Genomic DNA, 56,823 nt, shown 5'->3' with positions numbered 1-56,823 from the left:
TCGACGACAAGAACCGGCACATCGCGAAGGCTGCCGCCTCACCGGCGAAAGCATTGGCGGATGCGTAAGCTGGGCTACGCTAGGCCTTCTTGACGAACTCCGATTTCAGATTCATCGCGCCGATGCCGTCGATCTTGCAGGCGATGTTGTGTCCGTCGCTGCCCTCGGTGAGGCGGATGTTCCTGACCTTGGTGCCGCCCTTGACCACCGACGACGAGCCCTTGACCTTGAGGTCCTTGATCACGATGACGCTGTCGCCGTCCGTCAGCGGGTTGCCGTGCGCGTCGCGCACGCCCGCTTGCTGGGCGGTCTTGGCGGCCGCGGCCGCATCGCTGCTCCACTCATGGGCACATTCCGGGCAAACCCAGAGAACGCCGTCCTGATAGGCATGCTCGGAATTGCATTTCGGGCAGTTCATTGCGGCGTCCATAGTCGAGATCGTCTCCGTCGTTGCGGGCGCACCGTAGAGGCACAGGCGGCCAAAGCAAGCAAAAACCCGGCGATTTGATGCGCAAAGCGGCGCAAAGATGGCGAGCCGCCCGTCCACGGCGGATGCCGATGGAACGGTCTGCGCCTCTATCCGTTGCCGTCCGTCGCTCGGCATTGCGCCCCTGTGCTTGCGGGGAACGGTTCACTGATCGTCGCGTCCGGCCGGCAATTCATCCAGGAGCAATCGGCTGATCCCAAACATGGACGCGGAAGATGAATCAGAGAAATCCGGCCTTCGTCTGCCTTCGCACGTCGCTCGTCACCGCCGCCTTCACATCGGCGTTGCTGGTGGGCGCTAGTCTTGTGAGCGCAAGTCTTGCCCACGCACAGTCAGTGAATTCGCGCGCGGATCACGGCAATGGTGGTCCTGGCGAGTTCGCCGACCTTGCCGAGAAGGTCGGGCCGGCCGTGATTGGCGTCAACGCCAAGGTGGCGGCAGCGGCGGATGACGACGACTCGTCTCCCGGTGACTCCCCCGGCGGTTCTCTCGGGCCGGATGGCTCGCCCGATCAGGACACGCCGGGAAGGGCCGTTCCGGATCCCGGCAGGCGCGGACCGGGCAATCTGCCGAAGTTGGGTGAGATGACCTCGATCGGTTCGGGCTTCTTCATCTCGGCGGACGGCTACGCAGTGACGAACAATCACGTCCTCGGCGGCAGCGACCGCGCCGATGTCCGCACCAGCGACAACAAGGTCTACAAGGCGAAAGTCCTGGGCAAGGATCCGGTCAGCGACCTGGCCCTGCTCAAGGTCGATGGGCGGACCGACTTCAGCTATGTCAAGCTCGCGGATCAAGCGCCGCGCACCGGCGATTGGGTGCTCGCGGCCGGCAATTCATTCGGTCTCGGAAACACCGTCACCGCGGGGATCGTCTCGGCGCGTGCACGCGACCTGGAAACGGGGTCGTCGGAAGATTTCGTCCAGATCGACGCTCGGATCAACCGCGGCGATTCCGGCGGCCCGAGCTTCAACACGCATGGCGAGGTGATCGGCGTGAACAGCCTGATCTTCTCGCCCTCCGGCGGCTCGGTCGGCGTCGCGTTTGCGATACCCGCGGATACCGTGAAGACGGTGATCCCGCAGCTGAAGGACAAGGGCTCGGTCACGCGCGGCTGGATGGGCGCGCAGATTCAATCGATCACCCCCGGCATTGCCGAAAGCTTGGGTGCGAACAATCTGCACGGCGCGGTCGTGGTCGGCGTGCAGACCGGCGGTCCGGCAGCGAAGGCCGGATTGAGGCGAGGGGACGTGATCACCTCGGTCAATGACGAGCCGATCAAGAGCGCCAACGAGCTGACCAAGAAGGTCTATGCGGGCGCGCCGGGCAGCTCGGTCAAGCTTTCGATGCTGCGGGACAACGCGCCGAATTCGCTGAGCGTGACGCTCGGCCAGCTCGCGCAGTCGCAGGCGCCCGCCGGCGCGCCGAAGTGAGGCTGCGTTAGTGTGTCGGCTACTGCCCATCCTGCAGGCTACGTCTGCGGCGCGATCGCGCCGGCCTTGGCGATCAGCTCGAACGATCGCAGCCGCTTCTGGTGATCATAGACGTCGGACACGATCATCAGCTCGTCGGCGCCGGTCTCCGCGACCAGCGCGTCGATGCCGGCGCGCACCGTCGCGGGCGAGCCGATGATGGAACGCGCGAGCATCCGCATCGCCTGCACCTTCTCCGCCGGCGACCAGTAGCTCTCGATGTCGTCGATCGGCGGCTGGCTGAGGCCGCGCGCGCCGCGGAAGATGTTGGTGAACGACATCTGCTGCGTGGTCGCGAGCCGCCGCGCCTCCTCGTCGGTGTCGGCGGCGATGATGTTGACGCCGACCATGGTGTAGGGGCGATCGAGCTGCTCCGACGGCTTGAAGCGGGCGCGATAGATCTGCAGCGCCTGGATCAGCAGCTCGGGGGCAAAGTGCGAGGCGAAGGCGTAGGGCAGGCCGAGCTCGCCGGCCAGCATCGCGCCGAAATTGCTCGAGCCGAGAATCCACAGCGGCACGTCGGTGCCGGCGGCCGGCACCGCCTGGATGCGCTGGTTGGGACCGGCGGCGGCGAGGAAGGCCTGCACCTCGAGCACGTCCTGCGGAAAGTTCTCGGCGGATTCCGGCGTGCGGCGCAGCGCGCGCAGCGTGAGCTGGTCGGTGCCCGGGGCGCGGCCGAGGCCGAGGTCGATACGATCGGGAAACAGCCGCGCCAGCGTGCCGAACTGCTCGGCGATAACGTAGGGCGCGTGGTTCGGCAGCATGATGCCGCCGGCGCCGACCCGGATGGTCTTGGTGCCCGCCGCGATGTGCCCGATCACGACCGACGTCGCCGCGCTCGCGATGCCCGCCATGTTGTGATGCTCCGCCACCCAGATGCGGCGATAGCCGAGCGCCTCCGCATGCACGGCGACATCGCGCGCGTTATAGAGCGCGCCGCGCGCGTCGGTTTCCTCGGTGACGCGGACGAGATCGAGAATGGAGAGGGCGGCCACGGCGACTCCGGAGCGTTAGGGACGGGGAGCCGATGGTATTTGGCTGTGTCCAGGTGGATGCGAAACGGCGGGGGCAGCCGGTTCATGCAGATGCATATGGATGCGGTCGCCTTGCCGGTCAATCCGCCCGATGCGATCGAGGAAGCAGAGCTGCCCATCCAAAATATCGAAAACAACCCCATGCAAAGGTGCAGGCTGCCGCCGGCACTCGGAAAAGCGACTTGACGCGTCGGGCAAATCAGCGATACTTTTCCATTATTCCGAAATGACCCGTCGCCCGCCGCCATCGGAGATCCGTCGCGTCAGTCCCCAGACGATTGCGGCCGTGGCTGAAGTCGCGAGCAGATGCTTCAACGTGTGTCCGCTGACGAACTGAATCGTGTCTGCGATCTGGTGGTCGAGCACCTCGGCGATCTTGGCCAGCACGTACAACATCATCGCGGCGGCGAATGCGATGCGGTCGGCACGCGGCGCGCGATAGATCGACTGCCAGAGCTGGATCAGGATGAGCGGGAGGACCTGCAGCAGCAGATACGGTCGCAGGTCGCCCGCACCATGTCGGTCGGTGGTGACCCACCATGCGACGCTGGCGGCGGCGTAAAGCCCGAGAAGGATCGTTTCGATGTTCGTCTTCGATCCCGGCCGGGTGTCGCCGCGGACGCCGACCAGCAGGCCCGCGCCGGCAAGCGCGATCGGCAGCATGTCCCAGGTCAGCCGGCCATTGCCGGGGGCGAGGTGAAAGAAGGCGGACCCGAAGGCGGTGAGGAACAATCCGATCCGGAACAGGCGATAGCCCGGCCAGCCGGGGCGCAACCGATCGCTGTTGCGGTGAGGGCGCAGCGCCAGCCAGCCCCAGATCGCGACCAGGGCGAAGCCTGCGTTCGACAGGACATCGGCTGCGTGCGAGATGCCGAAGATGGCCGAGTGGTCGGCGAAATCGTTGTAGTTGGCCGGCTGCGCGATGCGTCCGTGCACCGCGAATGCCGCAATGATGCCGATCGTGATGATCGCCGGGGTGGCTTTCATCCACGGTTTGGCGGGGCGCTCGGGCGGCGTCAATCCGTCCATCCGGAAGGTCGTGTGCATCGTCGGCTCTCGACAAAATGAACAATGTTCAATATCTGGCATGAAAATGAGCGGTGTTCAAGTTTTGTTTTTGGGCTTTTGATCGGCCTCAATGGTGGAGGTGCGCTCAACCGTGCTGCGAGCAAAGGCCGCTCCTTGGCGCTGCCCTTTGCAATTCCCGTCGGAGTTGCGACGGAAGGATTGCGCCCGACGACCGACGCTCCACATCTCAGGAGATGAGTGGCCGTGGTGCAGAAGGCGGACTGTCGAAGGGCAAACCGATGAGGCTCGCGGATTTCGTCCCCAAGAGAAATCAGTCTTGGAGAGAACAGTCATGGGCCGACATTGCCCGATTGGCAGTGGCTCAATTTTGTGGTGAGGCCCTTGGGTGGGTCGGCTTTTTTCTGATCTTTCTGGCAGGTAGCATCAGCATCTACGCAGGACTGGCCGCACTTTTATCTTGTGCGCTGCTCGTTACGCTGCTTCTGCGGCGAGAGTTCAGACTGGACATCGAGGCTCTCGATGATCCCAGCGACAATCCCCGCGCGAACCGCTTGATCGGCAATACCTCCGCCGATGCCTCAATCAGAAGGCATCGGAGAGCACTTGGCCAGGCCGCCCCGCGTCCGGCTAGCCGCACGGCCCGCGCGCTCGGCGCTTTGGAGGATATGGCATTTCGGTTTGTGGTCGAACTTTCCAAATGCGTCGCAATCGTCATCGTCCTGACGCTTGGGATGGGTTTTGTCGCTGAAGCGGTTGCGATCGTTCTGTCCGACCGGGATGTCGGTGGTGCCGTCGGGTCTGGTCTGGCCGGCGTTGCCGGCGGCGTGCTCGGCCTGGTCCTTGCCGTCGTGATCGTGCTCAGACGCATTGCCGATATCGAGGATTGATCGGGCTTCCGGCATTTGCGCCGCAAGACCGCGGCAAGCAGTGACTGCGCGAGCGAAGCGAGATACGGGGCCGGCGTACGCATCCTGTGATGCTGGCCCTGGGTGTCGCTTCCTCGTCCGGGCGAGCGCGCAGGGCAATTCGGCGACGCGCGACTTGCCGAAAATGTGCTGACGATGGCGGCTTACGCGCGAGGCTGATCCACCCTACCTTCGCTGAGCGCCGACCGCGCAGCCTTCACCGATCCGATCCGGAGCGAACCAATTCCCCAACTCATCTTCGGCCTGACCAGCCTGCTGATCCTGGCCCGCTTCATCTGGCCGCTCGACTGGCCGCTGCCGGCAAAGATCGTCGCCGCGTTGCTGGTGCTGGTCGCCTTGCAGTTTCACCGCTGGAACAGGCTGTCGTCGGGATCGGAATTCTCGCCGGAGTTTCCGCGTCCGGTGGTCGTCCTGTTCAACTGGGCGTTCGGCGCGATCATGCTGCTGGCGCTGCTGCAACTGGCGCTCGATGCCGGGCTGCTTGTGGCCGCGCTGATCCACGGCGGCTTCGTCGGCGCGCCTGACGGCGTTCGCTACGCACTTGCTGCGCTCGCGGCCGCAGCCGCCGCGATCGGCGTCCATCAGGCGATGCGCATTCCGCCGCTCAGGGATGTCGAGGTCGGCATTCGCGGACTTCCGCTTCAGTTCGATGGCTATACCATCCTGCAACTGACGGATCTGCACATCAGCCGGCTGTTTCCCGCGCCCTGGGCGCGCGCCGTGGTCGAGCGATCGAACAAGCTCGGCGCCGACCTGATCGCGATCACCGGCGATCTGATCGACGGCACCATCGATGCGCGGCGCAACGACATCGCGCCGCTGCGCGACCTGATGGCGGCCGACGGCGTCTACGTGATCTCGGGCAATCACGAATATATCTTCGGCTATGACGGCTGGATGGCGCATTACGAAGCGCTCGGCCTGCGCTCGCTCGAGAACCGGCACATCGTGCTCGAACGCGGCGGCGGCAAGCTCGTGATCGCAGGGATCACCGACCGCGCGTCGCGCCACCGGGGGCATTCCATCCGCGACCTTGCCGCGGTTCTCGACGGCGCCCCCAAGGGCGCGCCGGTCATCCTGCTCGACCATCAGCCGAGCGACGCACGAAAGGCAGCCCGGCTCGGCGTCGCCCTGCAGCTCTCCGGACACACCCATGGCGGATTGATCCTGGGGATCGATCGCCTGGCCGCGCGCGCCAATGCCGGCTTCGTCTCCGGCCGCTACGACGTCGACGGGATGACGCTCTACGTCAACAACGGTACCGCGCTGTGGCCGGGCTTTGCCTTGCGGCTCGGCCGCCCGTCCGAATTGACCCGGATCACGTTGCGTGTGGCTGAAGGCGTCTGATCGATTTGTTGCGCATGCGATGCGCGGTGTCCGGTCTGTTTCTCGGCCAGGGCGGCAGCGGTAGCCCGCATGAGCGAAGCGACATGCGGGGTCGGTCGTGCGTATGGCGATGCCGGTCCCGGATATCGCTTCGCTCATCCGGGCTACGAGGCTTCCGATTCGTGCACGAGCAAACGTTCCGAAGGTCGCAGGAGGGTGAGAATCGGTCACTCACGTTCCAAGGCCGGCGGCTGCCATGCGTCGATCGCCGTCTCCGGGTAAATCTGCACCGAGCCGGGCTCGAAGTAGCTCTCGATCGCATATCCGAGCCTGGTCAAATCCGTACGATACCAACCAACGATTCGACCGCGCCATGATGCTCGCCCTTTCTTGGCGGCATAGTCACCCATTTGAAACTTTGCATCTGCGGGCCACGGATCGACCATCTCGCCTCCGACCGAATTGCCTTGAAAAGAAGACATTATGGCCGACCCATCTACGTCCGCAACGGGTCGATTTCGTCCCGCCGATCTCGGTCTGACAGCGGCAATGATCTTGCCAGCTTCACACCAATCTCTTCGCGATCGAGGTGCAGCGAAGGCGGCCTGAGCGAAACGAACAAGCACGTAACGAGTAGGGTGGGTTCGCCAACGGATCGCGCGGAACGCGTGTCCGATGATAGACTCCTCGTAACCCGCCGCTCGGCGTTACCGCGACGTAGGGCGAATTACGCTGCGCTAATCCGCCCTACGAGCCGCGAGATGCTCATCGCGTCGGTCTCGTTTGGTAGACACCTGAAAATGAGACGTTTGTCCCGCCGCACTGGAGGTTGTCGCCGACAACCAGTAACTTGCCGACGAGCTGCATCGTGACCTGACAGTCGAGTTCGTCCGTCCCGTCACCGAATTTCATCTTATCGTCTGAAGGTTTTGCTTCGTAATCAAGCTCGCCGGAATGGGTGCGGCTGCCCGAACCCCAAATGGCCTCGCCCTTGATGGCCAGCTGACCTGCCTCTTTCGATTTCGAGATGCGAATGACGTTGTCGTAGGCACGCCATTCGCCGAGCCAATCCCGTTCTGCCGGTCCTCGTATGTCCTCCTGCCACGCAAGCCTTTCGATCTCGATCCAGCCGACCGTCTCAGTGCCCTTGCGAGGTTGAAACCAACTGCATGCGAACTTGCCTGACGTCCGGGAAACAATGACTTCATCGTTGCGAACGACATAAGTTTTCAGACGACAGGCTTGGTCGTCGGGGCAACGCTCGTTGCCGTCGCCGCGGAAATAGATCCTGTCGCCGGCTGCGCCTTTGATCTTCGCCAGCCTGTAGTCGGTGCTCTCGCGCGGGAAATATCCGTTCCGACAAATGTTGTCGGCGTTGCCCTTGAGCTGGCCGGATGCGGGCGAGGTTTGGAGAATGCTCCATGCGAGGAGTCCGAGCGAAGCCTGGACAACGCGTCTCATTGGGTTTTCACCTTCGATTCATTTTCCGCATGGAATGCGGCAGGGTAGCGGGGCGGTGATTCCATACTAATTTGGTCCGACAAAGCGCCGCGGATCAATCGCATGAAAACGTGATCAATCAGTTGTTGCCATCGCGTAGGGCGGATTAGCCGAAGGCGTAACCCGCCGACCTTTAGCTCATGGAGCGAAGGCGGAAGCGTAATCCGCCGAAGTTCTCGCATTGTTCTCGGAAGGATTCACAAGACCATCTGTTGGTCAACCTCAGACAATGACGAAGAACTTTTCTTTTCCCTTCTACTGTATGCCAAAGTCTGCTTCGGCCGCGCAACGGGACAAGGGAAAATCAGAAATCATGATCATGGACCGTGGAATTGCCGACGCCGGTGCGATGGGCGAGGGCGCTCTGCCTGGGTCTCGGTCGCGGCTTCTCAACCGCCGGGCGTTTCTGGTCGGTTCTGCTGCTGGTCTCGCCGCACTGAGCCTGGCCGGTTGTGCGTCCGACTACATGAGCCTGGCCGAGGCGGAGAAGGTCTACGGGCCCGTGCCCGACGAGAAATTCCCGATCCCCGCGGTCGACGTCAGTAAGGTCGATCCGAAATATTTTCGCAAGACCGTGAAGTACCACAGCGATGAGGCGCCCGGTACGATCATCGTCGATCCGAGCAAATACTATGTCTACCGCATCGAAGGCGAAGGAAACGCGACCCGCTATGGCGCCAATGTCGGCCGCGATGGGTTCCGGTGGAGCGGGGAGGCTTATGTCGGGCGCAAAGCCGAATGGCCGACCTGGACGCCGCCCAAGGAGATGATCGCGCGCCAGCCGGAGGCGGGCAAATATGCTCGCGGCATGGCGGGGGGTCTCGACAATCCACTTGGCGCGCGCGTGCTCTACCTCTACCAAAATGGGGTGTACACGCTTTACACGATCTATAGCACCAGCGCCCCCGAAACGATCGGGAACGGTATTACGAGCGGCTGTACCGGCCTCCTCAGTCAGGACATGATCGACCTCTATTCGCGAACGCCCCTCAAAACGAAGGTGATCGTGCTGCCGGCGTAGACGGCATCGGCCGCAGGCTCCAGCGAGTAGGGCGGGTTATCAAAGCGTAACCCGCCGCGACGGTGGCGACCGAAACGGCGGATTACGCCTTCGGCTAATCCGCCCTACGCTTGCCGATCACGAGGGGCCTTTCGGCAGATCAAAAGTTCCGTCAGCAGTAGCCCGCATGAGCAAAGCGATATGCGGGATTGATCTTTGGGACCTGCGTGTCGGACCCGGATGTCGCTTCGCTCATCCGGGCTACGCTTCTTGAATGCAAGAGTTGAACGAGAAGAAGGAAGTCTTCTCGGAGGCGAAGGGCGAAGGTTTCGACGTGAAGATGCTGAAGAAGATCATCAAGCTGCGCAAGCAGGACCAGGACGAGCGCGACGAGCGTGAAAACCTGCTCGATCTCTACATGCGCGCGATGGAGACGGCGCCGGCGGACGACAAGACCGCGAAGGCTGCGTGAGGTTTGGGCAGGTAGCCCGCAAGCGCGAAGCGATATGCGGACTTAATCCTGCGAGTCGCGTGTCGGTCCCGGATGTCGCTTCGTGCATCCAGGCTACGCTTGCTAAGGAGTGAGGAGCGCCCAGAAGTCTGTACCGCATTTTGCCCAAGCCTTATCGAATTGACCGATATCCGCAACAGGATCGCAACCAAGAGAAACCAAGTGGCTCTCTATGTCAGAGACCAATTCTACAGTTGCTTCTGAGAACTGGGAGATTACGAAGTACGACAATGCCCCAACTCCGACTTTCAGATCATAGAGCGAATGGGCGAGCTCTGAATTTCGGAAGTTAACCAAGTCACTGAATGAGGTGCCTTGATTTGCCATGTTGACCTTCATCGTGTTCAATCTATCCGCAAATCGTGCTCGATCTTTGTCGGACAGGATGTCGATCGCCACGGCCTCGTCGAGCACAGACATGATGCATGCAGTATTGCCGGTCTTGCCTTTCCCCGGGATGGCATTCAGTCGAGTAAGCACCAATATGACGTGACGCGAAAGTTGCATGCGGAGGAACTGAGCTGCTGGCTTGGCGTCCGATTTCACCCAGTTGAGCGATGGAGCTGAGATCAATGGCTCCGCCAGATTTCTTGCTTTGATGATTTCCCAAATGTCGTCCAAAACATGCTTGCGGACCATGTCAAGTTTCTGACGACGGGTGCGGGGCAGGTTCATTGCTCAATCCCCCTGTATGAGACAGCAAGTAGTGCGGCTTTGCGGAGCGTGCCCGCCGACCGAATTGCGGGACAGGCGGATGAGGCCTTGGGCCAATCCGCCATCACTTGCTATAGCGCTTTCAGGCTGGTGACCTCGATTGCATGGAGACGCTGGTTGCGGGAGAGCGAGATACCCAAATCCAACCAGTAGGAGACGTTATAGTAACGTGCGCCGTCGTGGTCTTGGTAGGCTGCAAGTAGGTTCGTGAGCCTGGTCTTTGGAACTGCCTTGACGACCTTCGGCAAAATTGCCGACCGCACGTCGTCTATCTCCGAGTTGAACATCGCAAAGAGACACTTTTGGTCAAGTTCGCTCACTTCCTTGTCAGTCGCCAAACGAATGAGCTGCGCGAGAAGTCGCGATGGCATTGGGAGTATCGTGAGTTCGCTGAAACGGCCCTTGGCGATAGCGTGGATCGCAATGGCCACCCGATGAGTTTTCTCGTTGTCGTATAAGTTCCCGAGAAGGCTATAGTTTGCATCGGCACGATCAAGCAACGAAATGAGTAGGCCGATATCTTGCCACTCACCGTGCTTCTTGAAATATTCAGAGTAGAGACGTGAGAACTCGACGTATCCGCTGGACAGGCCCCTCCTGATTCGATCAAGATCGATAAGCTCATTCTTTTCACACAGTAGATCAGTAGCTTTCCGAACAAGCTCCTTTCGGAAGACGCCCTCGGTTTCTTTCAATTTCCTAAGCGTATCTCCTTCGATGAGGCGTCTCTCAAGATCGCGAAATGCGGCATTAAATTCAGAGCGGAATTCGTCATCGACCGCCGCGCGGAGTGCCGCTGCACGCGTCCGAAATTTCTTGAAGTCAAGGGCCAGCCGGGGATTGGGATCGAGGATCGCCACCACGCTTTCGCAGAGCTTTTCTAGGGAGGCGTCACTTTGTGACCTTAGCTTTAGCCGGATGAAAAGCTCGGCGAATGCTTCTCCCTCTTTGGTGGAGGGGAGTGATGCGCCAAACAATCCACCGAGACCGGCGGACACGGTCGCTGGCTTGATAAGAATTGATTTGGCTTTCTCGTCGGGGACGTCTCGGCCGTCACGCAGTAAGGCCAAAAGTGCCTCGTAGCGGACGCTTGCTTCAGAGTCGTCCAAGAGCCTTTCGGCGATTTCGTTTCGCAGGGCGCCTCTCGCTACAAGAATTGTCACGATTCTCGAACGCACTTTCGAATGTCGATGTGTAACGCCTTCCAAAAGTAGATTTGTCGGCAGCGCCTCGGGTTTCGCGAACAAGTCGTCGATCAAGCGATCGTCCAGAGTTTCGGGCTGAAGCTCGAGGAGTGCCCGGACCGCACTCTCGCGGCTCTGCCTGAGATTAATCCGGATAATCGCATCGGTGGCCGCACCAACGGTCTGATAGTTCCTTTTTTCATACTCCATTTGGATGACTTTTAGGTCTGTCTCGTTTCCGCAAACGGCCAAGTAGTCCAGCGCCGCGACCTTGACGGCTTCCTCGCGATCAGAAATGAGCCATGAACGGACGATGTCGCTTCTGCTGATGGCATCTTCCTGATCGTCTGGCAGCGCCAGAGGTCGAATTGTCTCACCAATGAGCCGCATAGCTCGCAACGCGCCCGCACGTTGGCTCTGTGGACCTACAACGCTAGCCAGCGATAGATATCCCGTTTCGCGGGCGTTTGCTGCGATGTACCAATACCAAAAAGGAACAACGGCGTTGGCAATATTGTCGAGGCCGCTGTCGATCAACGCTTCCATCTCTTTGCGGCTGAGTTCGACTCTCGTGCGCCAACGAAACAGGATGTTGGCATCATGGACTGCGAGTGTGCTGTTATCATTGCCGACCACACCGATCATGCTGCCCAAGAGGCGAAAGCGGGCGACTTCGACTGCCTCTATCGAATGTGTTTCTCGATCTCGCTGGGTCTTTGCCACGAATGCTTGGATGAACTGAATTCCTTCTCGAGAGAGTGGGGTGTCGAGAGGCTGGTCTGGTGCCTGGGTTGCGTTGGCTATTTCGGTCGGACCAACCTTTGTGTCATCCGTAGGCGCTTGCGCTTCCTGGCGTTTGAGTTGCTGGACGTAGCGTGTTATCCAAGTAACGAGCTTGTCTTCAAACTCCGCCAGCGCATCGAATTCTTCGTAGAGGATTAGATGCTCTTTATGAATGCGCTCTTTGAAGTCGAGGACCTTCTTTATGTCCGGCCCCTGGTCCTTGAGAAATTCTGGATCTATCTTTTTCAGGAATAGCGTCATCTCGGGCCGGCCGAACCGTCTTCGGCTTGCGAGCGCCCTTTCAAACTCTTCCTCAAATCCCGACGTATAGGGGCCGCTATCCTTGCTTGGCGGCGTCCCCCACTTGCGCCAGAGCATTCCTATGAATGCCTCGCATCTATCAAGATCCAGATTAATCTGTTCCTGGGGTCGTCCGAATCGTTTGAACGTGTCTTCCCAGCCTACGAGTTCGACCTGAATTCCCAGCCAGTCGGCCCACTGCTTGTTAAACGAATCGATAGCAAGTTTGGCTACTTGGCGTTCGTTGGGAAGGTCGCTTGGTGACGCCAGAAATATTTGGACGATCTTGCGAGAGCTGGACATCAGTTAGCACTCATGCCGATGCGAGGCCGTTGTTCATCCTATCGATGCTTGGGCCCCCGTCGTAGTAGAGGGCAGCCTTTCGGCCGCCCTTTGTAGGCGCCCGGGTTAGTGCCGGGCGCGCGATGATTGTATTCTTGTCTAACGCCTCACGAACAGCCCGTCGTGGAGCCGCACGTATCACACTTCATGCACGTCCCATTCCGCACCAACGTGAAGTTGCCGCACTCCGAGCACATCTCGCCTTCGTAGCCCTTGGCCTTGGCTTCGGCGCGGCGCTCCGCCTTGGACGGGGCGGCGGCTGCGGCGGTGCCGGGCTTGCTCCAGTTCAATGCCTCGAGCTTCTCGGTCGGCGAGAGGTCGTGGCTGACTTCCTGCTTCAGGGCGACCGCGCCTTCGACGGTGTCGGAGGCGCCGCGCGCGGTTGCGCCGTGGGAGGCGAGCGCGGTGACGCGGTTGCCGGCGGGCGCGTTGTCGGCGCCCTGGCTCACCGCGGCCGAGCCGCCGCGCATGACGACGAGGTTGTCGGTGCGCGACCGGGTCAGGCCCTTCGACAGGTACTTCGTCGCCTGGTGCTGGGCGGGAGCCTCATCCGGCTCCTTGCCTTCCTCGACGCCCTTGCCGAGCGCGTCGAAGCCCGACTCGTTCGGATCGACATGGGCGAGGTCGAAGCGCGCCATGTAGCTCACCGCGAGCTCGCGGAAGACATAGTCGAGGATCGAGGTCGCGTACTTGATCGAGTCGTTGCCCTGCACGGGACCTGCGGGCTCGAAGCGGGTGAAGGTGAAGGCGTCGACATACTCTTCCAGCGGCACGCCGTATTGCAGACCCAGGGATACTGCGATCGCAAAATTGTTGATGAAGGAGCGCAGCGCCGCGCCTTCCTTGTGCATGTCGATGAAGATCTCGCCGAGCCGTCCGTCGTCATATTCGCCGGTGCGCAAGTAAACCTTGTGGCCGCCGACCACCGCCTTCTGGGTGTAGCCCTTGCGGCGGTCAGGCATCTTCTCGCGCTCGCGCATCACGACGATGCGCTCGACCAGCTTCTCGACGATCTTCTCCGAGACCTGGGCGGCACGTGCCGCCATCGGCTTCTCGTAGAGCGCTTCCACCGCATCGTCCTCGTCCTCATCGTCGGCGATGAGCTGCGAGTTCAGCGGCTGCGACAGCTTCGAGCCGTCGCGGTACAGCGCGTTGGCCTTCAGCGCCAGCTTCCACGACAGCAGGTAGGCGGACTTGCAGTCCTCCACCGTGGCGTCGTTCGGCATATTGATGGTCTTGGAGATCGCGCCCGAGATGAACGGCTGCGAGGCCGCCATCATCCGGATGTGGCTCTCGACCGAGAGGTAGCGTTTGCCGATCTTGCCGCAGGGATTGGCGCAGTCGAACACCGGGTAGTGCTCGGCCTTCAAATGAGGCGCGCCTTCGACCGTCATTGCGCCGCAGATGTGCACATTGGCGGCCTCGATCTCGCGCTTGGTGAAGCCGACCGCCTGGAGCAGGTCGAAGCCGGGGGCTGCGATCGCCTCGGCGCCGATGCCGAGCTGATCGCGGATGAAGTCTTCGCCAAAAGTCCACTTGTTGAAGGCGAACTTGATGTCGAACGCGGTCGGCAGCGCCTTTTCCACCTTGGCAATGGCTTCGTCAGTGAAGCCCTTGGCCTTCAGGGTGGAGGCATTGATGCCGGGCGCATTCGACAGCGAGCCGTGGCCGACGGCGTAAGCCTCGATCTCCGCGATCTCGCTCTCGCGATAGCCGAGCGCGCGCAACGCCGACGGCACCGCCTGGTTGATGATCTTGAAGTAGCCGCCGCCGGCGAGCTTCTTGAACTTCACCAGCGCGAAGTCGGGCTCGATGCCGGTGGTGTCGCAATCCATCACGAGGCCGATGGTGCCGGTCGGCGCCACCACCGTGGTCTGGGCGTTGCGATAGCCGTTGACCTCGCCGAGCGCCAGCGCGTCGTCCCAGGCCAGCCTGGCATGGGTGACGATGTCTTCCTGCGGGCAGGAGGCGTGATCGAGCGGCACCGGGTTGACCGAGAGCGCCTCGTAACCGGCCGCGTTGCCGTGGGCGGCGCGGCGGTGGTTGCGGATCACGCGCAGCATGTGCGCGGCGTTCTTCTTGTAGCCCGGGAAGGTGCCGAGCTCGGCCGCCATCTCCGCCGAGGTCTTGTAGGCGATGCCGGTCATCACGGCGGTCAGCGCGCCGCACAGCGAACGGCCTTCCTTCGAGTCATAGGGCAGGCCCATGGTCATCAAGAGGCCGCCGATATTCGCAAAACCGAGGCCGAGCGTGCGGAATTCGTAGGACAGTTCGGCGATCGCCTTCGACGGGAACTGGGCCATCATGACGGAGATTTCGAGCACGATGGTCCAGAGCCGGCAGAGGTGCTCGTAGGACTCGATGTCGAACCGCTTGGTGGTCGTGCTGTAGAACGTCAGCAGGTTGGCCGAGGCGAGGTTGCACGCCGTGTCGTCCAGGAACATGTATTCCGAGCACGGATTGGACGCGCGGATGTCGCCGGACGCCTTGCAGGTGTGCCAGTCGTTCATCGTGGTGTTGAAGTGCAGGCCGGGATCGGCGCTCGCCCAGGCGGCGTAGCCGATCTTCTCCCAGAGGTCGCGGGCCTTCAGCGTTTTTGTGACTTTTTTGGTGGTGCGGCCGACGAGATTCCAGTCACCGTCCGTTTCCACCGCGCGCAGAAAATCGTCCTTCAGCGACACCGAGTTGTTGGAGTTCTGGCCGGAGACGGTGAGGTAGGCCTCGGAATCCCAGTCGGTGTCGTAGGTGTCGAACGAGATGTCCTTGTAGCCCTGCTTGGCGAACTGGATGACGCGCTTGATGTAGTTGTCCGGCACCAGCGCGCGGCGCGCGAGCTTGATCTCGCGGCGGAGCGCCGGGTTCTTCTCGGGATCGAAGCAGTCGTCGCCGCTGCCTTCGCAGTTGACGCAGGCCTTCATCACGGCCTTGAGGTGCTTCTGGTTGATCTTGGAGCCGGTGACGAGGGCGGCGACCTTCTGCTCCTCCTTCACCTTCCAGTCGATATAGGTCTCGATATCGGGGTGATCGGCGTCGACCACGACCATCTTGGCGGCGCGGCGCGTGGTGCCGCCCGACTTGATCGCGCCCGCGGCGCGGTCGCCGATCTTGAGGAAGCTCATCAGGCCGCTTGAGCGGCCGCCGCCGGACAGCTTCTCGCCTTCGCCGCGCAGGCTCGAGAAGTTGGAGCCGGTGCCGGAGCCATATTTGAACAGGCGCGCCTCGCGCACCCAGAGGTCCATGATGCCGCCCTCGTTGACGAGGTCGTCGCCGACGCCCTGGATGAAGCAGGCATGCGGCTGCGGATGCTCATAGGCCGACTTCGACTTGGTGAGCTTGCCGGTCTTCCAGTCGACGTAATAGTGGCCCTGGCCGGGGCCATCGACGCCGTAGGCCCAGTGCAGCCCGGTGTTGAACCACTGCGGCGAGTTCGGCGCGACCATCTGTTTTGCGAGCTGGAAGCGGAGCTCGTCGAAGAAGGCGAGGGCGTCTTCTTCGGTGGAGAAGTAGCCGCCCTTCCAGCCCCAATAGGTCCAGCAGCCGGCGAGGCGATCGAACACCTGCTTGGCCGAGGTTTCGCCGACGATGCGCTCGTTCTCTGGCAGGAGGCCAAGCGCCTCGGTGTCGGGCACCGAACGCCACAGCCACGACGGCACGGTCTCTTCCTCGACCTTCTTCAGGCGCGCGGCAACGCCGGCCTTGCGGAAATACTTCTGCGCCAGCACGTCGGAGGCGACCTGCGACCAGAACTCCGGAACCTCGACGTTCTCGGCGCGGAACACGACCGAGCCGTCCGGATTGCGGATCTCTGAGGTGGTCAGGCGGAAATTGATCCCGGCATAGGGAGATTGTCCGCTGGTGGTGTTGCGTCGTTCGATTCGCATGGTCGAGCCCCGTCTCTTCTTCTGCCCGGCCCCACGTTTCCCCGCAGGTGCCGGAATGTTGTCTGTTCGCGGACTTCGGAACACGCGTCAGCACGCCTCCCGTCATCCGCAGCTCGGCCGGTGGATCCGGCCTGTTTTCTCTCATCCGCTGGGCACCGGTATGACCGGTCCTGCGGCGGCATCGTCCCGGCGCGGCGCCCGACTGGTCGGGTGCTCCGGGTCATGCATTCAACGCCCCAAAACGCTTCACGCGACACGTCACGCGTACGCTTCTTGCGGGCCGGTTACGGCCTCTGTTTCCGGGTCCTTCGCGGCCCGTTTGTCGTCCCCGACGGCGGCCCCAAAATCAGGGCAGAAAAGCCCTTCACCCGCGGCCCGAAGGCCTGGCGGAGTGGTCATTTTGGAACCCTTGTGGGAGCGACCGGCGGGGACCCAAACACACTCGCGCCGAACAGGTTGAAAGTTAGGCCATGTCCGTCACGCCCGTCAAGGACTAGTACGAGTTTCTGAATCAAACACTAAATATGGTGGAAAGAGGGGGATAACAGGGGTCGGTGCCGCGCCTGTGATCGAGCCAACTATCGGTGAGTCCTCAGGGATTCCCAAGCCAAAAAAATTCCTATCGCCTGTGGATCGGAGCTTCGCCCCGCTGTTCACAGGCGAAGTTTTTATTCGCGGTCCCGGATTGAATTTTGGGGACTCACGTAGGCCTACGGGCAAAGTACGGATCAGGCATGTCAGAGCCGTGATGGTCGGGCGACAAAATCGCGGGCAAGGTGAGGCCGACTCACATCCTTTTCACACCCTTGCCGGGTTCCATGACAGTCCAGAAGCCTCAAGCGCGGCCGCGCCTTGCGCCCGCCGGCCTGATGTTCCTCGCCATCACCTCGGTGGGTTGGGGGTTCAACTGGCCGTCCACCAAGTTCCTGCTCGGCGAACTGCCGCCGCTGACCTTGCGCGGCACCACCGGGGTGATCGGCGCCGTGCTGCTGGCGGTGCTGGCGCTGATCCGCGCCCAGAGCCTGCATGTCGAGAAACGGCTGTGGCCGCGGCTCGTGCTCTATGCGGCGCTCAACGTCACCGGCTGGATGGTGCTGATGGGGCTGGCGCTGCTCTGGCTGCCGGCGAGCGAGGCCGCGCTGATCGCCTACACGATGCCGGTATGGGCCTCGCTGCTGGCCTGGCCGGTGCTCGGCGAACGGCCGACGCTGCTGCGGACCATCGCGCTGGTGATGGCCTTTGCAGGCCTCGCCGCGATCATGGGCGGCAGCGGCATCACCGCAAGCAAGGAGAAGCTGCCGGGAATCATCATGGCGCTCGGCGGCGCCTTCGGCTTTGCGCTCGGCACCGTGCTGGCGAAGAAATATCCGCTGGTGATGCCGCCGATCCCGGCCGCGGCCTGGCAGATCGGCCTCGGCTGCGTGCCGATCGCGATCGTCGGCATGATGATCGAGACCACGCATCTCGACCGCATCACGACGGTCGGCTGGTGGCTGCTGGTCTATTCGACGCTGATCCAGTTCTGCGTCGCCTATGTCGCGTGGTTCGCCGCGCTCGCGCGCCTGCCGGCCTCGGTGGCGGCGATCGGCACCATGGCGGTGCCTGTCATCGGCGTGGTGGCGTCCGCGGTCGCATTGCACGAGCCGCTGGGGCCAAGCCAGATCGTCGCGCTGCTGTTCACCCTCGCCGGCGTCGCGCTGGCGACGAGGTAGCTCACATCACTCGCCGAGCGCCTGCTGCAGCATGCTGGCGAGCTGCGCCTTGCGGTAGGGCTTGGCCAGCAGCAGCACGCCTTCGTCGAGGCGGCCGTGATGCACGATCGCGTTCTCGGTGTAGCCCGAGGTGTAGAGCACCTTGATGCCGGGGCGGCGTTTTTGCACCTCGTCGGCGAGCTGGCGGCCGTTCATGCCGCCGGGCATGATCACGTCGGTGAACAGGAGGTCGAACTTCTCGCCCTTGTCGACCAGCGCCAGCGCGGCGCGGGCGTCGGGCACGGCGATGGTCTTGTAGCCGAGCGCGCCTAGCTGCGTGACGACGTAGTTGCGCACCAGCTGGTCGTCTTCCACCACCAGGATGACTTCGCTGCCGCGCCGCACCGGCTCCGGCGGGGGCGCCTCGACCTCGACCTGGCCGCGGGCAGGGGGCAGATAGAGCTTGATCGTGGTGCCGTGGCCTTCCTCGCTGTAGATCTTGATATGTCCGCCGGACTGCTTGACGAAGCCGTAGACCATGCTCATGCCGAGGCCGGAGCCCTTGCCGACTTCCTTGGTGGTGAAGAACGGCTCGAACACCTTGTCCTGCACCGCGTGCGACATGCCGGTGCCGGTGTCGCTGACCGCGAGCAGCACGTAGCGGCCCGGCGTGATGTCGGGATTGACAGCCGCATAGGCGTCGTCGAGCACGATGTTGCTGGTCTCGAACAGCAGCTTGCCGCCGTTCGGCATCGCGTCGCGGGCGTTGATCGCCATGTTGAGCAGCGAGTTGGCAAGCTGCGACGGATCGATATGGACGCTGGCGACATCGGGTGCCAGCACCGAACTGATCTCGATCTGCTCGCCGAGCGTCGGCCGCAGCAGCTTGGCGATGTCGACCACGGTGCCGTTGATGTCGACGGTGCGCGGCTCCAGCGGCTGGCGGCGCGCGAAGGCGAGCAGATGCTGGATCAGCTCGCGGCAGCGCTCGGCGGCGCGGTCGATCAGCTCGGCGGTTTTCGCGAGCTGCGGCTGGGCGCGCAGGCTGTCGACCAGCGTCTCGGTGGTGCCGGTGATGACCGTCAGCATGTTGTTGAAGTCGTGCGCGACGCCGCCGGTCAGCTTGCCGATGGCGTCGAGCTTCTGTGCCTGCTGCAGCTTGTGCTCGGTTTCGCGCGAGGCGGTGATGTCGTGATAGATCAGCGCCGCGCCGGTGACGGTGTCGTCGCCATCGCGCAGCGGCCGGCCCGACACCACGAGGTGAATCTCCGGCGCGCCGCGCACCGGCTTGGCGACGAATTCCAGCCCGTCGAATTCCTCGCCGCGCAGCGTCCTGGCCGACGGCATGTCGTCGGCCTGCATCGGCGTGACGCCGTCGGACTGGAACACGTTGCTCATGGCGCGCAGCTGCCGGACCGTCATGCCCGGCTTGTAGCGCAGCATCTTCTCGGCGGCCGGGTTCGACAGCAGCACGGTGCCGGCGCTGTCGATCACCAGCACCGCCTCCGCCATGGTGCGGAAGGTGGTTTCCATCACCGAGGTGGAACGGCGAAGCTCTTCGAGCGCGGCACCGAGATCCTTGGTGCGATCGGCGACCTTGCCCTCGAGCGACAGATTGGTCGCCTTGGTCGCGCTGAGCGCGCCCTGCAGTTCGCGGCTGGCGCGCCGGGCCGTCACCGTTAGCGCGATCGCGAGCAGCAGGATCATCGCCACGCCGGCGAGATCGATCATCAGCAGCAGCCGTCCATTGGTCTTGGACTGGTCGGTGCGAATCCGGAGCAGGCGGCGCTCTTCGGTGACCAGGCGGTCGAGCGCCGCGCCGACCTTGTCGGTCAGCGCGCGGCTCTCGCCGGCGGAGACCAGCGCCGCGGCGCCGGCCGTGTCGCCCGCGCTGCGCAACCTGATCAGCTCGGCGCCGAGCGCAATGGCACGCTGGACCTCGACCCTGGTGCCCGTGATCAGCTGCGCCTCCTCGGGGGCCGACGTCACCGCCGCCATCAGATCGTCGAAGGCCGCGGTGAGGGCTGCGCTCTGCTCGCGAAACTCGTCGGCAAAGGACGCATCGCCGGTCAGCGCGAAACCGCGCGCCGCGCTCTCGACGCTGCGCGGCAGCTGACGCGCGTCCGAAATGCGCTTCAGGATGCTGAGCGTGCGATCGACCGAATCAATCTCGCTGCGCGACTTGACGTCCAACCCGATCGACGCCGCGCTGATGACGAGGAGGATCGCAAGGCCGCTGCCGAGAATGAGACGCTGGGAAGCCATCGACGATTAGTACGAGCAATTATTTCGAAAGACGAGCGGAAGGTGCATACTTCGCAAGACATTCGTTAACGGCGGCAATCAGCGCCTGCGGGGTGAACGGCTTGCGCAGGCAGGCGGACGCGCCGAGCTCGATCGTCATCCGCAGGAAGTCCGGCGCGCGGTCGGCATTGGCGAAGGCATAGCCCGACATCGCGATGACGGGAATTTCGGGGGCGCGCTCGTGGAAGACGCGGATCGCCTCGAAACCGCGCATATGCGGCATGAAGACGTCGACCAGCATGACGTCGAAGGTGGCCTGCTCGAGCGCGCGCATGCCGGCTTCGCCGCCATCGGCGACGGTGACCTCGAAGCCCTGGCGTTGCAGACACACCTCGATGGCAACGCACACCATCGGGTCGTCATCGACCACGAGAACGCTCGGCACGATGCATCCTCTTTCTAACGGCCTCGCGTGCCGGCGACTCGCTTGGCCTGTTCGTCAATTAAGGCGGAACCTAGACGGAAAGTCTGTATCATAGAATGCATATGCTGTTTGCTGACAAGCAGATTTCCAGCTAGCCGTGACACATCACCTGTATTTGTCCATCCCCTTTACGACAGGTCCATGACCGCAGTTCCCATCGCCGGCCGCGCCCCGCTGTCACCGCTTGGCGTCGCATTCCTGGTGGTCGCCTCGATCGGCTGGGGACTCAACTTCCCGATCATGAAGTTCCTGCTCACGGAGTGGCCGCCGCTGTCCGCGCGCGGGCTGTGCGGCGTGGTCGGCGCGGTTGCACTCGGCCTGGTCGCGCTGGTGCGGGGACAGACGCTGCGCGTGCCCGACGGCATGTGGTTGCGGCTTGCTTTGGTGTCGACACTGTCGATCGGCGGCTGGGTCGCGTCCATGGGCCTCGCGCTGATCTGGCTGCGGGCCAGCGAGGCGGCCGTGCTCGGGATATCGATTCCGGTGTGGGTCGCGCTGGTGGCCTGGCCGGTGCTCGGCGAGCGCGTGTCGCTGCCGCGTGCGCTTGCGCTTGCGGTGGCGCTCGCCGGGATCGCGGTGCTGATCGGCGGCGGCGGCATCGACGCAAGCCTCGGCAAGCTGCCGGGGATTCTGTTCGCGCTCGCCGGCGCGGTCTGCGTCGGGCTCGGCACGGTGCTGACCAAATCGTTCAAGCTCGCGATGCCGCCGCTGTCGCTCGCGGCCTGGCAGCTTGCGATCGGCTGCGTGCCGATCGCAATCATCGGCATCATGATCGAGCAGCCGCAGCTCGCCGCGCTGTCGCAGTTCGGCTGGGCGTCGATGATCTACATGACGCTGATCCAGTTCTGCCTTTGCTATGTCTGCTGGTTTGCGGCGCTCGAGCGATTGCCGGCGGCGACCGCGTCGATCGGCACGCTGCTGGTCCCCGTCGTCGGCGTGCTTGCGGCAGCGGCGATGCTGCGCGAGCCGCTCAGCACGAGCGACATCGCAGCGCTCGTGGTGACGTTCGCGGCCGTCGCGGTCGCCTTGCGCACATAAGACTTGCGTACATGAAAAAAGGGCGGCGCTGGCGCCGCCCTTTTGCAATCAAGAATTCAGGCCTTCATTACGGGCAGGGATGCCGCCGGCCGTCATAGCCGAGATAGGTGCCCGAGGCAGGATCGTAGGACCTGTAGCGCTGCGCGCAGTAGTTGGCGCCGCCGCCACTCGGCACCTCCACGGCAACAGACGGTTCATCGTAATAGCCGTAGCTGTCGTCATAATAGCCGGGGCCGTAGCCATAGCCGGAGCCGTAATAAGCGCCCGAGGCGAGGGCGCCGCCGACGACCGCACCGGCCACCGCGCCGGGCCAGAATCCGCCACCACGATGATACCCGCCGTGCCAGCCGCCACCGCCGCGCCAACCGCCGCCGCCACCACCGGCCCAGTGACCACCGCCACCGCCGCCGTGCCAGCCGCCGCCACCGCCGCCGCCCATGGCACCTCCGCCTCCGCGGCCGCCGCCAAAGCCGCCGCCACCACCACCACCGCCGCCGCCAACGTGGCCGCCGCCGCCGCCCATCGCGCCCATCTGTGCGGCAGACTGGGCGAACGAAACGGTCGGCGCCACAGCCAACGGCAGCGCAAGCGCCAGAGCCGCGGCGGTGCTCAGAACCTTCATATTGATCATTTTGGACTCCATCAAAACGGTGAATGTCTAACCATCTCTGTGGTCGGACGTTCCGTGCTCCACATTGATTGTGGGTCATCTTCGCGTAGCCGGCGGCTCATGTATGGCAGCTGAACAAAACTCCTCGTGAGCGCGTCATTTGGTCGCCAAACGGGTGCATAAACCGGGAGCTGTCCGAGGGGTGCGGGGCTACCTTGGCGGCGGCTGGACATTTGGGGAATGAGGTGGCATCAGAGCCGCATAGTCTCGAACCGACGACCGGCCACGCATGAAACAATTCCTGCTGAAATTCTTCACCTGGTGGAATGGCCAGACCTTTGGCACGCAATTGTGGACCTCGCGATTCGGCGAACTGGTCGGCGAGGACGAGCAGGGCAACCGTTATTACCGCACCAAGGGCGGTGAGATCGATCCGACGCTGCATTTCGAGCGCCGCTGGGTGGTCTACAACGGTTACGCCGAAGCCTCGCGCATTCCGGCCGGCTGGCACGGCTGGCTGCATCACACGGTTGATGTGCCGCCGACCGAGGAGAGCTACCAGGCGCGCGAATGGGAGAAGCCGCATCTGCCGAACCTGACCGGCACCGCGCAGGCTTACCGCCCGTCCGGCTCGACGCTGGCGAGCGGCCGCCGCCCCAAGGCGACCGGCGACTATCACGCCTGGACGCCGGGAAGCTGACTTTCACGCATTGTTGTTCTGACGTGCACGTGCGTAACGACGCGCGTGCATCGCACACGCGCCCGGCAGCGCAAGCGCGCGCCTGTGAACAACGGTAACAGCGGGGACAGGTGGGCTGCAGCCGATGCTGCCCGCTTGCGCCGGGCGCGGGTTCGCGGCTCAATAGGGCCATCTTACGGAGATGGGAAACCATCGCGTCGGATCGGGCTCCAGATCGCGACTGTCCCGATGTGCAGCGGCCTCCGAGTTGGATGCGGCCGGGAGATAGGCCCCCGGTACAGACGTCCTGAAATCGCCCGCAAATGTGAGGCTACCGTGAGACAGGAAGGGCCGCTCGGGAAACCGGGCGGCCTTTTTCTTTGCGGCAATCAGGTCAGGACAGCCGTGCCGCGGCACGGCCCATCAAGTCGGCGCGGCGCGCCTGCGACGGCGCGATCCGCTCTTTCATGAAAGCGAGGATCTCGGCCGGTGCGGTCTCCGGCGAGCCCGCGTTGAACGGCGGGGCCGGGTTGTATTCGAGCCTGAGCTGGATCGCTTCCGCGGTCTTGCGGTCGACGAGCTCCGACACCAGCGTCAGCGCGAAGTCGATGCCCGCGGTGACGCCGCCGCCGGTGAAGCGGTTGCGGTCGACGCAGACGCGCGTCCTGGTCGGAATGGCCCCGAAGCCCGACAGGAAATCAATCGAGCTCCAATGCGTGGTGGCGCGATAGCCCTTGAGCAGGCCGGCCGCGCCGAGCACCAGCGATCCCGTGCAGACCGACGTGACGTATTTCGCACCCTCGGCCTGCTTGCGCAGGAAGGCCAGCATCTCCTCGTCGCCGACCATGTCGTCGGTGCCGAAGCCGCCGGGCACGCAGATCACGTCGAGCTGCGGGCAATCGGCAAAGGTCGTGGTCGGCGTCAGGACCATGACGGAATCAGTCGGAACGGGTTCGATGCGCTTCCAGATCAGATGCACCTTGGCGCCGGGAACCGAGGAAAACACCTGCAGCGGACCGGTCAGGTCGAGCTGGGTCACCTTCGGGAAGACGAGCAATCCAATCTGCAGGGGTTCGGTCATCGGGGGCTCCAAATAGCGCTTGACGGAACCACGATGTCATGATGGCATCTCGTCCAAAATGGCGTATTTCCCTCATTTTCGGACGAAGGCTCCTGAGAGAGGGGCTGCCAGGAAAGTAACGTCACCCGCGAGGATTTGGCGATGATCGGCATCCTGATCTTTCCCGACTTCCAGCTGCTCGACGCGGCCGGGCCGATCGCGGCCTTCGAGATCGCGGCGCGCTTCGCCAACAACGCGCCGGCGATCAGGACGCTTGCGGTGAAGGCAGGACCGGTGCGCTCTTCGTCCGGTGTCGAGATGCTCGCACGCGGCTTCAAGCCATCGACGGCGATCACGACGTTGATCATTGCCGGCGGCAACGGTGTGCGCACGCCGGCGACCTGTCCAGCCACGCTGTCATTCGTGCGGCGGATGGCCGGCCGCGGCATTCGCGTCGCCAGCGTCTGCTCGGGCGCCTATGTGCTGGCCGAGGCGGGCCTGCTCGACGGCCGCCGCGCCACCACGCATTGGCAGCGCACGCCGCATTTCGTGAAGACTTATCCGAAGATCAAGCTCGAGCCGGACCAGATCTTCGTGCGTGACGGCAATATCTGGAGTTCGGCCGGCATCACCGCCGGCATCGACCTCGCGCTCGCGATGATCACCGAGGACTATGGCGACGAGGTCGCGCAGAATACCGCGCGGCAACTCGTGCTGTATCATCGGCGCAGCGGCGGGCAGTCGCAGTTTTCCTCGCTGCTGGAATTGAAGACGCCGAACGGCCGGTTCGGGCCACTGCTCGCCTGGGCGCGCGAGCATCTCAATGCGCCGCTGACGGTCGAGAACCTCGCCGACAAGGCCGGGATGAGTTCGCGGCATTTCACCCGCGCCTTCATCGCGGAGACCGGCACGACGCCGTCGAAAGCGGTCGAGCGGCTCAGGATCGAAGTCGCGCGGCAGCGCGTGCAGTCGTCGGGCGAGGCGATCGAGCGCGTCGCCGAGATCACCGGCTTCCGCGATCCCGAGCGGATGCGCCGCGCCTTCATCCGCGCCTTCGGCCAGCCGCCGCAATCACTGCGGCGTGCGGCGCGGGCCGGGTAGGCGCGTTTGGGACAAGCTCGTTGTCCGATTTCACGCGATCCATGTCGTCTTTGCAGTGATGAACCTGACGAGGGTTCCCGTGACCCACGTTAAGTGGGCATTGGGGACCCGAGGAGGTTCTAATGACAAAGCATCGAACGATTACCGGGTTCGTGGCTGTCGCCCTGCTGGCTGTCACCGCGACCGCCGCGACCATCAAGTCGCACGCGACCCGGACCGACGGCATTGCCGTCGCCGGCACGGACACGCTCCCGGCCAAGGATTTCAGCGATCGCTGGTCCGCGATATCCGATTTGCCTCCGGCAACGGACATGACCGGGCGTGCAACTGACGCACGTTAAGGGCATGGACGGAGGTCCGGCCGGTTCGAGGACGCAGCCCGTGCAGAGATCACTCGTCTCGCAACAAAAAATGCCCCGCCGAAGCGGGGCAAGATGTTGAACGACTTAGTCTTGAGCGACTTGGTCTTGAATAGAACTAACGGTTCCGCCGCGCCGGAATAGCGCAGTCATTCACCAATACAGGATCAGCCCACGATCGCAGAGATCCACGGATGCTCTGATCGCGAACCGTGCTTCAACCGAAAGATCACTGGCCCAATGTATCGGTTGCGATCTTCTTCTTGAGTGCTTCGCAGGTATCCCTGACCTCCGCGGTCATCAGCGAGACGGCTTCGATCTGCAGGAAGAAGCGCTTGCCCTGATCGCGGTAACCGGCAGCGAACTCCTTGATCTCCGCGATCATGTCATGAACGCCTGCGACCATGACCTCGCAGTTCTTGGCGGCCAGTTGCAGTTCCGATCCAAGGGCCTCGATCTCTTTCACCGCCGCTTCATATTCGCGCACGACCGCCTCGGCCGACAGCTTGCCCACCTCGTTGACGCCGTTGCGATGCTCGACATAGTCCGGCATCGGCGAGAGGGGCCGGATGTTGCTGCGTGGTCGATGCGAAGTCACCGTGTTGATTTCGTCCTCCATCTGCTCCGACGGAGCGCGGGCGAGGACTTCTGCACTAACACTCATGCGAACTCTCCATAACTTGTTACGGCGAATGGAGTTTAGCAATGTCAACGGAATTGTCTCGATTTTCCACAGTTTTGAGGTAAGCGCAATTGTGCATTGCAGCATTGTGTTGCGTCAATGTGGCGCGTCGGGATGCCAGCCAAGCAGTGCGAGCATCACAAAGAAGCCGACGACATAGGCCGCCATGATCGGCCAGCCCTGGGTGATCCAGCGGACCACCGATTTGGCTTCCGGGTACATGTTGGACACTGCAACGCCCGCCGACGAGCCGAACCAGACCATCGACCCGCCAAATCCGACCGCGTAGGCGAGGAAGCCCCAGTCATAGCCGCCTTGCTTCAGCGCCAGCGCGGTCAGGGGAATATTGTCGAACACTGCCGAGACGAAGCCGAGCCCGAGCGCGGTCTGCCACGATGCGGCGGGCAATTTCTCCACCGGCATCATCGAGGCCGCCGTCACCAGCGCGAGCAGGAAGACGGTGCCTTTCAGCGTCTCGGGCATCACCGACCAGTCCGGCCGCCGCAGCACCGAGGTGACCAGGATCGCGGCCCAGACCGCGAGCCCGAGCACGGGCAGCGTATCGAGCAGCGCGGGGAACTTCAGATTGGCCGTCACATTGGCCGTCAGCGCGGCGAGCAGGATCACGGCCACGATCGCAACCCGCGCCCAGTCGATTCTGAGGCCGGACGGTGCATCCTTCACGATCGGCGAAAAGCGGTGCTGTTGCAGCGAGGCCGGCACCGCAAACACCAGCATCGCGACGATGGCTGCGACATAGGCCTCCACGACCGTGAGCGGGCTGATGCCGTCGATCCACATCATCGTTGTCGTGGTGTCGCCGACGACGCTGCCGGCGCCGCCGGCATTCGATGCGGCGACGATGGCCGCGAGATAGCCGATATGGACGCGGCCACGGAACACGTGGCGGGCCACGGTGCCGCCGATCAGCGCGGCCGCGATATTGTCGAGGAAGCCCGACAGCACGAACACGATGACCAGCAGGATCAGTCCGCCCTTCCAGTCATCGGGCAGCAGCGCCGGCATCTCGTCGGGAATGCGGCTCTCCTCGAAATGGCGCGACAGCAGCGCAAAGCCCATCAGGAGCAGGAACAGGTTGGCGAGCGTGACCCACTCATGCTCCATGTGATGCGCGAGACCGGGCAGGCCCGCGCCGAATTTCGCAAAGCCCGCGAACAGCAGCTTGTAGGCGACGATCGCGGCAAGGCCCGTCAGCGCCACCGCGAGCGTGTGGTGATGGAAGATCGCGACGCCGAGCAGCGTCAGCGCGAACAGGATGAAATCGAGCGGGATACCGTAGACGAGGAGTGGCGTGAGCAAGACGATCTCGATGGCTGGAGTGCCCGGCGGCGTGAAGCGCTGACGGCGGCACTATCGCGCGGCGTGGGGAACTTCAAGGCGCACTAACGCCGCAAGAGGCTCGCGATGCGCTCGCGAGCCCCGATCGGGAACGACGCCAGCCACGTCGCCGCGGGTCCGATTGCTCAGCCCAGCGTCTTCAGCCAGGCGCTGATCTCGGTCACGGCGATATTGGCCTGATTGAGCAGCTTGCCCATGGTGAAGAAGCCGTGGAACTGGCCGGGAAAATGCCGGTAGGTCACCGGCACGCCGGCGTCCTTGAGGAATTTCGCATACTCGTCGCCTTCGTCGCGGAGCGGATCGGCGCCGGCGGTCAGCACATAGGCCGGCGGCAAGCCGGCAAAGTCCTTCGCGCGCGCCGGCGAGGCACGCCAGTCGTTGTTGTCGGCGTCACCGAGATAATGGTTGGCGAACCAGCCGATCACCGAATGCGTCAGGAGGATGCTGGTCTCGGGCTCGCGATGCGAGGGATGCTTCCGCGAGAAATCGGTCGCGGGATAGATCAGCAGCTGGGCCGCGAGCTTCGGCCCGCCGTCGCGGGCGGTCAGGGCAACCACCGCCGCGAGGTTGCCGCCGGCGCTGTCGCCGCCGACGATCAGGCGCGCGGCGTCGATGCTGAGATCCCTGGCATTGGCGGCGACCCATCGGGTCGCGGTGATGGCGTCATCGACCGCGGCAGGGAAACGATGCTCGGGCGCGAGCCGATAATCGATCGAGATCACGATCAGCTCGCCCTCATGGGCAAGCTTCTGGCAAACCACCTCATGGGTATCGAGGTCGCCGATCACCCAGCCGCCGCCGTGGAAGAACACCAGGCAGGGCGCGAGCCCGTCTTTCTTGCGCAGCGTGTTCGGCGTGTAGATGCGGGCAGGGATCGTGCCGTGCGGCGCCGGGATCGCGAGCGGTTTGCTCGATTCCAACGCGGGAGGCTCGGGATTGGAGACGACGCGGGCGGCTCGATAATAGTCGCGCGCTTCCGTCGCGGTCAGCGTCTCATAGGCGGGACGGCCGGCCTCCTGGAACGCCTTGTAGACGGCAGCGGCATCGGGATCGAGAACGACGGGCATTGGGAGGACCTTCTTTTGGTGATGTCAATCCGGGGCGATGCGAAGCATCGAACCCGGAATCTCGAGATTCCGGGTCTGGTGCTTGCGCACCATCCCGGAATGACGGTCGTGTCAGGCGGCGGTGCGGCCGCCGTCGACGGTGTAGGCGGAGCCGGAGACGTAGCTCGCCTCGTCGGAGGCAAGAAAAGCGACGATGGAGGCGACCTCGCTTGCGAGGCCGAGCCGGCGCGCCGGGATGCGGTCGACGATCTTCTCGATCGGCGGCGGCGCGTTGCCGCCGGAGCGGCCCTGCAGGATCGTGCTCAGCATCCGGCTCTCGATCATGCCGGGGCAGACGCAATTGACCCGCACGCTGGTGCCGGTGCATTCCCAGGCCGCGCTCTTGGTCAGCCCGATCACCGCGTGCTTGCTCGCGCTGTAGACCGCGATCATCGGTGATCCCATCAGGCCCGCGATCGAGGCGGTGTTGATGATGCTGCCCTGGTTCTGCTTCAGCATGACCGGCAGCACATGCTTCATGCCGAGGAAGACGCCGACGACATTGACGTCGAGCACCCGGCGAAAGCTCTCCAGCGAATATTCGGGGATCGGCCTGATGTCGCCCTCGACGCCGGCGTTGTTGTAGAAGGCGTCAATGGCGCCGAAGCGGTCGACGGCGGCGCGGACATAGTCCTTGACCTCGTCCTCGTCGGTGACGTCGGCTTCGATTGCGAGGGCCTCGGCCGAGGCGGGCAGGTCCTTGATGGCGGCCTTGAGATCGGCGCCCTTGCGGTCGACTGCGACAATCCGCGCACCCCGTTCGGCGAGCAGTTGAAGCGAGGCGGTTCCGATGACGCCGGCAGCCCCGGTGACGACGGCGACCCGGCCGTCGAGCCTGATGCGATCGGGCATGGTGGGTTTCCTCTGGCTGGTCCGGTTCGATCCGGATTTTCCTGGTTTTCACGCGCGGCGGCGTGGCTTCAGCGTGAGGACTATCACACGTGTTCCCAGGAGTGACCAGAGGGTGACCAGAGGCTGCCCAGTGGACCGGGGAGAGGTGGCCGGGTGCCCTTTCCCCGCCGTATTCGGCGTGTTAACCGGTGGCCTGCGAGCGGCCGATATCAAGGTAGACTGTCGCGAGCCCGATTCGCCCTTTAAAGCCGCGCGAGATGCTTCGAACCGTTGCCCTGACTGGCTTTGCGGCCCTGGTTGCCGCCTCAACCATCTCGCTTGCGCCGCCCGTGCGCGCGCAGATCGGAACGATTTTCTCCGATCCCGCGCCGCGTCCGCCCGGCTCGATCCCGCGTGGTCAGCCGGCTCCTCCCAGCGACGACGACGAGGAAGTGCCGGAATTGCCGCGCGGCCGTCTGTTGCCGACACAGCCGCGGGCGCTGCCGCCAGGCCAGGCGGTGCCGCCGCCCGGCAGCGTGCAGTCGCAGCCGCTGGCGCCGCCACCCGGCTCGCCGGTGGCGCCGCAGGGCACCCAGCCCGGCGTGGCCGTGCAGCCGCCGCAACCAGGCGGTCCGGCCGTTGCCAATACGCCGCCCGGCGCCAACCCGCTGCCGCCGGGGCAGCGTCCCAAGGGCACGCCCCAGGGCACCCCGCCGCAGACGCCTGCCACGTTGCAGCCGGGCGACGAGGTCGTGCAGGAGCCGCCGTCGACCAAGATCACCAACAAGAAGGCGAGCTTCTCCGGTCTCGACAAGATCACCGGACGCATCATCAATTTCGACGAGGATATCGGCGAGACCGTGCAGTTCGGCGCGCTGCGGGTGAAGACCGATGCCTGTTACACGAGGCCATCGACGGAAGCCGCCAACACCGATGCCTTTGTCGAGGTCGACGAGATCACGCTGCAGGGCGAGGTGAAGCGGATCTTCTCGGGCTGGATGTTCGCGGCGAGTCCCGGCCTGCACGGCGTCGAGCATCCGATCTACGACATCTGGCTGACCGACTGCAAAGGGCCGGACCAGACCATCGTGACCGCCGCACCCGATCCGCCGAAGGCGCCGACGCCTCCGCCACCGCCGGCCCAGAAGCGCGCGCCGCCGAAGCAGGCCGCACCGCGTCCGCCGCCACAGCCGCAATACCAGCAGCAGCCGCCACCTCCGCCGCCCCAGCAACAGCAGCGGCCGGGCGGGTTGTTCGGCGGATTGTTTGGGAACTAGCAAGCACGGCCCGGATGGAGCGCAGCGAAATCCGGGTTTCTCTCCGCGGAGAGACTTGTCCCGGATTGCGCGGAGCCTGTCATCGGGCGCGCGTTCGCGCGACCCGTTGGCTTCATCCGGGCTACGCGATCAACCGTTCAATTGCGCTCGGCGATGATTGCCAGCGCGTCGGCACCTTTGACCGGCTGGGTGGCGTCGAGCTTGCGGAAATCCGCCGGCGCGCCCGTGATCGCCTTGTCGAGCAGCGCGCGATAGCGGCGCCGCGAGATCTCGATCGCGCCGAACGTCCTCAGGTGCTCCGTCACATATTGCGTGTCGAGCAGTTCGAACCCGCCCGCGATCAGCCGCGCCACCAGATGCACCAGCGCGACCTTCGATGCGTCGCGCGTGGTGTGAAACATGCTTTCGCCGAAGAAGGCGCGGCCGAGGCTGACGCCGTAGAGCCCGCCGACCAGATTGTCGTCCTGCCAGACCTCGACGCTGTGGCAATGGCCCGACGCGTACAGCCCGACATAGAGATCGCGGATGCGCCTGTTGATCCAGGTGTCGTCGCGGCCGGGCTGCGGCGCCGCGCAACCGGCGATCACGGCCTTGAACGCGGTATCGACGGTGACCGTGAAGGCATCGGAGCGCACGGTGCGCGCCAGGCGGGAGGCGACACGGAAGCCGTCGAACGGAATCACGCCGCGCAATTCCGGCTCGACCCAGAACAGGGTCGGATCGTCGGCGCTCTCCGCCATCGGGAAGATGCCGCAGGCATAGGCGCGCAGCAGCACCTCGGGCGTGATCTCGGAGGAGGCGGAGTCGCGTGACGTCATACCGCCAAGGATAGCAAAGCGCGGGCGGTCTTGCGATGGGGGCTGCCACCGGGACGCTACGTGTTGACGAAACGAGCTGGTTCCTCCACAAGCCGCGCCGTTCCGCAGCAGTTTCCCGAGACGGACTGCGCGGTCGTGCTAGATTGCAACAAAAAGATGGCGGCGCTGCCGGGACACGGCGGCTTGCGCGCCCGACAATCGACACAGGTGAGGGGGACGCTGCATGAAATGGTCATGGCGGACGTTTGCGCCGTTGCTGGTTTGGCTTGTGATCTATCTGGTCCCGGTGCCTTCGGGGCTGAACGCCAATCAGTGGCACTATTTCGCGGTGTTCGCCGCCGTGATCACCGGGCTGATCCTTGAATCGATGCCGGTCGGCGCGGTCGGTCTGATCGGCCTGACGGTCGCCGGCATCGGCGGCTATGTCGAGCACGACCCGAACAAATCGCTGCGCTGGATGCTCGGCGGCTTTTCCGAGAGCACGGTGTGGCTGATCGTCGGCGCCTTCGTGTTCTCGATCGGCTATCGCAAGAGCGGGCTCGGCCGCCGGCTGGCGCTGCTCTTGGTGCGCGGCCTCGGCCGCCGCACCATCGGGCTCGGCTATGCGGTGGCGTTTTCCGATCTCGTGCTGGCGCCGGCGACGCCGTCCAACACCGCGCGCTCCGGCGGCACCATCTATCCGATCGTCAGCAACATCCCGCGCATCTACGGCTCCGAGCCCGGCCCGACCGCGGGCAAGATCGGCACCTTCGTGATGTGGACCGCGTTCGCGACCACGGCCGTCACCAGCTCGCTGTTCCTGACCGCGCTGGCGCCGAACGCCGCCGCGCTCTCGATCGCCAAGAAGCTCGTCAACATCGAGGTCGGCTGGTCGCAATGGTTCATCGGCTTCGCGCCGCTCGGGATCCTCTTGCTGCTGCTGGTGCCGCTGCTCAGCTATCTGGTCTGCCGGCCCGAGATCAAGGAGAGCCCCGAGATCGTGACCTGGAGCGAGGGCGAGCTCGCCAAGATGGGGCCGCCGTCGCGGCACGAATGGATCATGGCGGTGCTGGTGGTGCTCGCGATGTTCCTGTGGATCTGCGGCTCCAATCCCAACATCAGCGTGCCGCTGCTCGGCTCGAATTTCATCAACGCGACCACGGTCGTGTTCGTCGTGATCTCGCTGATGCTGCTGACCGGCGTGATCGCGTTCGAGGACATCGTCGCGGAGAAGAGTGCGTGGGAGGTATTTTTCTATTTCACCTCGCTGCTCACGCTGTCGTCCGGCCTCAACGAGATCGGCTTCATCAAATGGGTCGCCGAGGGCTATGCCAAGCCGCTTTCCGGCACGTCGCCGCTGGTCGGGATGATCCTGCTCGTCACCTTCTTCTTCTGGATCCACTATTTCTTCTCGAGCATCACCTCGCATACCGCCGCGGTGCTGCCGGTGGTGCTCGCCGTCGGCTCCAGCATTCCCGGCCTGTCGGTGCAGACCTTGATGCTGCTCTGCGTCTATTCGCTGGGCCTGATGGGCGTGATTTCGCCCTATGCCACGGGACCGGCGCCGATGTATTACGGCAGCGGCTATATCGGCAAAGGCGACTTCTGGAAATTCGGGCTGATCTTCGGCCTGATCTACTTTGCCGGATTGTTGCTGATCGTGTTGCCCTGGTTACAAATGATCGGGTAAAATAGCCACAATCCAGCGAGAAACAGCGGCCGACCGGGAAGAGCCGCTATCCTTACAATTCTTAACGCGCTTTGTCCGGCAGAAGCCTTCAAAATGCTTCGTCGGATGTGGCGCGCGCGGAGTTCAGGGGACACATAGAGCCGCGCGAGCTCATTCGTGTTTCTTCGTGGGCAGGTTATGGACCAGCAGATCAAAGACCCGTCGATTGTGGCGCCCGAGCGAACCAGGCGAGGATCGCGTTGGCGGGGGTTTCTGACGGGATGTCTCGTATTGGCGGTGCTTGCCGGCATCGTCTGGTGGACGCGGCAGCAGGCCGCGCCGCCGCAGGCCGGTGGCGGGCGCAACGCCGGGCCGATGTCGATCGTACCGGAGACGATCGGCAAGGGCGATATCGGCGTCAGCCTGAATGCGCTCGGCACCGTGACGTCGCTCGCGACCGTGACGATCAGGAGCCAGATCAGCGGCTATCTGATGAAGATCGATTTCAAGGAGGGCGATGAGGTCAAGAAGGGCGACCTGATCGCCGAGATCGATTCGCGCCCCTACGAGGCGACGCTGGCGCAGGCCAAGGGCCAGCTCGCCCGCGACGAGGCGCAGCTGAAGGGCGCCCAGGTCGATCTCACCCGCTACCAGAACCTCGCCGCGCAGAACGCCGTGCCGCATCAGACGCTCGATACCCAGGTCGCGCTGGTCGCGCAGTACCAGGGCACGGTGGAGGCCGATCGCGCCTCGGTGAAGTCGGCCGAGGTGAATTTGCAATATTGTCACATCGTGTCGCCGATCAACGGGCGCGTCGGACTGCGCCAGGTCGATCTCGGCAACTATGTGACGCCCGGCGATACCAACGGCCTCGTCGTGATCACGCAGCTCGAGCCGATCAGCGTGCTGTTCACGCTGCCGGAGGACAATCTGCAGGCGGTCTCGAAGCGGTTGAGGGAGGGCGCGGTGCTGCCGACGGCGGCCTATGACCGCAGCGGCGCCAACAAGCTCGCCGAGGGATCGTTGCAGACCTTCGACAGCCAGATCGATGCGACCACCGGCACCATCAAGCTGCGGGCGCAGTTCGAGAACGACAAGCGCACGCTGTTTCCGAACCAGTTCGTCAACGTCCGCCTGCTGCTCGATACCCACAAGGATGCGACGACGATGTCGACCGCCGGCATCCAGCGCGGTGTCCCCGGCACCTTCGTCTATCTCGTCAACGCCGACAGCACGGTCTCGGTTCGGCCGGTCAAGCTCGGCGTCACCGACGGCGACCGGGTCGAGGTGCTGTCCGGGCTCGTGGCCGGCGATCGCATCGTGATCGACGGCGCCGACAAGCTGCGCGAGGGTGCGAAGGTGGTGGTGCGCTCCGCCGCCGATGCCGCGAACCCTGCCGCTGCGGCCAAGGGGGCGGCGAACGGGGCCGCGAAGGGAGACGGCAAGGGAGATAGTAAGGACGGCGCTGATCCCGGAGGCGGCCACCACAAGCGGTCCGAGGACGGGCAGAAGAAATGAACCCGTCGCGGCCATTCATCCTGCGGCCGGTAGCGACGACCCTGATGATGATCGCCATCATGCTGTCGGGCATGCTGGCATTCAGATTTCTCCCGGTCGCGGCACTGCCGGAGGTCGACTACCCGACCATCCAGGTGCAGACCTTCTATCCGGGCGCGAGCCCCGACGTGATGACCTCGTCGGTGACGGCGCCGCTCGAGGTGCAGTTCGGCCAGATGCCGAATCTGACCCAGATGAGCTCGGTGAGCTCGGCGGGCTCGTCCGTGATCACGCTGCAATTCGGCCTGTCGATCTCGCTCGACGTCGCCGAGCAGGAGGTGCAGGCCGCGATCAATGCCGCGGGCAATCTGTTGCCGTCGGACCTGCCGGCGCCGCCGATTTACGCCAAGGTCAATCCGGCCGATGCGCCGATCCTGACCCTCGGCCTGACCTCGAAGACCATGCCGCTGACCCAGGTACAGGATTTCGTCGACACGCGGCTGGCGCAGAAGATCTCGCAGCTGCCGGGCGTCGGCCTCGTCAGCATCAGCGGCGGCCAGCGGCCCGCGGTGCGCATCCAGGCTGATATCCGCAAGCTCGCGGCCTATGGCCTCAACATCGACGATCTCCGCACCACGCTCGGCAACGCCAACGTCAACACGCCGAAGGGCAACTTCGACGGCGCGATGCGCGCCTACACCATCAATGCCAACGACCAGATCCGCAATGCCAGCGACTACCGCTCGCTGATCATCGCCTACAAGAACGGCTCGCCGGTCCGCCTCAGCGATGTCGGCAACGTCGTCGACGGCGCGCAGAACGACAAGCTCGGCGCCTGGATGAACGAGACGCCGGCGATCATCCTCAACATCCAGCGCCAACCCGGCGCCAACGTCATCTCGGTGGTGCAGGGCATCAAGGACCTGCTGCCGCAGCTGCAGGCCACGCTGCCGGCCGCGATCGACCTCAATATCCTGACCGACCGCACCGTCACGATCCGGGCCTCGGTGCGCGACGTCGAATACGAGCTGTCGCTCGCCGTGATTCTGGTCGTGCTTGTGATCTTCGTGTTCCTGCGCTCGACCCGCGCCACGCTGATCCCGAGCCTGTCGGTGCCGCTCTCGCTGGTCGGCACGCTGGGCGCGATGTATCTGTTCGGCTTCAGCCTGAACAATCTGTCGCTGATGGCGCTGACGATCGCGACCGGCTTCGTGGTCGACGACGCCATCGTCGTGATCGAGAACATCTCGCGCTACATCGAGGAGGGCGAGTCGCCGCTCGAGGCGTCGCTGCGAGGGTCGGAGCAGATCGGCTTCACCATCATCTCGCTGACGGTATCGCTGATCGCGGTCCTGATCCCGCTGCTGTTCATGGGCGACGTCGTCGGCCGCCTGTTCCGCGAATTCGCCATCACGCTGTCGGTCACGATCCTGATCTCGGCCGTGGTGTCGCTGACCCTGGTGCCGATGGCCTGCGCCAAGCTACTGAAGCCGGAGGCCATGGCGCGGGAAAACACCTTCCAGCGGCTCAGCCGCGAAGGCTTCGATGCCGTCATTGCGATCTACGCCCGGATGCTCAATTGGGTGCTGGATCGCCAGACCTTCGTGCTGCTGATCGCGCTCGCCACCTTTGGTCTGACGGCGCTGCTCTACGTCGTTATTCCCAAGGGCTTCTTTCCGGTGCAGGACACCGGCGTGATCCAGGCGATCTCCGAGGCGCCGCAATCGGTGTCCTATGCGGCGATGGCCGAGCGGCAGCAGCGGCTCGCCAGCGCGATCCTGAAGGATCCGGACGTGCAGAGCCTGTCGTCGTTCATCGGCGTCGACGGCACCAACACCACGCTGAACAGCGGCCGCATCCTGATCAATCTGAAGCCGCATGAGCAGCGCAAGGCCAATGTCTCGACGATCATGGACCGGATCAAGGCGAGCACGGCGGCGCTGACCGGCATCACGCTCTACATGCAGCCGGTCCAGGACCTCACCATCGAAGGCACGGTGAGCCGGACGCAGTACCAGTTCATCCTGCAGGATGCCGATCCGAACGAGCTTGCGGAATGGACGCCGAAGCTGGTCGACAAGCTCCGGGAATTGCCCCAGCTCAGCGATGTCACGAGCGATATTTCGGCGCAGGGGCTTTCGGTGTTCGTCGACATCGACCGCGACCAGGCGGCGCGATTCGGCATCACGCCGGCGACGATCGACAACGCACTGTACGATTCCTACGGCCAGCGCATCGTCTCGACCGTCTTCACCAATTCGAACCAGTACCGCGTGATCCTCGAGGCCGATCCGTCGCTGCAGACTTCGCTGGACTCTCTGTCGTCGATCTACCTGCCGTCATCGGTGGGCTCGACGCCGGTGCCGCTGTCGGTGATGGCCAAGATTCGGGTGGAGACCGCGCCGCTGCAGATCTCGCATCTCGGCCAGTTCCCGTCGGCGACCGTCTCGTTCAACCTGGCGCCCGGCGCCTCGCTCGGCGGGGCGGTGACGGCGATCAAGCAGGCGCAGGCCGACATCAACCAGCCGCTCGGCATGATCACGAGCTTCCAGGGCGCGGCGCTGGCGTTCCAGTCCTCGCTGTCCAACCAGCTGTTCCTGATCCTCGCCGCGATCATCACGGTCTATATCGTGCTCGGCGTGCTCTATGAGAGCTTCATCCATCCTTTAACCATCCTCTCGACGCTGCCCTCGGCCGGGATCGGCGCGCTGCTGGCGCTGATGATGGCCGGACAGGATCTCACGATCATCGCGATCATCGGCATCATCCTCCTGATCGGCATCGTGAAGAAGAACGCGATCATGATGATCGACTTCGCGCTCGATGCCGAGCGCAACGAGGGCAAGCCGCCGCGGGAGGCGATCTATCAGGCCTGCCTGCTGCGGTTCCGGCCGATCATCATGACGACGATGGCAGCTGTGCTCGGCGCGCTGCCGCTGATGCTCGGCAGCGGCGCGGGGTCCGAGCTGCGGAATCCGCTCGGCATTTCGATCGTCGGCGGCCTCCTGGTGAGCCAGCTGCTGACCCTGTTCACGACACCGGTGATCTACCTCTGGTTCGATCGCCTCGCGCTGCGGTTTGCCGGGCGGGCGGACGAGATCGGCGAGGCGAGCGGGTCGCGTTGAGCCATGGATCCGTCAACGCCCTTCATCCGTAGGCCGGTGGCAACGACGCTGTTGACGTTCGGGCTTGCGGCGGCCGGCATTGTCGCGTTCTTCAAGCTGCCGGTGTCGCCGCTGCCGCAGGTGGATTTCCCGACCATCTCGGTGCAGGCGACGCTGCCCGGCGCCAGCCCGCAGGATGTCGCGACCACGGTCGCAAGTCCGCTCGAGCGACATCTCGGCCAGATCGCCGACGTCACCGAGATGACGTCGTCGAGCTCGGTGGGCGCGACCCGCATCACGCTGCAGTTCGGGCTGAACCGCGACATCAACGGCGCGGCGCGCGACGTGCAGGCCGCGATCAATGCGGCGCGGGCCGACCTGCCGACCAGCCTGCGCAGCAATCCGACCTACCGCAAGGTCAACCCGGCCGACGCGCCGATCCTGATCCTGACGCTGACGTCGGATACGCTGACGCGCGGCGATCTCTACGACGCCGCCTCCACGGTGCTGGCGCAGAAGCTGTCGCAGGTCGAGGGCATCGGCGAGGTCGTGGTCGGCGGCAGCTCGCTGCCGGCCGTGCGCGTCGATCTGATCCCGCAGGCGCTCTACAAATACGGCATCGGTCTGGAAGACGTCCGCGCGGCGCTGTCGAGCGCCAACGCCCACAGCCCGAAGGGCGGCATCGACGTCGGCGACCAGCGCTACCAGGTCTACGCCAACGACCAGGCCAACAAGGCCGGCGACTACAAGTCGCTGATCGTGGCCTACCGCAATGGCGCGCCGGTTCATCTCTCCGACGTCGGCGAGGTGGCCGACGGCGTCGAGAATTTGCGCAATGCCGGTCTCGCGAACGGCAAGCCGGCGGTGCTGATCATCCTCTACCGGCAGCCGAACGCCAACATCATCAGTACCGTCGACCTCGTGAAGGGGGTGATGCCGCAGCTGCAGGCGTCAGTCTCGCCGGCGATCGATATAGGCTTTGCGGTCGACCGTTCGACCACCATCCGCACCTCGCTCCGGGACGTCGAACGAACCCTGGTTCTGGCGGTGCTGCTGGTCATCATCGTGGTGTTCGCCTTCCTGCGCAATGCGCGGGCCACCTTCATTCCGGTGGTGGCGGTCTCGGTGTCGCTGGTTGCGACCTTCGGGGCGATGTACCTGTTCGGCTACAGCCTCGACAACCTCTCCCTGATGGCGCTGACGGTCGCGACCGGCTTCGTGGTCGACGACGCCATCGTGGTGCTGGAGAACGTCACCCGCTACATCGAGCAGGGGCTGAGCCCGCTCGAGGCGGCGCTGAAGGGCGCCAACGACGTCGGCTTCACCGTGCTGTCGATGAGCATCTCGCTGATCGCGGTGTTCATCCCGATCCTGCTGATGGCCGGCATCGTCGGGCGGCTGTTCCGCGAGTTCGCGATGGTGATCTCGATCTCGATCCTGATCTCGCTCGCGGTCTCGCTGGCGACCACGCCGATGATGTGCGCCGTGCTGCTCAAGCCCGACGCCGGCAGCCATGGCCGGCTCTATTGGGCGAGCGAGCGCTTCTTCGAGGCGATGCTAAATTTCTACCGCAGAACGCTGACCGCGGCGTTGGCGCATCCGCTGTCGGTGATGCTGATCCTGGCGGCGGTGTTCGGCCTCAACTTCTATCTCTACGACGTGATCCCGAAGGGCTTCTTCCCGCAGCAGGACACTGGCCGGCTGGTCGGCTCGATCCAGGCTGACCAGAGCGTGTCGTTCCAGCTGATGCAGCAGAAGCTCGCGCGGTTCGTCGGCATCATCAAGCGCGATCCGGCGGTTGAGACGGCGGTCGGCTTCACCGGCGGCGGGCAGACCAATTCCGGCTTCGTGTTCGTCTCGCTTCGTCCGCTTGATGAGCGCAAGATCGGCGCCGACGGCGTGATCGCGCGGCTGCGCCGCGAGATGTCGGTGGTGCCGGGCGCGAGCCTGTTCCTGCAGGCGGTGCAGGACATCCGGGTCGGGGGCAGGGCCTCGAACGCGCAGTATCAGTACACGCTGCAGGGATCGACGCTGGAGGAGCTCAATGAATGGACGCCGAAGATCGCGGCGGCCCTGCAGCGCGATCCTGATCTCGCCGACGTCAACAGCGACCAGCAGAACAAGGGCCTGGAATCCGATCTCGTGATCGACCGCGACGCCGCGGCCCGGCTCGGCATCACGGTGAGCCAGATCGACAACACCCTCTACGACGCCTTCGGCCAGCGGCAGGTGTCGACGATCTATGTCGCGCGCAACCAGTATCACGTCATCATGGAGGTCGCGCCGCGCTACTGGCAGAACCCGGAGACGCTGAAGGACGTCTATATCAGCACGTCCGGCGGATCGGTCGGCGGCTCGCAATCGACCAACGCGGTGGCAGGCACGGTCGTCGCCCCAGGCAACTCCAGCGCGGCCAGTGCAGCCAACGCCCAGGCCGCGCGCAACCAGGCCACCAACTCGATCGGTTCGACCGGGAAGGGCGTTGCCTCGACCGGATCGGCCGTCTCCACCAGCAGCGAGACCATGATCCCGCTGTCGGAAGTTGCAGCATTCAAGCAGGGCGCGACGCCGCTTGCGGTCAATCACCAGGGTCTGTTGGTCGCCAACACCATCTCGTTCAACCTGCCGCCGAACGTGTCGCTGAGCACGGCGGTCGGCAGCATCGAGGCGACCATGAACCGGATTGGGGTCCCGGCCACGATCCGCGGCACCTTCCAGGGTACCGCCAAGGCGTTCCAGGACTCGCTGAGCAACCAGCCGTTCCTGATCCTGGCCGCGCTGGTGGCGATCTACATCGTGCTGGGCGTGCTCTACGAGAGCTACATCCATCCGCTGACCATCTTGTCCACATTGCCCTCGGCGGGTGTGGGCGCCTTGCTGGCGCTGATGGCATTCAAGACCGAGTTCAGTATCATGGCGCTGATCGGCGTCATCCTGCTGATCGGCATTGTGAAGAAGAACGCCATCATGATGATCGACTTTGCGCTGGAGGCGGAACGCAGGCGCGGGCTGGAGCCGCTCGAGGCGATCCGGGAGGCCTGCCTGCTGCGCTTCCGCCCCATCATGATGACGACGATGGCCGCGCTGCTCGGGGCGGTGCCGCTGGCGATCGGCATGGGCGACGGCGGCGAGCTGCGGCAGCCGCTCGGCATCGCCATCGTCGGTGGCCTGATCCTGAGCCAGGTCCTCACGCTCTACACGACGCCGGTTATCTACCTCTATCTCGACCGGTTCCGCCTGTGGGCCCAGCGCGCGCGCCGTGGCGGCGCGATGCGGACGCCGGGCTCCTCACTTCAACCGGGCGAGTAAATGCCGACAGGTACAGCGTTGCGAAATCTTCAGTTGATGCGCAAGCCGATCCGGTTTCTGCGCGTGGCGGCGTTCGGCGGCCTCAGCCTCGGTCTGTCCGGCTGTATTCCCGGGGCGGAGAAGCCGGAGCTCAGCCTCGAAGTGCCGGCGAGCTACAAGACTGCGGCCAAAGGCGATGCCGACGCGGCTGTTCCGGCGCTCGCCTGGTGGCGCGGCTTCCGCTCGCCCGAGCTGACCGGGCTGATGGAGTCCGCGCAGCTCTACAATCTCGACATCGCGGTGGCGATCGCCCAGATCGTGCAGGCCGACGCCCAGGTCGGCGTGTCCGGCGCCGCGCTGCTGCCGTCCATCTCCGGATCGGCGAATGCCGAGCGTCAGCGCGTGGCAACGGGATCCAGTTCGTCGTTCGGCACCAGCGGCACCTTCTCGCAGAACAGCCTGGGGCTGAGCGCAAGCTACATCGTCGATTTCTGGGGCAAGAACCGCGCGACGCTGTCGGCCTCCGAGGAGAGCGCGACCGTCGCGCGCTACAATCGCGAGGTGGTCGCGCTGACCACGATGGCGACGGTCGCCAACACCTATTTCCAGCTGCTGGCGGCGCAGGACCAGATCAAGGTCACCCGCCGCAACCTCGCGGCGGCCGAGCGCATCCTTGCGCTGATCAAGTCGCAATTTGCGGGCGGCACCGCTTCGCAGCTGGATCTGTCGCAGCAGGAGGCGCTGGTCGCCACGCAGCGCGCGGCGATCCCGCCGCTCGAGGTAACGGTCGGGCAGAACACCGCGGCGCTCGCCGTGCTGGTGGCGCGCGCGCCGGCCGATTTCAAGGTGCGCGGCGGGTCCACCACGCAGATCGCGGTGCCGCGCGTCACGCCGGGACTGCCGTCGGAATTGCTCTACCAGCGGCCTGACGTCCGCGAGGCCGAGGCGCAGCTGGCGTCGTCCAATTTCAGCGTCGACGCGGCGCGCGCGGCATTCTTTCCGCAGATCCAGCTGACCGGCACTACCGGCTTCCAGAGCGCGGCGCTCGCCGCGCTGTTCGCGCCCGGCGCCTGGTACTACACGCTCGCCGCCGGGCTGACCCAGCCGCTGTTCGACGGCTTTCTGCTGGAGAGCCAGCTCAAGCTCGCCAAGGGGCAGCAGCTGCAAAACCTGCAGGCCTATCGCAAGGCGGTGCTGTCGGCCTTCGCCGATGTCGAGAAGGCGCTGATCGCGTTGCAGAAGTACACATTGCAGGAGCGCCTGCAGTCCGACGTCGTCGCCGCCTCGCGCAAGGCGTTCGAGGTCGCCGAGACGCAGCTGCGCGGCGGCACGGTCAACCTGATCACGGTGCTGCAGGCGCAGCAGACGCTGTTCACCGCCGAGAACAATCTGGTCACGGTCAGGCTCAACAAGCTGCTCGCGGCGAGCAGCCTGTTCCAGGCGCTCGGCGGCGGCTGGACGCCCGCCGGTACGCTGGCGGCGGCAGTGCCATGAGGTCAGCCATGCAGCGTTTCGCGACACTCCTCGTTGCCCTCGTCATCGGGCTCGGCGCATCGACCGGCGCGTCCCGCGCGCAGCAGCGGCCACCGAACAGCGTTCCGCTCGCCTTCGGCATGAGCGCCGACCAGGCCAGCCGGTCGCTCGGCGTTCCCCTGAATTACGTGCGCGGCACGCCGGGCAATGAATTGTTCGTCGCGCTGCCCAATGTCAGGGGCAGCGTGCTGTCGAGGCGCAGCGACGGGCTCTATCTGCAATTCGGCAAAAGACGCCTGATCGCCTGGAAGGGCGACTGGGGCACCCTTCCGCAATGAGGGTTCTGGCCATGATCGCCATGAGAGGATTGATCGCCTGCGCCGCCATCGCGCTCAGCGTAGCCGCGGCATCGGCCCAGCAGCGGCCGTTGCGCTACGGCAGCGCCGGCGGCGCGTATTTCGACGGCAGGGACGACGACCGGGATTTTCGCAGCAACGGCTATTTCCCCGGCAATTTCGCGGCCGATCCCTTCAGCGCGGGGTTCGGTGCGGCCGGCCTGTTCGGCTCGACGCCGTGGCATTCCGCGCGACCCTATCCGTCGCAGGTTGTGTTTGGCGCGCCGTGCCAGGACTGCCGTCCGCACCGCGCACGCCGGCACCGCGGCAGGCACGAGTGAGGCGCTTCGCAAAGGCTTGATGCCTCTAGGCCTTGCGCAAGAGCTCGTCGATGATGCGCGGCTTCATCCAGCCGGCCTTGTCGATGATTTCGTTGCGCAGGGTGTCCTTTTCCATCTCGTATTGTTCGTGCGGGATATCCCGGCCGCCGGTCGCGGTGATCCCGAATGTCTCGAGCAGAGCGTTGTGCCGCGCCTTCCACGCGATCACATGCTCGGTGATGACTTGCGTCACGGATGGAAGGAAACCGGGATGGCCTGCCAGGCCGCATGACGCCGTGGTCTGCGGATCTCCTGCTAGCATGATCACGTTCCACTCGTCGTAGCCGATCAGCCCCATCTGCGCGTAGAGAAACGCGCCATGCGGTCCATCCCAGATCTTCTGGTCGATGACCAGGAACGGCACCGCGTGGCAGTGGCCGTGCCGCGCCGTCATGTCGCGGTTGAAGGTCTCGGTGCGGTCTTGCAATCGCCTGTTGGCCGCCGCGAACACGGCAAGGCGATTGTCTGCCGTCGGCACGATGCTGGCTTCGTCAGCAGGCGCGAAGCCTGCATCGCGCAGCATCGACCCGATCAGCGGGTGATCCCACTGCTGCTTGTGAAAAGCGGGCGTCGCGCCGTCGGCGCCCGGCGCCGGACGCACGGTCTCCTTGAGCTCGCCCGAGTTTGTCTCTTGGGTCGTCTCTTGCTTCTTTCCAAAAATTGGCCTGCGCCCGAACATCGCGTGCCGCTCCTGCCAAGCAGTCGGCACAAGCATCGCAAAGGACGCCCAGAACTTTCTTAAACGGTCAGGCCTTGCGGGCAGCGATCGATCAACAGCATGATGCAGTCGTTAAAGCGAACCGGACAAATCAATCGAATTTGCCGAAATTGGCGGCATCAGCTGGCGGCGGCGCTTGTCGATTTGTCGAGCGCCGGGCTGACGCGGGCGAACCGCACCACGAAGCGGGTGCCCTTGTGGCCGGGGTCGCGCTCGACGCTGGCATCGAGCTTGGCTGCCATCGCGCTGACGATCCGCTGGCCCATGCCGGTGCCGCGCGGATCGGCCGTGTCGGAAAAGCCGACCCCGTCGTCGCTGATCGCGAGCTGCAGATCGTCGCCTTGCGGCTTCAGCTCGACATGTATCGGGCCGGCGCCGTCGGGATAGGCGTATTTCACGGCGTTCATCACCAGCTCGTTGACGATGATGCCGATCGCGACCGCGCGGTCGGGATCGATCTCGATCGGGTCGGCCTTCAAGGTCAGCCGCGACATCTTGTTGCCTTCGGCCGATCGCCGGAGATCCTCGAGCAGCGCCTCGAGATACTGGTTGAGCATCACCGTCTTGAAGTCGTGCGAGGTGTAGAGGCGGCGGTGCACCTGTGCGACGGCCGCGACGCGCCCCATCGCGTTGGTGAGCGCGGCCTTCACATCCTGCTGGCTCGCGGAGTTGGCCTGCAGATGCAGCAACGAGGCGATGATCTGCAGCGAATTGCCGACGCGATGGTTGACCTCGCGGAGCAGAACCTCACGCTCCGCGGCGAGCGCGGCATAGCGGTCGCGCGAGGCGTGCACCTCGGCCTCGGCTTCGTCGCGCGCCTTCTGGAGCGCGGCCTGCCGGATCGCGCCGTTCACCGCGACCTGGAGCAGGGGAATGAATTCGCCCCTGACGTCCTTGACCAGATAGTCCGCCGCGCCGGCCTTCAGTGCGGTGACGGCGATCGCCGAATCCTGCGACGCGGTGACGAACACCACCGGCGGAGCGTCCGGTATCTTGAGGATCTGCTCCAGCGTCTCCAGCCCGTCGAGGCCGGGCATGTACTGATCGAGCGCGACGACGTCGATGCCGCCCTGGGCGAGCCGGTCGAGGCCTTCCTGGCCGCTTGCGGCGTGCACGACCTTGTAGCCTGCGCGCGTCAGCCCGCGTTCGACGAGGCGCGCCAGCGCCGCGTCGTCGTCGATGTAGAGCAGTGTCGGCGTTGCGCTGGTCATACGGCAGCCGGCGGCACCTGAATCACGGAAAAGAACAGGCCAAGCTGACGAATGGCGTTGGCGAAGCTTTCGTAGTTCACCGGCTTGGTGATGTAGACGTTGCAACCCAGCTCGTAGCAACGCTTGATCTCCTGGGAGTCGTCGGTCGTGGTCAGCACGACCACCGGCGTCGACTTGAGATATTTGTTCTCCTTGACCCGCCTCAGAATATCGATGCCGGTCATGTCGGGCAGATTGAGATCGAGCAGGATCAGCAGGGCCTGGCCCTTGCGCTCGACGGCGCTGCCATCCTTGCCGAACAGGTAGTTGACCGCCGCTGTACCGTTGGTGAACGGGATGATCTCATTGTTGACACCCGAGCGCCGGATATTCCGCTCAATCAGGCGGGCATGGCCCTCGTCGTCTTCGATCATGATGATGGTGACTGGATCACTCATGTCACTTTGTCCCGGTTCTTGCCTGACCAATTGATGGGCAGCGTGATCGTGAAGGTGCTGCCGTTGTGAAGTTCCGATGCTACCGACATGGTGCCGCCCAGTCTGCGCACAAGTGCGCGGACATGGGCAAGCCCGATGCCCTGACCGGGCTTGTCCTGGGTTCCGGCCCGACGGAACAAATCGAAGATGCGCTGGTGGTCCTTCGGATCGATGCCGCGGCCGTTGTCGGTGACCTCGAAGATCGCGAAGCCGAGCTTGGTGCGGCCCTCGATCGAAATCTCGCCGGGAACGCCGTTCCTGAGGTACTTGAGGGCGTTGTCGATCAGATTGGAGAAGATCTGCTCCAGCGCGAGGCGGTCGCTGACGATATTGGGCAGCGCGCCGACCTCGACGGTCGCGTTGGCCTCGACGGCCTGGTGAGCCATCGTCTTGACGATGCCGTCGATCAGCTCGCGCAGATCGATGCGTTCGGGCTTGAACTCGCGGCGGCCCTCGCGGGTGAGATTGAGGATCGCACTGATCAGGCGATCCATCTTGGCGATCGACGATTTGATGAAGCCGAGCGATTCATTGAAGTTGTCGGATAGCTGCTTGTCGGAGCCTTCGAGCTCTGGCTCGGCCGCATCGGTCGCGTCTTCCGGCATCGCCGGCCCCAGCGAGGCGGCGCGATTGAGCGTGGCGATCCGCTTGAAGATGTCGCCGCGCAGTTCCTCGAGCTCGCTGGTGAAGCCCATGATGTTGACCAGCGGCGAGCGCAGATCGTGGCTGACGATATAGGCGAAGCGCTGGATTTCCTCGTTGGCCTCGCGCAGGTCGGAGGTGCGCTCGTCAACGATGGTTTCGAGATTGACGTTGCTGTCGCGCAACCTGGCCTCGGCCTCGTCGCGCGCCCGCGACGATCGCCGCAGCAGCACCACCGAGAGAGCTGCGAGCGCCAGCACCATGCAGGAGCCGGCGATCGTGACGGAGGAGGCCAGCACCTGGGTCTTGTCCGCCGTCGCGGTGCGCAGCACCAGCAGACGATCCTCCTCGGTGCGGATGTCGCGGGCGATCCGGACGATCGCCTCGACCGCATCGGTCGATGTGGTCTTGCGCAGGACGTCGATGCTGGTCGCCGTGTCGTTGTTCTTGAAGCGCTCGATGCTGAGCGCGAACTCGGCCAGCCGTTGCTCGACGGCGGCCTTGAGCTTCGCGGCATTGGCAACCTGCGCCGGATTATCCACGGTCATCATCTGGAGATGGTTGAGCGCGGCCGGGACTCCTGCTGCCGCGGACTGGTACTCGGACAGGTATTGTGGTGCTGATGTCAGCAGATACGCCCTGGTCGCGCTTTCGGCGCGCCTGATGTCGAGCAGCAGGTTGGCAATCTGGCTGTCGGTCTCGACGGTGTGAATCACCCAGGCGTTGTCCTCGCGCGCCTTGTTGACCAGCAGGACGGACGCCACGCTGACCGCGACCAGCACGAAAAATCCCGCCGACAGCAGGAGGATCTGTAACGTCGACCGGCGTCGTGAAACGACCGTCACGACGATCTCGCTATGGAAGTGGGATTCAACGCGTCCCCGTGGAAAGCCAATAACCCTATAGTACGTTTGAGGAAGGGCTGGGTTCCACGGAGTTCCGAACTATTTTGCGGCGTCGGATGGCTGGCCGGCGAGGTACTGCTCCAGCCAGTGAATGTGGTAGTCGCCCTCGATGATGTCGGGCTCGCGCACCAGCGCGCGGAACAGCGGCAGCGTCGTCTCGATCCCGTCGACCACCATCTCGTCCAGCGCCCGGCGCAGCCGCATCAGGCATTCGCCGCGGGTCTTGCCGTGCACGATCAGCTTGCCGACCAGCGAGTCGTAATAGGGCGGGATCACATAGCCCTGATAGACGGCGGAATCGATCCGCACGCCGAGGCCGCCAGGCGGATGGAATTGCGTGATCCGTCCGGGCGAGGGACGGAAGGTCTGCGGGTTCTCCGCATTGATGCGGCACTCGATGGCGTGGCCGATGATCGCGATGTCGTCCTGTTTGGCCGGAAGGTCGCCGCCGGCGGCGATCCGGATCTGCTCCAGCACGAGATCGATATCGGTGATGCTTTCGGTGACGGGATGCTCGACCTGGATGCGCGTGTTCATTTCGATGAAATAGAACTCGCCGTCCTCGTAGAGGAATTCGATGGTGCCGACGCCGAGATATTTCATGTCCCGCATCGCCTTGGCGCAGGTCTCGCCGATCCTGGCGCGCGCCGCCGCCGCGAGCACGGGCGAGGGGCCTTCCTCCCAGACCTTCTGGTGACGGCGTTGCAGCGAGCAGTCGCGCTCGCCGAGATGGATGGCGCCGCCGCGGCCGTCGCCGAGAATCTGGATCTCGATGTGGCGCGGCTTCTGCAGGTATTTCTCCAGGTAGACCGAGGCGTCGCCGAACGCCGACTTGGCCTCGTTGGCCGCGGTCGAGAGCGCGAGCGCGAGGTCAGCCTCGGTATGGGCGACCTTCATGCCGCGGCCGCCGCCGCCGGCCGCCGCCTTGACCAGCACCGGGAATCCGATGTCTCTGCCGATCGCGAGCGCGTCGGCCTCCGAGGTCACCGCGCCGTCCGAGCCGGGCACCACGGGAATGCCGAGGCGCTTGGCGGTCTTCTTGGCTTCGATCTTGTCGCCCATCAGGCGGATGTGCTCGGCCTTCGGTCCGATGAAGCCCAGATTGTGGTCGGCGAGGATCTCGGCGAAGCGCGCGTTCTCAGACAGGAAGCCATAGCCGGGATGCACGGCGTCGGCGCCGGTGATCTCGCAGGCCGCGAGCAGCGCCGGCACGTTGAGATAGGAATCCTTCGACGGCGGCGGGCCAATGCACACGCTCTCGTCGGCGAGCCGCACATGCATGGCGTCGGCGTCGGCGGTGGAATGCACCGCGACGGTCGAGATGCCGAGCTCCTTGCAGGCGCGCAGCACGCGAAGCGCGATCTCGCCGCGATTGGCTATGAGGATCTTGTCGAACATCGCAGCGCCTGGTGTTGACGGAAGCTATTCAATGATGACGAGCGGCTCGCCGAATTCGACCGGCTGGCCGTCCTCGACGAGAATCTGCGTCACGGTGCCCGCGCGCGGCGACGGGATCTGGTTCATCGTCTTCATCGCCTCGATGATCAGAAGCGTCTGGCCGGCGGAGACCTTGGTGCCGACTTCAATGAACGGCTTGGCGCCCGGCTCGGGCGCCCAATAGGCGGTGCCGACCATCGGCGACGGCACGGCGCCCGGGTGCTTGGCGAGATCGGTCGCAGCCGCAGCCACCGGGACGGCAATGGCGGCCGGTGCGGCAACGCCCGCCACGGAGGCGGCGGGCACCGAGGCCGCGATGCTGATGTTGCGCGCGACGCGGACACGCAGGCCGGCACGCTCGATCTCGATCTCGGTCAGATTGGTTTCCGCAAGCAGCAGCGCGAGTTCGCGAATGAGGGCGCTGTCGTCGCTCTTGGAGTCGTTCTTTTTTGCGGCTGATTTGTCGTCTGGCTGGCGCGCCATGCTCTGTGATCCAAAATCTTTGTCTGGTGACGGGGAACGTCAGGATTGACGATTAAGTCTTTGGCTTGGCGTCGATCTTGACGCCGATCCTGGTGGCGAGGCCGATGATCGCAAGCCGGTAGCCGTCGATGCCGAAGCCGCAAAGTGACGCGAAGGCGGCTTTAGCAGTGAACGAGTGGTGTCGGAAGCTTTCGCGGGCGTGGATGTTGCTGACGTGAACTTCGACCGCGGGGATCTTGACCGCGATCAGCGCGTCATGCAGCGCGATCGAGGTATGAGAGTAGCCACCGGCGTTTATGATGATGCCGACCGCCTTCTTGGCGTGGGCCTCATGGATGAAGTCGATCAGTTCGCCCTCGCGGTTGGACTGCCGGCAGTCGGCGCTCAGCCCGAACTGGCGCGCGGTGTCCGCGCACAGCTTCTCGACATCGGCGAGGGTGGCATGGCCGTAGGTCTCCGGCTCGCGCGTCCCCAGCAGATTGAGGTTCGGGCCGTTCAGCACATAGATCGTTCCGGCAGCAGCCATTCCAGAGTTTCCTGCCAAGAGTTCCGGCCAAAGGTTCCGAGAGGGGGTCCGACAAGGGGTGGAGTGGGCCGGGTTATAGGTAACAACCGGCCGAAGGGGAAGTCTTTAGGTGAAATCAGAACGTCTTCAACAACTTCCTCCACCCTGTTAGATGACTGTCCTAACCTGCGGAAAATGCTGATTAACCAAATCTTGCGGAAGCTGCCCTTGGCGGGCGCTCCGGCCCGCCATCCACTGCGTGATGCGGGGTGCGGGCGAAAGCAAGACCCCGCCCCGAAGGGGCGGGGTCGAGATGAAGGCGAGGGCCCGTTTGGGCGCCCTCGCACCGAGGCCGGTTTAGCCCTCGATGATGTAGACGATCTCATGGGTCTCAGGCTGCACGATCACGTAGCGGCCCTTGACCAGGATGAACTGATAGCCGCGCCACTGCGGGTAGATCGTCACGACCCGCTCCGGCACCGGGTAGAAGTGAACGTCAGCCGGAACGCGGGTGCCGACCGACACGTTAAAGTTGACGTTGGTGGCTTCGGTCACGTGCTCCGACTTGATCGCGGTCGTGATCTGGCTGCGCTTCTCGGCCGGCGGAGCTGCGGTGGCCGACGTTGCCGCGTTACCGGTCGTGGTCTGCGTGCGGCTCGTGTCGTTGGTCTGCGCGCGGTTGGGGTCGGCCGGGCTCTTGGTCTGAGCGTTCTGGTTGGTCGTGGCACCGGCACCGCTCTTGTCGCGGCCCTCGGCGTTCATCTTGCCGCTCTTGTCACGCTCCTCGGCTTTCATGTTGCCGCTCTTGTCGCGACCTTCGGCCTTCATGTCCTTCGAGCCCTCCTTGGAGCCCTTGGTCGCTTCGTTCTCCGAGCTCATGCCCTTCGACTTTTGGGTACTGTCCTGCGCGCCCTTGGTGGCCGTGCCGGACTTGTCGGACTCCGCACCCTTGGTGCTCGACTCACCGGTCGTCGAATGCTCGGAACCCTTCATGCCGCTCTTGTCATGCTGCATGGTGCCCGATGACGCGCCACCGGACGGTGCAGACTGCTGCGTGGTCGCACCACCACCGGCCCCGGTTTCCTTGTTGGCGCCGCCGGCGCCCTGTGCGTTCGCGAAACCGGTGCCGGCGATCAAAGCCGCCGCCGCGACCGAAATCAGAAAGCGGTTAGACATCGCAATTCCTCCTCGTTTTTCAGCATTGCCCGCGCCGACAACGGGAGAGCATGTGCGATGTTCCTGTTGATTTGCGGTTCCTTGCGGTTTGTTCTTGAGGTGAATGCGCGATGAACGCGCGAGATGAATGCGCGGCTGCTTCAACCGCAGGCCCAGTCGAACTCCGCGCCCGCATGATCGAGCTGGCCGTTGCCGCCGCCGAAATTGAAGCCGCCGAAATGCTCTTCGATCTCGAGATTAGGTCGCGCTATATTTTCGGCTTCGCGCGACTTGCGTCGTTGGTGACGGCCCTTGGTTGGGACCCGCGCGGAATCGGTTCGGGTGGCGGCAACAAAAAATCCGGCTGCATCGCAGCCGGATCTTGTACGCGATGAGCGCTGTCGGAGCGGCGATCAGCAGGTCGCCTTGCCGCAGCGGGCGATGCCGATCTTTTCCTTGAGGTTGTCGACGCCGACGGCGCCGATCACGACCTGCTTGCCGATCACGTAGCTCGGCGTGCCGTTCATGCCCATGGATTCGGCGAGGCGGAAGTTCTCCTCGATGGTCGCCTTCACCTCGGGGCTCGCCATATCCTTCTCGAGTTTCGCCATGTCGAGACCGATCTCCTTGGCGACCGCCAGCGCGCGCGCCTTGTCGGCGGCGCCGCGGCCGCCGAGCAGCTTCTGGTGGAAATCTAGATACTTCTTGCCGGTCGGATCCTGCATGCGCACGGCGACCGCGACCTGCGCGGCCTCGACCGAGCCCTGGCTCAGCACCGGGAATTCCTTCAGCACGACCTTCAGCTTCGGATCCGCCTTCATCAAATCGAGCATGTCGGACATCGCGCGCTTGCAGTAGCCGCAATTGTAATCGAAGAACTCGACGAAGGTGACGTCGCCGTCCTTGTTGCCGAGCATGACGCCGCGCGGCGAATTGAAGATGGTGTCGGCGTTCTTGGCGACGCTCTGCTCATGCTTCTCGGCTTCGGCGGCGGCCTGCCGCTTGCTCAGCTCGTTCATCGCCTCCTCGAGCACCTCCGGGTGCGCGATCAGATAGTTGCGCACGATGGTCTCGATGTCGCCGCGCTGGGTGTCGGTGAAGCTCTGCGCGGACGCCGGAAGCGGCGCGGCGCAAACGCCGAGCGCGAGCAGGGCAGGGGCAAGAAAACGAAGCGCTGGCATGACAAAATCCTTGTTCGCGGTGGCTCAAAAAAACGGCGGGGCCGTGAGCCGGTTTCGGTGATCGTTGTATGGAACTACGGTTTATTTCTAGTTGTTTTTCTGACCCGGCATGGGCTTGGCGCTCACAATGTCGTCAGCTTTGACCCAGCCGGGCGTGCCGATCGCGAACCGCGTCTTGGCGCGTGACGCAAGGTCGCGGGCGGTCTTGGTGTCGCCGCGGAGATAGGCGGCCTGCGCCGAGGCGAGGTCGGCCTGGGCATAGTCGCCCTTGCGGCCGTAGGCCATCGCGAGCTGGGTATAGCCGAGCGGCGCCTCGGGCTCGCGCGCCACCGCGGCACGCAGCATGTTGATCGCCTCGTCGGTGTAGGCCTTGTTGTCCGAGGCGACCAGCGCCTGGCCGAGCAGCATCTCGATCAACGGCGAATTGCTGGAGAGCTGCACTGCGCGGCGCAGCGGCGCGATGGCTTCGGCCGGCCGGCCGCCTTCGAGCAGCGCCTGGCCGCGCAATTCATGGAAATAGGGATTGTTGGGCTGCACCTGGATCAAGCCGTCGATCTGCGCGATCGCCGAGCGCAGATCGCCGTGCAGATAGGTCGTGATCGCGCGTGCATAGCGCGCCGGCAGGCTGGTGTTGGACAGCGGATAGCGGCGGTAGACCGTGTCCTGCCGCTCCATGAAGCCTGAGATCTTGGCGCGCATCATGTCGTGGCGCAGCTGCAGCGCCGGATCGTCCTTCTTGTCCCAATAGGGGCTGGAGCGCGCCAGTTCCTGCAGCGCGGAGACGCGATCGACCGGCATCGGATGCGACTGCAGATAAGGGTCAGCCCCGCGCGAGGCGAACAGGCTCTCGTCGGTGAAGCGCTTGAACGTCTCGTACATGCCCTTGGCGGATTGTCCGGTCGCATTCAGGAACTTGACGCCGGCGCGGTCGGCGTTCTCTTCCTGCTGGCGTTGATAGGACAATAGCGTGCGCTGAATGACCGCTTGCGGCGCCGAGATCGCCGCGGCGCCGGCGCTGGAGAGACCATTGCCGCCGCCGCGGCCGCCCGCACCCGCGGCCAGCGCGCCGACCCCGAGCAGCATCGCGATGATCATCTGGGTCTGGGCTTGCGCCAGCTGCTCGCGCATCTTGGCGAGATGGCCGCCGGCGAGGTGGCCGGTCTCGTGCGCCAGCACGCCGATGATCTGGTTCGGCGTCTCCGATTGCAGCAGCGCGCCGTAATTGACGAAGATGCGCCGGCCGTCGGCGACGAAGGCGTTGAACGAGCCGTCGTTGATGATCACGATCTGGATGTTCTGCTTCTCCAGACCGGCGGCGCGCAGGATCGGCCTTGTGTATTCGCGCAACAGCTGCTCGGACTCGGTGTCGCGCAGCACCGGCGGGCCTTTTTGCTGGGCTCGCGCAGGGACCACGGGGCCGACCGCGAGCGCAACCGCGGTCATGAGCGCGGTCAGCTTGAAGGTCCTGGTGCGAAGCGCGAGGCGGAACAGCATGGGCGATCTATCGGCGATGACTGGCCGCGCCGGCACAAGTCCGTGTTCCGGGCCCGACCGGATCAGGCGCGTGGCGCAGTCTGTTGTTTTTGCAGTTCTTCTTCACGCGAACCGGGTATTCACTAGGCCTGAAAGCGTTATAAGGAGCCACCGAATGCGGCCAGTCTGGGGCGGCAGCCGGTAACGGGAACCCGAATTCGGCAGCGGCCGTGCAATAGCAGAAATCCATGCGTGAAGCGACACCGAGAGACCGTGTAAGCAGCCTGTTGACAGCGTCCGGACGGAGCGATGTTCCGCCGTTCATGGTGATGGACGTGATGGCGGCCGCCGCGCGAATCGAGGCCGCCGGCGGGCATGTCATCCATATGGAGGTGGGGCAGCCCGCCGCAGGCGCGCCGAAGCCGGCGATCGCGGCCGCGCAGGCCGCGCTTGCGGACGGGCGGATCGACTACACCTCGGCGCTCGGCATTCCCTCGCTGCGCGCGCGCATCGCCCGGCACTACAGCGACACGTATGGTTGCGCGGTCGACGCGGAACGCATCATCGTCACGACCGGCTCGTCGGGTGGGTTCATCCTGGCGTTTCTTGCGATGTTCGAGCCGGGCGACCGGGTCGCCGTGACCGTGCCGGGTTATCCGCCGTATCGGCATATCCTGACCGCGCTGGGCTGCGAGCCGGTGCTGATCGAAACCTCCGGCGACACCCGCCATGCCCTGACCGGCGAGGCGTTGCTCGCCGCCCATCGCAAGGCGCCGCTGAAGGGCGTGCTGGTCGGCAGCCCCGCCAACCCGACCGGCACCATGATGTCGCGCGAGGCGCTGTCGACCCTGATGGCGGCCGCCGACAGCGCGGGCATCCGCTTCATCTCCGACGAGATCTATCACGGGCTCGACTATGCGTTTCCTGCGGTGACGGCCGCAGAGCTGTCGCCGAACGCGCTCGTGATCAACTCGTTCTCGAAGTACTTCTGCATGACCGGCTGGCGTGTCGGCTGGATGGTGGTGCCCGACGTGCTGGTGCGGCCGATCGAGCGGCTGCAGCAGAACCTGTCGATCTCGGTGCCGACCCTGTCGCAGATCGCGGCCGAAGCGGCGTTCGAAGGCTGCGAGGAGATGGAGGCGATCAAGCGCGGCTATCAGGAGAACCGCCGCATCCTGATCGAAGGGCTGCCGAAGGCCGGCCTGACCAAATTCCTCCCCGCTGACGGCGCGTTCTACCTCTATGCCGACGTCTCCGACTTCACCTCCGACAGCTTCGCCTTCGCCAGCGAGATGCTCGAGAAGGCGCATGTCGCAGCGACCCCCGGCGTCGATTTCGATCCGATCCACGGCCGCGCCTTCATCCGTCTTTCCTATGCACGCTCGGCCGCGGAGATGCAGGAAGCAGTTGCACGGATCGCGCATTGGCTTAAATAGCCCGCGAACTCCAGGAGCCTTCAAACTCCAAGAGCCATCAAGAGCCTTCCGGCGTTCGCTTTGCCTTTCGGATCGGTTTCGCAGCGCAGTGCCGTGGTTTCGCCGGCACTGTGGCGGACCGATCATCGCGGATAAGCGGCAGGGCCCACACAGTTCCATTTGACTTGAACCGCCAAGTTGATCTTGGCTGTTTCCGCCATTTCTGAGGGGGAGTGACACATGGCAACGGCAACCGTTGTCACGGCTGCGCCGGCGAGCGCCGGCAGCAAGCCGTGGTATAAAGTTCTCTATGTCCAGGTCCTGATCGCGATCGTGCTCGGCGCATTGGTCGGCTGGTTGTGGCCGGGCCTTGCCACCAACGAGTGGATCAAGGCACTCGGCGACGGCTTCATCAAGCTGATCAAGATGGTGATCGCGCCGATCATCTTCTGCACCGTGGTGTCGGGCATCGCCCATATACAAGATGCCAAGAAGGTCGGCCGCATCGGCGTCAAGGCGCTGGTGTATTTCGAGGTCGTCTCGACCTTCGCGCTGGTGATCGGATTGCTCGTCGGCAATCTGGTCAGGCCGGGTGCCGGCTTCGGCAATGCGGCGGCGAATGCGCAGGCGGTTGCCGGCTATGCCAAGCAGGCGGAGGCGCAGAAGAGCGTCGACTTCGTGCTGCACATCATTCCCGACACCGTGGTCGGTGCATTCGCGCAGGGCGAGATCCTGCAGGTGCTGCTGTTCTCGGTGCTGTTCGGCTTCGCGATCATGGGCCTCGGCGAGCGCGGCCACACCATCCGCTCGTTCATCGACGACGCCGCGCACGCCGTGTTCGGCGTCATCTCGATCGTGATGCGGGCGGCGCCGATCGGCGCGTTCGGCGCGATGGCCTTCACCATCGGCAAGTTCGGCACCGGCGCGATCCTCAACCTGATGGGGCTGATCGCGACGTTCTATCTGACCGCCGCGCTGTTCGTGTTCGTGGTGCTCGGCATCATCGCGCGGATCGCGGGGTTCTCGATCTTCAAGTTCCTGGCCTACATCAAGGACGAGCTCCTGATCGTGCTCGGCACCTCGTCCTCCGAGAGCGCGCTGCCGTCATTGATGGAGAAGCTCGAACGTCTCGGCTGCTCGAAATCGGTGGTCGGCCTCGTGGTGCCCACGGGCTATTCGTTCAACCTCGACGGCACCAACATCTACATGACGCTGGCGACCCTGTTCATCGCACAGGCGCTGGGCTTCGATCTCACCTTCAGCCAGCAGATCACGATCCTGATCGTGGCGATGCTGACCTCGAAGGGTGCCTCCGGCATCACCGGCGCCGGCTTCATCACCTTGGCGGCGACGCTCGCGGTGGTCGATCCGCGGCTGGTGCCGGGCATGGCGATCGTGCTCGGCATCGACAAGTTCATGAGCGAGTGCCGCGCGCTGACCAATCTGTGCGGCAACGGCGTGGCCTGCGTGATCGTCGCCTGGTGGGAGGGCGAGCTCGACCGCGACAAGCTCAACGCCAATCTCGCCAAACAGGTCGACCCGACCGACATGGAGACCGCGTTGACGACGGACTAGGTGGTGTGGACTCTAAGGATTCCCTTTTAGGAGCAAATCAGATTCAAGGCTGCTTTTGGGGAGGCCGCTTTGGGTGTGATGGACCGTTTGGTAT

The 56,823-nt window shown here is 64.3% G+C and carries 49 protein-coding genes and 1 pseudogene (1 of these 50 only partly in view); 23 read left to right on the top strand and 27 right to left on the bottom strand.

The features are described 5' to 3' along the window. Nucleotides 1-68, top strand: the end of a protein-coding gene (gene panD, locus Q2M23_RS12875) for an aspartate 1-decarboxylase (protein ID WP_316395798.1). The gene continues 322 nt to the left of window position 1, outside the view; the window shows 68 of its 390 coding nt (coding positions 323-390); the start codon falls outside the window, past its left edge; its stop codon occupies nt 66-68. Nucleotides 69-79: 11 nt separating this feature from the next. On the opposite strand, the gene Q2M23_RS12870 is transcribed toward panD, so the two are convergent. After that, a complete protein-coding gene (locus Q2M23_RS12870) occupies nt 80-430 on the bottom strand; it encodes a zinc ribbon domain-containing protein YjdM (RefSeq protein ID WP_057019964.1) in 351 nt (116 codons plus the stop codon). Nucleotides 431-702: 272 nt separating this feature from the next. Here Q2M23_RS12870 and Q2M23_RS12865 point away from each other — a divergent pair, with 272 nt between their 5' ends. Then, nucleotides 703-1,920, top strand: coding sequence for a S1C family serine protease (locus Q2M23_RS12865; protein ID WP_316395797.1), 1,218 nt, complete (start codon nt 703-705; stop codon nt 1,918-1,920). Between the two features lie 38 nt (nt 1,921-1,958). Here the strand turns inward: Q2M23_RS12865 and Q2M23_RS12860 are convergent, their stop codons facing one another. After that, nucleotides 1,959-2,954 (bottom strand): LLM class flavin-dependent oxidoreductase, encoded by a 996-nt coding sequence (locus Q2M23_RS12860; RefSeq protein WP_316395796.1) that lies wholly within the window; start codon nt 2,952-2,954, stop codon nt 1,959-1,961. Nucleotides 2,955-3,038: 84 nt separating this feature from the next. Between Q2M23_RS12860 and Q2M23_RS12855 the strand changes: the two genes are divergently transcribed. After that, nucleotides 3,039-3,179, top strand: a complete 141-nt coding sequence (locus Q2M23_RS12855; protein ID WP_316395795.1) for a hypothetical protein — start codon at nt 3,039-3,041, stop codon at nt 3,177-3,179. Between the two features lie 30 nt (nt 3,180-3,209). On the opposite strand, the gene Q2M23_RS12850 is transcribed toward Q2M23_RS12855, so the two are convergent. Continuing rightward, a complete protein-coding gene (locus tag Q2M23_RS12850) occupies nt 3,210-4,040 on the bottom strand; it encodes a hypothetical protein (protein WP_316395794.1) in 831 nt (276 codons plus the stop codon). Between the two features lie 260 nt (nt 4,041-4,300). Between Q2M23_RS12850 and Q2M23_RS12845 the strand changes: the two genes are divergently transcribed. Further along, a complete protein-coding gene (locus tag Q2M23_RS12845; RefSeq protein WP_316395793.1) occupies nt 4,301-4,909 on the top strand; it encodes a hypothetical protein in 609 nt (202 codons plus the stop codon). A gap of 261 nt (nt 4,910-5,170) precedes the next feature. After that, on the top strand, nt 5,171-6,295 hold the full coding sequence (locus Q2M23_RS12840) for a metallophosphoesterase (protein ID WP_316395843.1): 1,125 nt from the start codon (nt 5,171-5,173) through the stop codon (nt 6,293-6,295). A gap of 206 nt (nt 6,296-6,501) precedes the next feature. On the opposite strand, the gene Q2M23_RS12835 is transcribed toward Q2M23_RS12840, so the two are convergent. Together Q2M23_RS12835 and Q2M23_RS12830 are read right to left on the bottom strand one after the other, a co-directional pair. Further along, nucleotides 6,502-6,756, bottom strand: a complete 255-nt coding sequence (locus Q2M23_RS12835) for a hypothetical protein (RefSeq protein WP_063790162.1) — start codon at nt 6,754-6,756, stop codon at nt 6,502-6,504. A gap of 283 nt (nt 6,757-7,039) precedes the next feature. Next, on the bottom strand, nt 7,040-7,735 hold the full coding sequence (locus Q2M23_RS12830; protein ID WP_316395792.1) for a hypothetical protein: 696 nt from the start codon (nt 7,733-7,735) through the stop codon (nt 7,040-7,042). 352 nt (nt 7,736-8,087) lie between these two features. On the opposite strand from Q2M23_RS12830, the gene Q2M23_RS12825 reads away from it, so the two are divergent. Both Q2M23_RS12825 and Q2M23_RS12820 read left to right on the top strand, forming a co-directional pair. After that, nucleotides 8,088-8,795 carry a L,D-transpeptidase gene (locus Q2M23_RS12825; RefSeq protein ID WP_229189263.1) on the top strand — a complete coding sequence of 236 codons (708 nt, stop codon included), beginning with the start codon at nt 8,088-8,090 and terminating at the stop codon, nt 8,793-8,795. Nucleotides 8,796-9,048: 253 nt separating this feature from the next. Further along, nucleotides 9,049-9,246 (top strand): annotated as a pseudogene (locus tag Q2M23_RS12820) (DUF2312 domain-containing protein); the annotation flags it as partial. Between the two features lie 102 nt (nt 9,247-9,348). Here Q2M23_RS12820 and Q2M23_RS12815 read toward each other — a convergent pair. The 3 genes from Q2M23_RS12815 to Q2M23_RS12805 form a co-directional block, all read right to left on the bottom strand. Then, a complete protein-coding gene (locus Q2M23_RS12815) occupies nt 9,349-9,960 on the bottom strand; it encodes a hypothetical protein (protein ID WP_316395791.1) in 612 nt (203 codons plus the stop codon). 110 nt (nt 9,961-10,070) lie between these two features. Beyond that, nucleotides 10,071-12,569, bottom strand: coding sequence for a DUF4062 domain-containing protein (locus Q2M23_RS12810; RefSeq protein WP_316395790.1), 2,499 nt, complete (start codon nt 12,567-12,569; stop codon nt 10,071-10,073). Between the two features lie 146 nt (nt 12,570-12,715). Next, nucleotides 12,716-16,489 (bottom strand): vitamin B12-dependent ribonucleotide reductase, encoded by a 3,774-nt coding sequence (locus Q2M23_RS12805; protein ID WP_316395789.1) that lies wholly within the window; start codon nt 16,487-16,489, stop codon nt 12,716-12,718. 818 nt (nt 16,490-17,307) lie between these two features. Between Q2M23_RS12805 and Q2M23_RS12800 the strand changes: the two genes are divergently transcribed. After that, a complete protein-coding gene (locus tag Q2M23_RS12800) occupies nt 17,308-18,201 on the top strand; it encodes a DMT family transporter (protein ID WP_316395788.1) in 894 nt (297 codons plus the stop codon). A gap of 6 nt (nt 18,202-18,207) precedes the next feature. Here Q2M23_RS12800 and Q2M23_RS12795 read toward each other — a convergent pair whose 3' ends face one another. Next, nucleotides 18,208-20,445: a CHASE3 domain-containing protein gene (locus Q2M23_RS12795; protein WP_141342640.1), complete on the bottom strand. Its 2,238-nt coding sequence runs from the start codon at nt 20,443-20,445 to the stop codon at nt 18,208-18,210. Between the two features lie 19 nt (nt 20,446-20,464). Further along, nucleotides 20,465-20,869: a response regulator gene (locus Q2M23_RS12790; RefSeq protein WP_028332273.1), complete on the bottom strand. Its 405-nt coding sequence runs from the start codon at nt 20,867-20,869 to the stop codon at nt 20,465-20,467. Nucleotides 20,870-21,049: 180 nt separating this feature from the next. On the opposite strand from Q2M23_RS12790, the gene Q2M23_RS12785 reads away from it, so the two are divergent. After that, on the top strand, nt 21,050-21,946 hold the full coding sequence (locus Q2M23_RS12785) for a DMT family transporter (protein ID WP_076832182.1): 897 nt from the start codon (nt 21,050-21,052) through the stop codon (nt 21,944-21,946). A gap of 67 nt (nt 21,947-22,013) precedes the next feature. Here the strand turns inward: Q2M23_RS12785 and Q2M23_RS12780 are convergent, their stop codons facing one another. After that, complete coding sequence (locus Q2M23_RS12780; RefSeq protein ID WP_316395787.1) at nt 22,014-22,577, bottom strand: BA14K family protein; 564 nt, start codon at nt 22,575-22,577, stop codon at nt 22,014-22,016. Between the two features lie 268 nt (nt 22,578-22,845). On the opposite strand from Q2M23_RS12780, the gene Q2M23_RS12775 reads away from it, so the two are divergent. Further along, nucleotides 22,846-23,256, top strand: a complete 411-nt coding sequence (locus tag Q2M23_RS12775) for an NADH:ubiquinone oxidoreductase subunit NDUFA12 (RefSeq protein ID WP_057019975.1) — start codon at nt 22,846-22,848, stop codon at nt 23,254-23,256. A gap of 373 nt (nt 23,257-23,629) precedes the next feature. Here the strand turns inward: Q2M23_RS12775 and Q2M23_RS12770 are convergent, their stop codons facing one another. Continuing rightward, complete coding sequence (locus Q2M23_RS12770) at nt 23,630-24,316, bottom strand: DJ-1/PfpI family protein (protein ID WP_057019976.1); 687 nt, start codon at nt 24,314-24,316, stop codon at nt 23,630-23,632. A 141-nt stretch (nt 24,317-24,457) separates the two neighbouring features. Between Q2M23_RS12770 and Q2M23_RS12765 the strand changes: the two genes are divergently transcribed. Beyond that, the gene (locus Q2M23_RS12765; RefSeq protein ID WP_316395786.1) at nt 24,458-25,396 is read left to right on the top strand and encodes a GlxA family transcriptional regulator; all 939 of its coding nucleotides are present in this window, start codon (nt 24,458-24,460) and stop codon (nt 25,394-25,396) included. A gap of 122 nt (nt 25,397-25,518) precedes the next feature. After that, a complete protein-coding gene (locus Q2M23_RS12760; protein ID WP_316395785.1) occupies nt 25,519-25,737 on the top strand; it encodes a hypothetical protein in 219 nt (72 codons plus the stop codon). Between the two features lie 247 nt (nt 25,738-25,984). On the opposite strand, the gene Q2M23_RS12755 is transcribed toward Q2M23_RS12760, so the two are convergent. The 4 genes from Q2M23_RS12755 to Q2M23_RS12740 all read right to left on the bottom strand — a co-directional run bounded on the left by Q2M23_RS12755 (nt 25,985) and on the right by Q2M23_RS12740 (nt 29,754). Then, nucleotides 25,985-26,419, bottom strand: coding sequence for a hypothetical protein (locus Q2M23_RS12755; RefSeq protein WP_229193149.1), 435 nt, complete (start codon nt 26,417-26,419; stop codon nt 25,985-25,987). 114 nt (nt 26,420-26,533) lie between these two features. Next, nucleotides 26,534-27,757, bottom strand: a complete 1,224-nt coding sequence (locus Q2M23_RS12750; RefSeq protein ID WP_028332265.1) for an SLC13 family permease — start codon at nt 27,755-27,757, stop codon at nt 26,534-26,536. 164 nt (nt 27,758-27,921) lie between these two features. Next, nucleotides 27,922-28,863, bottom strand: a complete 942-nt coding sequence (locus Q2M23_RS12745) for an alpha/beta hydrolase (RefSeq protein WP_316395784.1) — start codon at nt 28,861-28,863, stop codon at nt 27,922-27,924. 111 nt (nt 28,864-28,974) lie between these two features. Then, nucleotides 28,975-29,754 (bottom strand): SDR family NAD(P)-dependent oxidoreductase, encoded by a 780-nt coding sequence (locus Q2M23_RS12740; RefSeq protein ID WP_168857921.1) that lies wholly within the window; start codon nt 29,752-29,754, stop codon nt 28,975-28,977. Between the two features lie 257 nt (nt 29,755-30,011). Between Q2M23_RS12740 and Q2M23_RS12735 the strand changes: the two genes are divergently transcribed. Beyond that, nucleotides 30,012-31,010 (top strand): DUF2155 domain-containing protein, encoded by a 999-nt coding sequence (locus tag Q2M23_RS12735; RefSeq protein WP_316395783.1) that lies wholly within the window; start codon nt 30,012-30,014, stop codon nt 31,008-31,010. A 137-nt stretch (nt 31,011-31,147) separates the two neighbouring features. Here Q2M23_RS12735 and aat read toward each other — a convergent pair whose 3' ends face one another. Next, nucleotides 31,148-31,828: a leucyl/phenylalanyl-tRNA--protein transferase gene (gene aat, locus Q2M23_RS12730; RefSeq protein ID WP_076832236.1), complete on the bottom strand. Its 681-nt coding sequence runs from the start codon at nt 31,826-31,828 to the stop codon at nt 31,148-31,150. A gap of 223 nt (nt 31,829-32,051) precedes the next feature. On the opposite strand from aat, the gene Q2M23_RS12725 reads away from it, so the two are divergent. The 7 genes from Q2M23_RS12725 to Q2M23_RS12695 all read left to right on the top strand — a co-directional run bounded on the left by Q2M23_RS12725 (nt 32,052) and on the right by Q2M23_RS12695 (nt 43,514). Beyond that, entirely contained in the window at nt 32,052-33,497 is a 1,446-nt protein-coding gene (locus Q2M23_RS12725; RefSeq protein WP_018271403.1) for a DASS family sodium-coupled anion symporter, read from the top strand. A 177-nt stretch (nt 33,498-33,674) separates the two neighbouring features. Next, nucleotides 33,675-34,994 carry an MdtA/MuxA family multidrug efflux RND transporter periplasmic adaptor subunit gene (locus tag Q2M23_RS12720; RefSeq protein WP_206601537.1) on the top strand — a complete coding sequence of 440 codons (1,320 nt, stop codon included), beginning with the start codon at nt 33,675-33,677 and terminating at the stop codon, nt 34,992-34,994. Continuing rightward, nucleotides 34,991-38,098, top strand: a complete 3,108-nt coding sequence (locus Q2M23_RS12715) for an MdtB/MuxB family multidrug efflux RND transporter permease subunit (protein WP_316395782.1) — start codon at nt 34,991-34,993, stop codon at nt 38,096-38,098. Before Q2M23_RS12720 ends, Q2M23_RS12715 begins: the two co-directional genes overlap by 4 nt. A gap of 3 nt (nt 38,099-38,101) precedes the next feature. Beyond that, complete coding sequence (locus tag Q2M23_RS12710) at nt 38,102-41,386, top strand: efflux RND transporter permease subunit (protein WP_316395781.1); 3,285 nt, start codon at nt 38,102-38,104, stop codon at nt 41,384-41,386. Nucleotides 41,387-41,422: 36 nt separating this feature from the next. Then, a complete protein-coding gene (locus tag Q2M23_RS12705) occupies nt 41,423-42,859 on the top strand; it encodes an efflux transporter outer membrane subunit (RefSeq protein WP_316395780.1) in 1,437 nt (478 codons plus the stop codon). Between the two features lie 8 nt (nt 42,860-42,867). Beyond that, nucleotides 42,868-43,176: a hypothetical protein gene (locus Q2M23_RS12700; protein ID WP_316395779.1), complete on the top strand. Its 309-nt coding sequence runs from the start codon at nt 42,868-42,870 to the stop codon at nt 43,174-43,176. An 11-nt stretch (nt 43,177-43,187) separates the two neighbouring features. Further along, a complete protein-coding gene (locus Q2M23_RS12695) occupies nt 43,188-43,514 on the top strand; it encodes a BA14K family protein (RefSeq protein WP_229191252.1) in 327 nt (108 codons plus the stop codon). Nucleotides 43,515-43,539: 25 nt separating this feature from the next. Here Q2M23_RS12695 and Q2M23_RS12690 read toward each other — a convergent pair whose 3' ends face one another. From Q2M23_RS12690 to Q2M23_RS12655, 8 genes are all read right to left on the bottom strand, one after another. After that, nucleotides 43,540-44,232, bottom strand: coding sequence for a hypothetical protein (locus tag Q2M23_RS12690; protein WP_316395778.1), 693 nt, complete (start codon nt 44,230-44,232; stop codon nt 43,540-43,542). Nucleotides 44,233-44,390: 158 nt separating this feature from the next. Beyond that, nucleotides 44,391-45,482 carry a sensor histidine kinase gene (locus Q2M23_RS12685; RefSeq protein ID WP_057019990.1) on the bottom strand — a complete coding sequence of 364 codons (1,092 nt, stop codon included), beginning with the start codon at nt 45,480-45,482 and terminating at the stop codon, nt 44,391-44,393. Further along, nucleotides 45,479-45,919 carry a response regulator gene (locus Q2M23_RS12680; protein ID WP_316395777.1) on the bottom strand — a complete coding sequence of 147 codons (441 nt, stop codon included), beginning with the start codon at nt 45,917-45,919 and terminating at the stop codon, nt 45,479-45,481. Before Q2M23_RS12680 ends, Q2M23_RS12685 begins: the two co-directional genes overlap by 4 nt. Beyond that, on the bottom strand, nt 45,916-47,445 hold the full coding sequence (locus Q2M23_RS12675; RefSeq protein ID WP_316395776.1) for a sensor histidine kinase: 1,530 nt from the start codon (nt 47,443-47,445) through the stop codon (nt 45,916-45,918). Before Q2M23_RS12675 ends, Q2M23_RS12680 begins: the two co-directional genes overlap by 4 nt. 99 nt (nt 47,446-47,544) lie before the next feature. Continuing rightward, nucleotides 47,545-48,903 (bottom strand): acetyl-CoA carboxylase biotin carboxylase subunit, encoded by a 1,359-nt coding sequence (gene accC / locus Q2M23_RS12670; RefSeq protein ID WP_028344933.1) that lies wholly within the window; start codon nt 48,901-48,903, stop codon nt 47,545-47,547. 24 nt (nt 48,904-48,927) lie between these two features. Next, nucleotides 48,928-49,425, bottom strand: a complete 498-nt coding sequence (accB, locus tag Q2M23_RS12665; protein WP_168857929.1) for an acetyl-CoA carboxylase biotin carboxyl carrier protein — start codon at nt 49,423-49,425, stop codon at nt 48,928-48,930. 52 nt (nt 49,426-49,477) lie between these two features. Further along, the gene (gene aroQ, locus Q2M23_RS12660) at nt 49,478-49,951 is read right to left on the bottom strand and encodes a type II 3-dehydroquinate dehydratase (RefSeq protein ID WP_057019994.1); all 474 of its coding nucleotides are present in this window, start codon (nt 49,949-49,951) and stop codon (nt 49,478-49,480) included. A gap of 336 nt (nt 49,952-50,287) precedes the next feature. Further along, nucleotides 50,288-51,106, bottom strand: coding sequence for a DUF1236 domain-containing protein (locus Q2M23_RS12655; protein WP_057019995.1), 819 nt, complete (start codon nt 51,104-51,106; stop codon nt 50,288-50,290). Nucleotides 51,107-51,279: 173 nt separating this feature from the next. Here Q2M23_RS12655 and Q2M23_RS12650 point away from each other — a divergent pair, with 173 nt between their 5' ends. Beyond that, on the top strand, nt 51,280-51,480 hold the full coding sequence (locus Q2M23_RS12650) for a hypothetical protein (protein WP_316395775.1): 201 nt from the start codon (nt 51,280-51,282) through the stop codon (nt 51,478-51,480). A gap of 18 nt (nt 51,481-51,498) precedes the next feature. On the opposite strand, the gene Q2M23_RS12645 is transcribed toward Q2M23_RS12650, so the two are convergent. Together Q2M23_RS12645 and Q2M23_RS12640 are read right to left on the bottom strand one after the other, a co-directional pair. Further along, nucleotides 51,499-52,266, bottom strand: a complete 768-nt coding sequence (locus Q2M23_RS12645) for a DsbA family protein (protein WP_316395774.1) — start codon at nt 52,264-52,266, stop codon at nt 51,499-51,501. Nucleotides 52,267-52,353: 87 nt separating this feature from the next. Next, nucleotides 52,354-53,760 carry a M48 family metalloprotease gene (locus tag Q2M23_RS12640; protein WP_057019998.1) on the bottom strand — a complete coding sequence of 469 codons (1,407 nt, stop codon included), beginning with the start codon at nt 53,758-53,760 and terminating at the stop codon, nt 52,354-52,356. 227 nt (nt 53,761-53,987) lie between these two features. Here Q2M23_RS12640 and Q2M23_RS12635 point away from each other — a divergent pair, with 227 nt between their 5' ends. Beyond that, the gene (locus Q2M23_RS12635; RefSeq protein ID WP_316395773.1) at nt 53,988-55,175 is read left to right on the top strand and encodes a pyridoxal phosphate-dependent aminotransferase; all 1,188 of its coding nucleotides are present in this window, start codon (nt 53,988-53,990) and stop codon (nt 55,173-55,175) included. Nucleotides 55,176-55,394: 219 nt separating this feature from the next. Continuing rightward, nucleotides 55,395-56,729, top strand: a complete 1,335-nt coding sequence (locus Q2M23_RS12630; protein WP_057020000.1) for a dicarboxylate/amino acid:cation symporter — start codon at nt 55,395-55,397, stop codon at nt 56,727-56,729. Nucleotides 56,730-56,823 lie beyond the last annotated feature (94 nt).

Origin of the sequence: Bradyrhizobium sp. 33ap4, assembly GCF_032654765.1 — a bacterium.
Lineage (GTDB): Bacteria > Pseudomonadota > Alphaproteobacteria > Rhizobiales > Xanthobacteraceae > Bradyrhizobium > Bradyrhizobium australafricanum.
This window is presented reverse-complemented; position numbering and strand designations above follow the sequence as displayed.

Excerpts from the sequence above, each read along its gene's own strand:
- Q2M23_RS12870 (WP_057019964.1), bottom strand. The coding sequence starts at position 430 with ATGGACGCCGCAATGAACTGCCCGAAATGCAATTCCGAGCATGCCTAT.
- Q2M23_RS12865 (WP_316395797.1), top strand. The coding sequence starts at position 703 with ATGAATCAGAGAAATCCGGCCTTCGTCTGCCTTCGCACGTCGCTCGTC.
- Q2M23_RS12855 (WP_316395795.1), top strand. The coding sequence starts at position 3,039 with ATGCAGATGCATATGGATGCGGTCGCCTTGCCGGTCAATCCGCCCGAT.
- Q2M23_RS12850 (WP_316395794.1), bottom strand. The coding sequence starts at position 4,040 with ATGCACACGACCTTCCGGATGGACGGATTGACGCCGCCCGAGCGCCCC.
- Q2M23_RS12845 (WP_316395793.1), top strand. The coding sequence starts at position 4,301 with ATGAGGCTCGCGGATTTCGTCCCCAAGAGAAATCAGTCTTGGAGAGAA.
- Q2M23_RS12835 (WP_063790162.1), bottom strand. The coding sequence starts at position 6,756 with ATGTCTTCTTTTCAAGGCAATTCGGTCGGAGGCGAGATGGTCGATCCG.
- Q2M23_RS12830 (WP_316395792.1), bottom strand. The coding sequence starts at position 7,735 with ATGAGACGCGTTGTCCAGGCTTCGCTCGGACTCCTCGCATGGAGCATT.
- Q2M23_RS12825 (WP_229189263.1), top strand. The coding sequence starts at position 8,088 with ATGATCATGGACCGTGGAATTGCCGACGCCGGTGCGATGGGCGAGGGC.
- Q2M23_RS12815 (WP_316395791.1), bottom strand. The coding sequence starts at position 9,960 with ATGAACCTGCCCCGCACCCGTCGTCAGAAACTTGACATGGTCCGCAAG.
- Q2M23_RS12810 (WP_316395790.1), bottom strand. The coding sequence starts at position 12,569 with ATGTCCAGCTCTCGCAAGATCGTCCAAATATTTCTGGCGTCACCAAGC.
- Q2M23_RS12805 (WP_316395789.1), bottom strand. The coding sequence starts at position 16,489 with ATGCGAATCGAACGACGCAACACCACCAGCGGACAATCTCCCTATGCC.
- Q2M23_RS12800 (WP_316395788.1), top strand. The coding sequence starts at position 17,308 with ATGACAGTCCAGAAGCCTCAAGCGCGGCCGCGCCTTGCGCCCGCCGGC.
- Q2M23_RS12795 (WP_141342640.1), bottom strand. The coding sequence starts at position 20,445 with ATGGCTTCCCAGCGTCTCATTCTCGGCAGCGGCCTTGCGATCCTCCTC.
- Q2M23_RS12785 (WP_076832182.1), top strand. The coding sequence starts at position 21,050 with ATGACCGCAGTTCCCATCGCCGGCCGCGCCCCGCTGTCACCGCTTGGC.
- Q2M23_RS12780 (WP_316395787.1), bottom strand. The coding sequence starts at position 22,577 with ATGATCAATATGAAGGTTCTGAGCACCGCCGCGGCTCTGGCGCTTGCG.
- Q2M23_RS12775 (WP_057019975.1), top strand. The coding sequence starts at position 22,846 with ATGAAACAATTCCTGCTGAAATTCTTCACCTGGTGGAATGGCCAGACC.
- Q2M23_RS12770 (WP_057019976.1), bottom strand. The coding sequence starts at position 24,316 with ATGACCGAACCCCTGCAGATTGGATTGCTCGTCTTCCCGAAGGTGACC.
- Q2M23_RS12765 (WP_316395786.1), top strand. The coding sequence starts at position 24,458 with ATGATCGGCATCCTGATCTTTCCCGACTTCCAGCTGCTCGACGCGGCC.
- Q2M23_RS12760 (WP_316395785.1), top strand. The coding sequence starts at position 25,519 with ATGACAAAGCATCGAACGATTACCGGGTTCGTGGCTGTCGCCCTGCTG.
- Q2M23_RS12755 (WP_229193149.1), bottom strand. The coding sequence starts at position 26,419 with ATGAGTGTTAGTGCAGAAGTCCTCGCCCGCGCTCCGTCGGAGCAGATG.
- Q2M23_RS12745 (WP_316395784.1), bottom strand. The coding sequence starts at position 28,863 with ATGCCCGTCGTTCTCGATCCCGATGCCGCTGCCGTCTACAAGGCGTTC.
- Q2M23_RS12740 (WP_168857921.1), bottom strand. The coding sequence starts at position 29,754 with ATGCCCGATCGCATCAGGCTCGACGGCCGGGTCGCCGTCGTCACCGGG.
- Q2M23_RS12735 (WP_316395783.1), top strand. The coding sequence starts at position 30,012 with ATGCTTCGAACCGTTGCCCTGACTGGCTTTGCGGCCCTGGTTGCCGCC.
- aat (WP_076832236.1), bottom strand. The coding sequence starts at position 31,828 with ATGACGTCACGCGACTCCGCCTCCTCCGAGATCACGCCCGAGGTGCTG.
- Q2M23_RS12725 (WP_018271403.1), top strand. The coding sequence starts at position 32,052 with ATGAAATGGTCATGGCGGACGTTTGCGCCGTTGCTGGTTTGGCTTGTG.
- Q2M23_RS12720 (WP_206601537.1), top strand. The coding sequence starts at position 33,675 with ATGGACCAGCAGATCAAAGACCCGTCGATTGTGGCGCCCGAGCGAACC.
- Q2M23_RS12715 (WP_316395782.1), top strand. The coding sequence starts at position 34,991 with ATGAACCCGTCGCGGCCATTCATCCTGCGGCCGGTAGCGACGACCCTG.
- Q2M23_RS12710 (WP_316395781.1), top strand. The coding sequence starts at position 38,102 with ATGGATCCGTCAACGCCCTTCATCCGTAGGCCGGTGGCAACGACGCTG.
- Q2M23_RS12705 (WP_316395780.1), top strand. The coding sequence starts at position 41,423 with ATGCGCAAGCCGATCCGGTTTCTGCGCGTGGCGGCGTTCGGCGGCCTC.
- Q2M23_RS12700 (WP_316395779.1), top strand. The coding sequence starts at position 42,868 with ATGCAGCGTTTCGCGACACTCCTCGTTGCCCTCGTCATCGGGCTCGGC.
- Q2M23_RS12695 (WP_229191252.1), top strand. The coding sequence starts at position 43,188 with ATGATCGCCATGAGAGGATTGATCGCCTGCGCCGCCATCGCGCTCAGC.
- Q2M23_RS12690 (WP_316395778.1), bottom strand. The coding sequence starts at position 44,232 with ATGTTCGGGCGCAGGCCAATTTTTGGAAAGAAGCAAGAGACGACCCAA.
- Q2M23_RS12685 (WP_057019990.1), bottom strand. The coding sequence starts at position 45,482 with ATGACCAGCGCAACGCCGACACTGCTCTACATCGACGACGACGCGGCG.
- Q2M23_RS12680 (WP_316395777.1), bottom strand. The coding sequence starts at position 45,919 with ATGAGTGATCCAGTCACCATCATCATGATCGAAGACGACGAGGGCCAT.
- accC (WP_028344933.1), bottom strand. The coding sequence starts at position 48,903 with ATGTTCGACAAGATCCTCATAGCCAATCGCGGCGAGATCGCGCTTCGC.
- accB (WP_168857929.1), bottom strand. The coding sequence starts at position 49,425 with ATGGCGCGCCAGCCAGACGACAAATCAGCCGCAAAAAAGAACGACTCC.
- aroQ (WP_057019994.1), bottom strand. The coding sequence starts at position 49,951 with ATGGCTGCTGCCGGAACGATCTATGTGCTGAACGGCCCGAACCTCAAT.
- Q2M23_RS12655 (WP_057019995.1), bottom strand. The coding sequence starts at position 51,106 with ATGTCTAACCGCTTTCTGATTTCGGTCGCGGCGGCGGCTTTGATCGCC.
- Q2M23_RS12650 (WP_316395775.1), top strand. The coding sequence starts at position 51,280 with ATGATCGAGCTGGCCGTTGCCGCCGCCGAAATTGAAGCCGCCGAAATG.
- Q2M23_RS12645 (WP_316395774.1), bottom strand. The coding sequence starts at position 52,266 with ATGCCAGCGCTTCGTTTTCTTGCCCCTGCCCTGCTCGCGCTCGGCGTT.
- Q2M23_RS12640 (WP_057019998.1), bottom strand. The coding sequence starts at position 53,760 with ATGCTGTTCCGCCTCGCGCTTCGCACCAGGACCTTCAAGCTGACCGCG.
- Q2M23_RS12635 (WP_316395773.1), top strand. The coding sequence starts at position 53,988 with ATGCGTGAAGCGACACCGAGAGACCGTGTAAGCAGCCTGTTGACAGCG.
- Q2M23_RS12630 (WP_057020000.1), top strand. The coding sequence starts at position 55,395 with ATGGCAACGGCAACCGTTGTCACGGCTGCGCCGGCGAGCGCCGGCAGC.